Source organism: Candidatus Flexicrinis affinis, assembly GCA_016716525.1.
Lineage (GTDB): Bacteria > Chloroflexota > Anaerolineae > Aggregatilineales > Phototrophicaceae > Flexicrinis > Flexicrinis affinis.
In genome coordinates, this window is sequence record JADJWE010000001.1 from 115,343 (window position 1) to 173,013 (window position 57,671).

48 protein-coding genes (1 of these 48 cut by a window edge) are annotated in these 57,671 nt (G+C 61.7%); 32 read left to right on the forward strand and 16 right to left on the reverse strand.

All coding sequences use genetic code 11. The features are described 5' to 3' along the window. From IPM16_00405 to IPM16_00415, 3 genes are all read left to right on the forward strand, one after another. Positions 1 to 846, forward strand: partial view of a glycoside hydrolase family 3 C-terminal domain-containing protein gene (locus IPM16_00405; GenBank protein ID MBK9121568.1) — the final stretch only. The gene continues 1,074 nt to the left of window position 1, outside the view; 846 of the gene's 1,920 nt are visible here — the last part of the coding sequence; the start codon falls outside the window, past its left edge; the stop codon is at positions 844 to 846. A 621-nt stretch (positions 847 to 1,467) separates the two neighbouring features. Then, positions 1,468 to 2,397 carry a glycoside hydrolase family 16 protein gene (locus IPM16_00410; GenBank protein ID MBK9121569.1) on the forward strand — a complete coding sequence of 310 codons (930 nt, stop codon included), beginning with the start codon at positions 1,468 to 1,470 and terminating at the stop codon, positions 2,395 to 2,397. A gap of 110 nt (positions 2,398 to 2,507) precedes the next feature. After that, positions 2,508 to 3,557 carry a lactonase family protein gene (locus tag IPM16_00415; GenBank protein MBK9121570.1) on the forward strand — a complete coding sequence of 350 codons (1,050 nt, stop codon included), beginning with the start codon at positions 2,508 to 2,510 and terminating at the stop codon, positions 3,555 to 3,557. Here IPM16_00415 and IPM16_00420 read toward each other — a convergent pair. From IPM16_00420 to IPM16_00455, 8 genes are all read right to left on the reverse strand, one after another. Further along, positions 3,547 to 4,944 (reverse strand): HAMP domain-containing protein, encoded by a 1,398-nt coding sequence (locus IPM16_00420; protein ID MBK9121571.1) that lies wholly within the window; start codon positions 4,942 to 4,944, stop codon positions 3,547 to 3,549. The genes IPM16_00415 and IPM16_00420 overlap by 11 nt on opposite strands. Next, complete coding sequence (locus IPM16_00425; GenBank protein MBK9121572.1) at positions 4,941 to 5,630, reverse strand: response regulator transcription factor; 690 nt, start codon at positions 5,628 to 5,630, stop codon at positions 4,941 to 4,943. The genes IPM16_00420 and IPM16_00425 overlap by 4 nt, the downstream gene beginning before the upstream one ends. 29 nt (positions 5,631 to 5,659) lie before the next feature. Further along, positions 5,660 to 6,721 (reverse strand): c-type cytochrome, encoded by a 1,062-nt coding sequence (locus IPM16_00430; protein ID MBK9121573.1) that lies wholly within the window; start codon positions 6,719 to 6,721, stop codon positions 5,660 to 5,662. Next, the gene (locus IPM16_00435; GenBank protein MBK9121574.1) at positions 6,721 to 7,218 is read right to left on the reverse strand and encodes a Rieske 2Fe-2S domain-containing protein; all 498 of its coding nucleotides are present in this window, start codon (positions 7,216 to 7,218) and stop codon (positions 6,721 to 6,723) included. The genes IPM16_00430 and IPM16_00435 overlap by 1 nt, the downstream gene beginning before the upstream one ends. After that, the gene (locus IPM16_00440) at positions 7,218 to 8,618 is read right to left on the reverse strand and encodes a cytochrome b N-terminal domain-containing protein (protein ID MBK9121575.1); all 1,401 of its coding nucleotides are present in this window, start codon (positions 8,616 to 8,618) and stop codon (positions 7,218 to 7,220) included. Before IPM16_00440 ends, IPM16_00435 begins: the two co-directional genes overlap by 1 nt. 39 nt (positions 8,619 to 8,657) lie before the next feature. Next, a complete protein-coding gene (locus IPM16_00445) occupies positions 8,658 to 9,518 on the reverse strand; it encodes a hypothetical protein (GenBank protein ID MBK9121576.1) in 861 nt (286 codons plus the stop codon). Positions 9,519 to 9,700: 182 nt separating this feature from the next. After that, positions 9,701 to 10,417, reverse strand: a complete 717-nt coding sequence (locus tag IPM16_00450; GenBank protein ID MBK9121577.1) for a hypothetical protein — start codon at positions 10,415 to 10,417, stop codon at positions 9,701 to 9,703. Between the two features lie 200 nt (positions 10,418 to 10,617). Beyond that, entirely contained in the window at positions 10,618 to 11,079 is a 462-nt protein-coding gene (locus IPM16_00455; GenBank protein ID MBK9121578.1) for an MgtC/SapB family protein, read from the reverse strand. A gap of 276 nt (positions 11,080 to 11,355) precedes the next feature. Between IPM16_00455 and IPM16_00460 the strand changes: the two genes are divergently transcribed. Both IPM16_00460 and IPM16_00465 read left to right on the forward strand, forming a co-directional pair. After that, on the forward strand, positions 11,356 to 12,516 hold the full coding sequence (locus IPM16_00460; protein ID MBK9121579.1) for a beta-lactamase family protein: 1,161 nt from the start codon (positions 11,356 to 11,358) through the stop codon (positions 12,514 to 12,516). A 117-nt stretch (positions 12,517 to 12,633) separates the two neighbouring features. Further along, on the forward strand, positions 12,634 to 13,683 hold the full coding sequence (locus tag IPM16_00465; GenBank protein MBK9121580.1) for a beta-lactamase family protein: 1,050 nt from the start codon (positions 12,634 to 12,636) through the stop codon (positions 13,681 to 13,683). A 235-nt stretch (positions 13,684 to 13,918) separates the two neighbouring features. Here the strand turns inward: IPM16_00465 and IPM16_00470 are convergent, their stop codons facing one another. Further along, the gene (locus IPM16_00470; protein ID MBK9121581.1) at positions 13,919 to 14,953 is read right to left on the reverse strand and encodes a ScyD/ScyE family protein; all 1,035 of its coding nucleotides are present in this window, start codon (positions 14,951 to 14,953) and stop codon (positions 13,919 to 13,921) included. Positions 14,954 to 15,291: 338 nt separating this feature from the next. On the opposite strand from IPM16_00470, the gene IPM16_00475 reads away from it, so the two are divergent. From IPM16_00475 to IPM16_00520, 10 genes are all read left to right on the forward strand, one after another. After that, positions 15,292 to 16,533, forward strand: a complete 1,242-nt coding sequence (locus IPM16_00475; protein MBK9121582.1) for a hypothetical protein — start codon at positions 15,292 to 15,294, stop codon at positions 16,531 to 16,533. 108 nt (positions 16,534 to 16,641) lie between these two features. Continuing rightward, positions 16,642 to 16,923: a hypothetical protein gene (locus IPM16_00480; protein MBK9121583.1), complete on the forward strand. Its 282-nt coding sequence runs from the start codon at positions 16,642 to 16,644 to the stop codon at positions 16,921 to 16,923. Continuing rightward, the gene (locus IPM16_00485) at positions 16,920 to 17,852 is read left to right on the forward strand and encodes an NAD(P)-dependent alcohol dehydrogenase (GenBank protein ID MBK9121584.1); all 933 of its coding nucleotides are present in this window, start codon (positions 16,920 to 16,922) and stop codon (positions 17,850 to 17,852) included. Before IPM16_00480 ends, IPM16_00485 begins: the two co-directional genes overlap by 4 nt. A gap of 80 nt (positions 17,853 to 17,932) precedes the next feature. Beyond that, positions 17,933 to 18,445, forward strand: coding sequence for a hypothetical protein (locus IPM16_00490; protein ID MBK9121585.1), 513 nt, complete (start codon positions 17,933 to 17,935; stop codon positions 18,443 to 18,445). Between the two features lie 251 nt (positions 18,446 to 18,696). Further along, positions 18,697 to 20,148, forward strand: a complete 1,452-nt coding sequence (locus IPM16_00495; GenBank protein MBK9121586.1) for an amidase — start codon at positions 18,697 to 18,699, stop codon at positions 20,146 to 20,148. Between the two features lie 16 nt (positions 20,149 to 20,164). Further along, positions 20,165 to 21,262 carry a serine hydrolase gene (locus tag IPM16_00500; protein ID MBK9121587.1) on the forward strand — a complete coding sequence of 366 codons (1,098 nt, stop codon included), beginning with the start codon at positions 20,165 to 20,167 and terminating at the stop codon, positions 21,260 to 21,262. 105 nt (positions 21,263 to 21,367) lie between these two features. Next, positions 21,368 to 23,053 (forward strand): hypothetical protein, encoded by a 1,686-nt coding sequence (locus IPM16_00505; protein ID MBK9121588.1) that lies wholly within the window; start codon positions 21,368 to 21,370, stop codon positions 23,051 to 23,053. Between the two features lie 93 nt (positions 23,054 to 23,146). After that, positions 23,147 to 24,187, forward strand: coding sequence for an ABC transporter permease (locus IPM16_00510; GenBank protein MBK9121589.1), 1,041 nt, complete (start codon positions 23,147 to 23,149; stop codon positions 24,185 to 24,187). A gap of 11 nt (positions 24,188 to 24,198) precedes the next feature. Then, positions 24,199 to 25,140 carry an ABC transporter permease gene (locus IPM16_00515; GenBank protein MBK9121590.1) on the forward strand — a complete coding sequence of 314 codons (942 nt, stop codon included), beginning with the start codon at positions 24,199 to 24,201 and terminating at the stop codon, positions 25,138 to 25,140. Positions 25,141 to 25,167: 27 nt separating this feature from the next. Next, complete coding sequence (locus IPM16_00520; protein MBK9121591.1) at positions 25,168 to 26,748, forward strand: amidohydrolase; 1,581 nt, start codon at positions 25,168 to 25,170, stop codon at positions 26,746 to 26,748. 141 nt (positions 26,749 to 26,889) lie between these two features. On the opposite strand, the gene IPM16_00525 is transcribed toward IPM16_00520, so the two are convergent. Continuing rightward, entirely contained in the window at positions 26,890 to 27,828 is a 939-nt protein-coding gene (locus IPM16_00525; protein MBK9121592.1) for a YihY/virulence factor BrkB family protein, read from the reverse strand. A 268-nt stretch (positions 27,829 to 28,096) separates the two neighbouring features. On the opposite strand from IPM16_00525, the gene IPM16_00530 reads away from it, so the two are divergent. From IPM16_00530 to IPM16_00550, 5 genes are all read left to right on the forward strand, one after another. Then, a complete protein-coding gene (locus IPM16_00530; protein MBK9121593.1) occupies positions 28,097 to 28,627 on the forward strand; it encodes a DNA starvation/stationary phase protection protein in 531 nt (176 codons plus the stop codon). Positions 28,628 to 28,740: 113 nt separating this feature from the next. Continuing rightward, a complete protein-coding gene (locus IPM16_00535; protein MBK9121594.1) occupies positions 28,741 to 28,908 on the forward strand; it encodes a DUF1328 domain-containing protein in 168 nt (55 codons plus the stop codon). An 86-nt stretch (positions 28,909 to 28,994) separates the two neighbouring features. Next, on the forward strand, positions 28,995 to 29,426 hold the full coding sequence (locus IPM16_00540) for a YggT family protein (protein MBK9121595.1): 432 nt from the start codon (positions 28,995 to 28,997) through the stop codon (positions 29,424 to 29,426). Positions 29,427 to 29,508: 82 nt separating this feature from the next. Then, the gene (locus tag IPM16_00545) at positions 29,509 to 30,480 is read left to right on the forward strand and encodes a diacylglycerol kinase family lipid kinase (protein ID MBK9121596.1); all 972 of its coding nucleotides are present in this window, start codon (positions 29,509 to 29,511) and stop codon (positions 30,478 to 30,480) included. Further along, on the forward strand, positions 30,458 to 31,021 hold the full coding sequence (locus IPM16_00550) for a dual specificity protein phosphatase family protein (GenBank protein ID MBK9121597.1): 564 nt from the start codon (positions 30,458 to 30,460) through the stop codon (positions 31,019 to 31,021). The genes IPM16_00545 and IPM16_00550 overlap by 23 nt, the downstream gene beginning before the upstream one ends. A gap of 44 nt (positions 31,022 to 31,065) precedes the next feature. Here IPM16_00550 and IPM16_00555 read toward each other — a convergent pair whose 3' ends face one another. Continuing rightward, positions 31,066 to 31,320 carry a YtxH domain-containing protein gene (locus tag IPM16_00555; GenBank protein MBK9121598.1) on the reverse strand — a complete coding sequence of 85 codons (255 nt, stop codon included), beginning with the start codon at positions 31,318 to 31,320 and terminating at the stop codon, positions 31,066 to 31,068. A gap of 322 nt (positions 31,321 to 31,642) precedes the next feature. On the opposite strand from IPM16_00555, the gene IPM16_00560 reads away from it, so the two are divergent. The 4 genes from IPM16_00560 to IPM16_00575 are packed head-to-tail and all read left to right on the forward strand — an operon-like array spanning position 31,643 to position 36,943. Further along, positions 31,643 to 33,931 carry a PAS domain S-box protein gene (locus IPM16_00560; protein MBK9121599.1) on the forward strand — a complete coding sequence of 763 codons (2,289 nt, stop codon included), beginning with the start codon at positions 31,643 to 31,645 and terminating at the stop codon, positions 33,929 to 33,931. Then, a complete protein-coding gene (locus tag IPM16_00565) occupies positions 33,918 to 34,361 on the forward strand; it encodes a response regulator (GenBank protein ID MBK9121600.1) in 444 nt (147 codons plus the stop codon). Before IPM16_00560 ends, IPM16_00565 begins: the two co-directional genes overlap by 14 nt. Before the next feature lie 22 nt (positions 34,362 to 34,383). After that, a complete protein-coding gene (locus IPM16_00570; protein MBK9121601.1) occupies positions 34,384 to 36,303 on the forward strand; it encodes a response regulator in 1,920 nt (639 codons plus the stop codon). Between the two features lie 10 nt (positions 36,304 to 36,313). Beyond that, complete coding sequence (locus IPM16_00575; GenBank protein MBK9121602.1) at positions 36,314 to 36,943, forward strand: response regulator transcription factor; 630 nt, start codon at positions 36,314 to 36,316, stop codon at positions 36,941 to 36,943. 101 nt (positions 36,944 to 37,044) lie between these two features. Here IPM16_00575 and IPM16_00580 read toward each other — a convergent pair whose 3' ends face one another. Both IPM16_00580 and IPM16_00585 read right to left on the reverse strand, forming a co-directional pair. Next, positions 37,045 to 38,133: an AI-2E family transporter gene (locus tag IPM16_00580; protein MBK9121603.1), complete on the reverse strand. Its 1,089-nt coding sequence runs from the start codon at positions 38,131 to 38,133 to the stop codon at positions 37,045 to 37,047. A gap of 66 nt (positions 38,134 to 38,199) precedes the next feature. Next, positions 38,200 to 38,619: a response regulator gene (locus IPM16_00585; GenBank protein MBK9121604.1), complete on the reverse strand. Its 420-nt coding sequence runs from the start codon at positions 38,617 to 38,619 to the stop codon at positions 38,200 to 38,202. A 275-nt stretch (positions 38,620 to 38,894) separates the two neighbouring features. On the opposite strand from IPM16_00585, the gene IPM16_00590 reads away from it, so the two are divergent. Further along, a complete protein-coding gene (locus tag IPM16_00590) occupies positions 38,895 to 39,107 on the forward strand; it encodes a CsbD family protein (GenBank protein MBK9121605.1) in 213 nt (70 codons plus the stop codon). Between the two features lie 73 nt (positions 39,108 to 39,180). On the opposite strand, the gene IPM16_00595 is transcribed toward IPM16_00590, so the two are convergent. The 3 genes from IPM16_00595 to IPM16_00605 form a co-directional block, all read right to left on the reverse strand. Beyond that, on the reverse strand, positions 39,181 to 40,911 hold the full coding sequence (locus tag IPM16_00595) for a hypothetical protein (protein ID MBK9121606.1): 1,731 nt from the start codon (positions 40,909 to 40,911) through the stop codon (positions 39,181 to 39,183). A gap of 134 nt (positions 40,912 to 41,045) precedes the next feature. Then, positions 41,046 to 43,370, reverse strand: coding sequence for a beta-galactosidase (locus IPM16_00600; protein ID MBK9121607.1), 2,325 nt, complete (start codon positions 43,368 to 43,370; stop codon positions 41,046 to 41,048). Positions 43,371 to 43,431: 61 nt separating this feature from the next. Beyond that, positions 43,432 to 44,421, reverse strand: a complete 990-nt coding sequence (locus IPM16_00605) for a LacI family DNA-binding transcriptional regulator (GenBank protein ID MBK9121608.1) — start codon at positions 44,419 to 44,421, stop codon at positions 43,432 to 43,434. 288 nt (positions 44,422 to 44,709) lie between these two features. Between IPM16_00605 and IPM16_00610 the strand changes: the two genes are divergently transcribed. The 7 genes from IPM16_00610 (at position 44,710) to IPM16_00640 (ending at position 57,658) form a co-directional block, all read left to right on the forward strand. After that, entirely contained in the window at positions 44,710 to 47,121 is a 2,412-nt protein-coding gene (locus IPM16_00610) for a glycosyl transferase family 36 (protein ID MBK9121609.1), read from the forward strand. 60 nt (positions 47,122 to 47,181) lie between these two features. Beyond that, positions 47,182 to 48,525, forward strand: a complete 1,344-nt coding sequence (locus IPM16_00615; protein MBK9121610.1) for an extracellular solute-binding protein — start codon at positions 47,182 to 47,184, stop codon at positions 48,523 to 48,525. A 172-nt stretch (positions 48,526 to 48,697) separates the two neighbouring features. Next, positions 48,698 to 51,670: an extracellular solute-binding protein gene (locus tag IPM16_00620; GenBank protein ID MBK9121611.1), complete on the forward strand. Its 2,973-nt coding sequence runs from the start codon at positions 48,698 to 48,700 to the stop codon at positions 51,668 to 51,670. Continuing rightward, positions 51,660 to 52,571, forward strand: coding sequence for a sugar ABC transporter permease (locus tag IPM16_00625; GenBank protein MBK9121612.1), 912 nt, complete (start codon positions 51,660 to 51,662; stop codon positions 52,569 to 52,571). The genes IPM16_00620 and IPM16_00625 overlap by 11 nt, the downstream gene beginning before the upstream one ends. An 11-nt stretch (positions 52,572 to 52,582) precedes the next feature. Continuing rightward, on the forward strand, positions 52,583 to 53,482 hold the full coding sequence (locus IPM16_00630; protein ID MBK9121613.1) for a carbohydrate ABC transporter permease: 900 nt from the start codon (positions 52,583 to 52,585) through the stop codon (positions 53,480 to 53,482). Beyond that, complete coding sequence (locus IPM16_00635; protein ID MBK9121614.1) at positions 53,479 to 55,485, forward strand: YIP1 family protein; 2,007 nt, start codon at positions 53,479 to 53,481, stop codon at positions 55,483 to 55,485. The genes IPM16_00630 and IPM16_00635 overlap by 4 nt, the downstream gene beginning before the upstream one ends. 70 nt (positions 55,486 to 55,555) lie before the next feature. Next, the gene (locus IPM16_00640) at positions 55,556 to 57,658 is read left to right on the forward strand and encodes a hypothetical protein (protein MBK9121615.1); all 2,103 of its coding nucleotides are present in this window, start codon (positions 55,556 to 55,558) and stop codon (positions 57,656 to 57,658) included. The last annotated feature ends 13 nt before the right edge of the window (positions 57,659 to 57,671 follow it).

Below are 57,671 nucleotides of genomic sequence, written 5' to 3' on the forward strand. Positions count from 1 at the left end.
GATGACGCAGTGCGCCGCATCCTGCGCGCCAAGTTCGCCATGGGCCTGTTCGAGCACCCGTACAGTGACCGGGCACTCATTGACGAGGTGGGATCGGACGCACACCGGGCGTTGGCGCGGCAAGCCGTGAGCGAGTCGCTTGTCCTACTGCGCAACGAGGATCAGGCGCTGCCGATTGGCGCCGATGCGCGCGTGATCTTCGTCGCGGGGCAGGGGGCCGACGACATCGGCATGCAGTCGGGTGGCTGGACGATCGAGTGGCAGGGCACCATCGGGGATAGTACACCCGGCACGACCATTCTGGACGGGATCCGTGCCGCAGTCGCGACGGAGACAGCAGTCCACTACAACCTGTTCGGACGGTTCAACCGCGTTACCGACTCCGAAGGCAACCCGGTAGTCGCCGATGTCGGCGTCGTCGTGATCGGCGAGCTGCCGTATGCGGAGTGGTTCGGCGACGATGCGTTCCTTCGGATCGATCCGGGGGACGCGGCGACAATCGAGCGCGTGCGTGAACGCAGTGAAAAGCTCGTCGTTGTGCTGCTGTCCGGCCGCCCGCTGATCATCTCGGACATCCTGTTCTCCGCCGATGCGTTCGTCGCAGCGTGGCTGCCCGGGACGGAAGGGCAGGGCGTGGCTGACGTGCTGTTCGGCGATCAGCCGTTCACCGGACGGCTGCCTTACACGTGGCCGCGCAGCATCGCGCAGATCCCGTTCGACTTCGAGAACTTGCCGCGAGACGGGTGTGACGCGCCGCTCTTCCCCTTCGGCTACGGTCTGACAGTCGAGGATTCGTCGTCACCGTGGTTGGACTTGGCAGAAGCGTGCTTAACAAGGGGCGACTAAGGACAAAACGACCGAAACGGAAAGTAGGAGTATGTGATGTTGAGTGCAAAGCAGTTCCGAGTCATGTTGGCGTGCGTGTTGGCTGTGCTGTCACTCGCAGGGCTTGTGCAAGCGCAGGAAGCGACGGATGCCGAGCGGCTCGTCTTGGCCGACTTCGAGGACGGCACGTTGTTTCTGGGCAAGGATTCGAACGGGCTGGACATCGGCTTCGTGCCGTGGGGAGATCGGCCGGGAAGCATCGTCCTCGACGTTGTGAGCGCAGAGGGCGACCTCGCGCTGCCGGAACAGGGCGACGCCAGCAGCGTCTTGCAGGTGACGTACGATATCGGTCAATACGGCGGTTTTACTCATGCGCTGACCGATGGCGCTGCATGGACCCCGGCGGACTGGTCGGCGTATTCCACACTGGATTTCTGGCTGTATGGCGCCGGTACAGATGCGCAGATTCAGGTAGAGATCTTTGATAACCGCGCGCCCGGCTCTACGTCAGACTCGGCGGAACGCTGGTACTTCCGCGTGACGGACGACTATACCGGCTGGCAGTTCTTCAGTATTCCGTTCGAATACTTCAACCGCCGCACCGATTGGCAGCCCAGCGGCGCGCCGAGCGACGGCCTCGGCCTGACCGAGGTCCACGGCTATGCGTTCGCGTTCCCCGCCGGCGTTGGAGAACACGTCGCCTATATCGACGATGTGTCGCTCTCGACCGGCGACGGCAATGTCACGCCGGCCGGCGCGGTCGGACAATCCGACGAGGTTGCGGACGCTTCGCCTTCTGTGGAGGTCGACCCGATCGCGCTGCCCGACTACGACCCCGAAGGCGAGTTTGCGCTGGTGTGGAGCGACGAATTCGACGCCGAAGCCGGGACGCCCATTAACACGGTATATTGGACATGCGAGCGCGGCGGACACGGCTGGGGCAACGCCCAACTCGAGCACAATACCGACCGTGTTCAGAATGTGGCACATGATGGCGAAGGTCATCTCGTGATTACGGCCCGCCAAGAGCCGTATATGGGCAACCGTTATACGTCGGCGCGCTGCAACACGATGGATAAGGTCGAGTTCACGTATGGCCGGGTCGAAGCGCGGATGAACCTGCCGGAAGGTCAGGGCATTTGGCCGGCGTTCTGGATGCTCGGGGCGAACTTCCCCGAAATCGGTTGGCCCGCCTCGGGGGAAATCGACATTATGGAGTACGTCGGCAAGGAGCCGCGTTCCGTTCATGGTACCGTCCATGGTCCGGAATATCACGGCTCAGGCGGTTTGGGCATGCGCTACATCTTCCCTGAGCCAGTCGCCGACGACTTCCACGTGTTCGGAATCGAATGGGAACCCGAGATCATCCGCTGGACTGTCGACGGTGAGGTATTCCACACCCTCACGCCCGAGACGCTGTACGGCGGCACGTGGGTCTTCGACCACGACTTCTTCCTGCTGATCAACGTCGCAGTGGGTGGAAACTGGCCCGGGAATCCGGACGATACAACGGAGTTCCCGCAGGAGATGTTGATAGACTGGGTGCGCGTCTACCAGCGGACGACAGAATAGGACGTACACGGCAGACGGACCAGAGACCCGGTGTCGTCTGGTCCGCTGCCTCTTCAACGGCCGCTAGCAATCAGCGAAAGGACTCAGAAGCGATGGGAGACACCCGGCGAATGTTCGTTGCATGCAACGATGCAGACGCACCTGCAGGGATTCTCTGCTTCGAACTCGTTACCGCGACCGGCGAGATGCGGCTTGTCGGTGAAACGCACGGGATCGGACCCTGCTTGTATCTTGCCCGACATCCTACAATGCCGATCCTCTATGCGACCGGCACCCGTGAACACGAAGCCGTGATACAGGCGTTTCGTGTCGATCAGGACGGAAGCCTAACGTGGATCGGACAGCAGCCGACGAACGGACTCGAGCCATGCTACGTCTCGGTGACGCCAGACGGGCGCCATGCGCTCGTGGTGAACTACACCGGTCCGCAGAAGGCAGGCAGCATCGTGGTGTTCCCGCTGGGTGCAGACGGCAGCATTCAGCCCATGAGCGCGCATGTCCAGCTTAACGGGAAGAGCGTACATCGGCGGCAGGACGCCTCGCATCCGCACATGATTGTGCCCACACCAGACGGTCGGTTCGTGCTGGTGCCTGACCTCGGGACCGACCGGCTGATGATCTACCGGATAGTCCCGCAGACCGGCCAGCTTGAACCGCACACACAGCCATATCTCGAAGTTCAAACCGGGTCCGGGCCGCGGCACCTCGATTTTCATCCGCATCGGCAGGTGTTCTTCTTGATGAGCGAGCTGAAGCCGGTGCTGACGGCAATCTCGTATGACGACGCGGGGAACTTCAAGATTGTAGATACCGTCATGACGCTGCCGCCGGAGTCCGAAATACCGGTCAATTTGGGCGCGGATGTCCACGTCGCGCCGTCGGGGCGTTTCGTATACGTGTCCAACCGCGGGCATAACAGCCTCTCCGGCTTTGCCATCGATCCGGTCACGAACGCACTGGTGTATGTTGGTCATCAGTCTACGTTGGGCGACTGGCCGCGCGGCTTCGCACTGGATCCCGACGGTCAGGTCTTGGTCGTCGCAAACCAGCGCACGAACGACCTGCATACGTTCACCGTCGATCCTGATACCGGCCGCCTGACAGCGACAGATCACCATATCGCGGCTGCGGCGCCGGTCTGCGTAGTGTTTATGGGGTAGGCCGCGAACCCGGAGTCCCGGCGCTGGCGGGCAGGGTGAAGCCAAAGGTCACGCGACCGTCTACGGTGGTGACGTCCATCGACCCGCCGTGCAACCTGACAATCTCACGGCTGATCGCCAGCCCCAGCCCGCTGCCGCCGCGGTCACGCTCGCGCGAGGCAGCGGCACGCCAGAAGGGCTGAAACACGTGCGCCGCCTCGGCTTGGCTGAGGTCGCTACCGGTGTTGGTGACGGCGAATCGCACCGCATCCGCCTGATTTAGCACTTGTACGACGATCTCACCGCCCGCAGGCGTATGTCGCAGCGCGTTGGTGAGCACGTTCGACAACACCTGCCGCACACGAGTCACATCGGCGTAGACCGGGTGCAGATCGGTGGCGATCTGCCGAACAACCTGTATCTCGCTGTCGAGCGCCAGCGGCTCGAACGCATCCAGCAGTTGGCTCACCATCGACTCCGGTTCAAGCGCCGTGCGTTCCAGCGGGAGCTGTTTGGCCTCGGCTAGAGTGAGCACACGCAGGTCTTCTACGAGGCGCGCGAGATGGATGGTCTGATCGTGGGCCACGGCGACATGCGTGCTGTCGAGCGGGTAGACGCCATCCAGCATCGCCTCAAGCTGCCCGCGCAGCACGCTGACAGGCGTGCGTAGTTCGTGCGCGACATCCGCCGCCATCCGCTGTCGCAGCGCCTCGGCGTCCGCGAGGGCCGTCGACATCGCATTGAATTCGGCCGCCAGCTCGTGAATTTCGACCGTTCCGCGCACGTTGACCTGCCGCCCTAGCTGTCCGACCGACAAATCGCGTGCGGCGTTTGTAAGCTCGCGCAAGGGGCTGACCAGCGTCCACGCCAGAATGACGCCGACAGCGAGAGCCAGCACCGATGCGCCAAGCCCGGCCAGCGTCAGCCAGCGATTCGACTCGTCGAGGAAGGCGACTTCTGCCTCGCCGAGGGCTTGGATGCCCGGTGAATCGCGGAAGAGCCAGCCGACTGTCGCGCCGTTCGCGGTCAATACGATGGCGGAATTGAGGATCGCGGTGTCGACGGCCGAGCCGATCCGCGACGACTCGGTCGACGCCGCGACAACGCCATCGACGCCGACGATCGAAAGCGTTGCGCCGCGCTCCGCCCCTGCACCCGCTCCGGCACCTGCGCCTGCGCCTTGCCCGCGCACAGCGAGCAGCGCCTCGACGCCATTCCAGGTACCGTTGGCCGCGAAGTAGGACTGCAGGCGGTCGATCTGGTTGGGGCTGATCCCGGTATCACGCGCATTCACATACTGGCGGAACCCCGAGTCCAGTGTGCGCTGCACCGCCAGCATCATGGCTGCGATGCCGACCCACGCGGCCAGTAAGAAGGCCAACGACAGACGTACCGACAGCCGGTTCATTCTGCCGCCTTCATCCGGTAGCCGACGCCGAACACCGTCTCGACATACTGCGGGTCGCGCGGGTCGTCCTCGATTTTGGCGCGCAGGTTTTTGACGTGAACGTCGATGGCGCGCTCGAAGGCGGCGAAGCTTTGCCCTTGCAAACGATCGAGCAGTTCGGCACGGCTGAACACCCGGCCCGGGCGCGCAATCAGCGTGGCCAGCAGGTCGAACTCGGTCGGCGTGAGGTCGATGCGCTTGCCGTCGCGGGTGACGGTGTGCGTCTCGCTGTTGACCTCAAGCCCGCCGACCCGCCACACGGGCGCAACCTCGCCCAACTCGCCGTAGACACGCCGAAGCAGCGCGCGCACGTGGGCGACGAGGACGCGCGGGCTGAACGGCTTGGTGATGTATTCGTCCGCGCCGATCTCAAGCCCGGTGACGTGGTCGATGTCGTCCACCCGTGCGGTGAGGAACAGCAGCGGGACCTGACTCTCCTTGCGGATCAAGCGTGCGGCATCCCAACCGTCCATCTCCGGCATCATCACGTCGAGGATGACCAGCGCCGGCGACTCGTGGCGGAAGGCGAAGACGGCGTCGCGTCCGTTGCGGGCGGTGACCACCTGCATACCGGCTTCGATCAGATAGGCGCGCACCGTGTCGAGGATCGCCTGTTCATCGTCTGCGACGAGGATTTTGTGGGCCATGTCTCCGCCTTTCGTCCACGTGATTATAGTTACGGCTGTGCCGGCGCGACAATCGGCGCGGTGGGCTGCAAGCTGCGCAGGTAGGCGGTGATCGCGGCGATGTCCGCCTGCGTCAGGTATCCGCCCCACGACGGCATGTTGGTGCCGCTGACACCGCCCGCGATGATGGCTTGAATGGCGGCGTCGGGGGTCTGGTTCAGGAATGTCTGATTGTTCAAGGCCGGCGCGATGGGCGACCCGTAGCCGCTGATGCCGTGGCACTGGGTGCAGAGCAGATCGAACAGCCGCTGCCCATTGGCGATCGCTTCCGGACTGAGATCGATGGGCGCGGATTCGATGACCGGCAGACGCACGCCGGCAGTGTCAAGCTCGCCCCAACGTTCGATGAACGCAATCACGGCGGATTGTTCTACCGCGTCGAGGGCGTTCGACCACGATGCCATCAACGTCCCCGGCACGCCTTCGCTGATGATGCGCGCCAGCTCGGCGGTGTTGAGGCGCACCCGCAGCTCGTCGGTATTCAGCGCGGGCGCGAGCGTCGTGCCTTCGCCGTTGGCGCCGTGGCAGGCCGCGCAGTTCTCGGCATACACCACCAGCCCGGCGGACAGTGTCGCCCCGTCCGGCAAGGCTTCGACCACGGCGAGCGTCTCTGCTGGGATTTCCGCCACGACGATCTGTGGCGGCGTGAGGCCAAGCGTCGACACGCGCGTCGCGACCGTATCCCACGTATCGGCCTGCAGCATCACGACGAGGCTGTCGACCTGCGCGGCGGTCAGGATGCCACCTTCCTCGACGCCGAACGCCGCCATCGCCGTGTTGTAGCGCCCGCGATCGATGGTGTTGAATAGCGTTTGCGCGTCCATGTCCGCAGCGGCGGTCAGCGGCGGATACGATGCGATCCCTTCGCCGCTCGCGCCATGACACGCGACGCAGTTCTGCGCGTACAGGTCGGTGCCTTCGGCGATCATCGCGGCGCGCAAGGTGACTGCTGCGGCAGCCTGCCTGCCCGGTTCGAGCAGGACGGCTAGCCCCAGCGCGAGCGCGATCAACCCCGTACCCAACAACGCCAGCAGGCTCATCTGACGGGTCATCACGGCACCTCCGCATACACCAGATCGGCGTCGGTGGCGTGGTCGCGCTGGATCGGCGTCGAGGTATCGACCTTGACCATGCCGCCCTCGATGATGACCGCAAAGCGGTCGAGCGGGCGCGGGGCCGGCGCGTTGATCACCTGCCCGTCCATCTCAAACGCCGAGGCGTGACACGGGCACACGAAACGGTTCTCGGACGGGTTCCACGGCACGGCACAACCGAGATGCGTGCACTTGCGGTACAGCGCCACAAATCCGCCGTCCGGCATGCGCACGAGGTAGAAGCGGCCCTGCGTGAAGGGCGTAACGCTGGCTGGCGCGAACGAGTCGACCAGCCCTGCTTCGATCATGCCGCCAAATTCACCTTCAGCGACACGCGGCGAGAAGAAACTCAGAACCACACCGCCGGTCTCGACCAGTGCGAGCGCGCCCGCAGCGCCCCATGCGATCTTGAGAAAGTCGCGGCGTGTCACATTCTCGGACGGGTTATCCGTCATCACAGCACCTCCCACGGAAGCATCAGGGCCATGCCTTCGCCGCGGAAGGCGATTCCGATCACCGTCAGCAGCACAAACGACACGACCAGCAGCACAAACACGCTCAGCCGCGCTTCGCAGGCAGTCGCCTTGAAGACGCGTTTGACCCCCTCGTAATAGCCGATCACCAGCAGCAGCACGGCCGCGAACGGAATCCATCCGTTGCTGATGAGGGTGGGGATCGTCGGCAGCATGGCCGGTAGATCGATCACGTACTCGTCCAGCACGACCAGCAGCGGAACCGCGACGAGCGCTGACAAAGCACCGGCGATCGCCATGCGCCGCCCTTTGGTCGACCGGAACCACACGCCTTCTGCACTGAGGTCGAAGCGCTGATAGGGCACAAGGGCGAGCGCGCCGAGGCCCAGCGCGGGGATCACGATGGCTCCGAAAACCGGATGGAAGTGCAGCAGCAGTTCTTGCAGGCCCATGAAGTACCACGCGGCCTTGGCGGGGTTTGGGCTGTGATCGGGGTTGGCGGCAGCTTCAAGCGGCGCGTTCACCCACATCGACCACAACAGGATCAGGCCTGTCATCACCAGCGCGAAGACGACCTCGCGCGAGACCAGATGCGGCAGCGTGGTCACCTTCTCGACCTGATTCGACTCTGCGCCGTCGATCGTGCCGTCCAGCTTGTGCGGGATGCTCAACGTGTCTTTGCGCACGCGCCAGATGTGAAACGAGACGATGCCCATCAGCGTCAGCGGGATAATCGCCACGTGCAGGCCGTAGAAGTTGGTCAGGGTTGCCGCGCCGACCTCGGGGCCGCCCAGCAGGAAGTTGCGCAGCCCTTCGCCGATGACCGGAACGTAGCTGAGCAAGCTCGATCCGACCGTGACGGCCCAATAGGCGAGTTGATCCCACGGCAGCAGATAGCCGGTGAAGTTGGCGGCGACGACCAGCAGCAGCAATCCCACACCGAGCACCCAGTTGAACTCGCGCGGGGTGCGAAACCCGCCGGTGAAGAACACGCGCAGCAGGTGCAGGAAGGCCACGATCACCAGCAGATTGCCGCTCCAGTGGTGGATGTTGCGGACAAACTGGCCGAACCACACCTCGGTTTGCAGTGCGAGCATGTCCATGTAGGCGGTTGCGGGCGACGGCGTGTAGACGAACATCAGCATGACGCCGGTGACGGCCAGCAGCGCGACGAGCAGGATTGACAGCCCGCCCAGCCCCCACGTGTAGGTGAACTTGAGCGTCGGTTTGGCGACCTTGCTGGGATGCAGGTGCAGCACGAGGTTGTTCATCACGACACGCATCCGCCCGCGGTCGTCCTTCGGTGGGAGTTCATCGCGCTGGATGGACTCCCACACGCGCTGCTTGAGGTCTTCAGGGCGGGGGTCGAAGGGTTCGGTCATCAGGTTTGATCTCCCGAGATATCGGCGTGTGCTGCGCCGTTACTGGCCGGCCGGTGCGGTGGCTTGCGGTGTGCTGTGCTGACCGCCGCCGCCATTGCCCTGCCCGCGGCCGGGGCCGGCCCACAGCGGGCGGCCGTTCGGGTCGCGCAGCATGATGCGCTCGCCGGTGGCGGTGCGTGTGACCTGTCCGGCGCTGAATTGTTCGCCCTGCCAGAAGCCGAGCATCGAGATCGGGTCGCCGGCCGCAAATGTGACGGCCTGCTGCTGCCAGAAGTCCGCGCGCCCGAAGGACACCGAGAGCGTCTGGCCGTCGGTCGTCTGCAGGATGAGGCCGTTGTTGGTGAGCGCGGTGACGGTGCCTTCGATGGTCACCCACTGGTCGGCCGGAATCTGCACTTCACCCTGACCACTGCCATCTGCGCTGCCGTTGCCGCCCGCCCACAAGGGCGCGCCGTTTTCATCGCGCAGGGCGAGGACGGCGCCGGTGCTGGTCGTCACGGCGCGCGCGTGATAATCGGTGCCGTTGAAGAAGCCGTCGACGGTGACGGATGCTCCGGCAAGCAGCGTGACACTCTGGCTCTGCCAGTAATCGGCCGGCCCGAGTTCGACGAAAACGTCGCTGCCATCGGTGAGTGTCAATGTCATGCCGAGGGTCGAGAGTTCCGCGATGGTTCCGCTGGCGCTCCACACGTCGCCAACGGTGCTGGCGGCTGCCTTGACCGGTTCGCCCGAGCCGCCTGTCTGATTGTTGCTGGCCTGATTGCCGCGAGCCTGTGGAGTGTGCGCTGCTGCTGTTGCGGTCAGGTCAACCGACGCGGCAGCGGGTTGGCCGAGGATTGCAGCAGCGACGCCGCCGATCACGGTGACGAGTAGAACGCCAACGACGAGTTTCTTGACCATGAGAATCTTCCCTTAACGGTAGACGTGCGTTCGATAGGCCCGATGATGCCGGGCAGATGTGTAGAGCCTGTGAAGGCACAATGTCGGGGTTGTGTAGCGTTGTCGCGTGGGCTGTGGACGAAAAAAGAAAGGGCGCAGAGAACGGTGTGTCCTCTGCGCCCGGGGTTGTGCCGGAGTGCGTACTAGCTGGCGCACATCTCGAAGGCCGGCAGGTGGCTGAACTCCGACGCGTCCCGCAGTACCTGTGCGACATACGTCAGGTCAGGATAGGGTTCGAAGGCGGCGAACATTGCGTCGTACAGGTCGAAGTTGGCGACCTCTGCGTCTGCTGCGACGGTGCAGGCGTCCGCCAGGGTGTCATACGTTGGCAGATCGAACTCGGGGACCTCCGGGATGGCGATGTCATACCGTTCGAAGAGCATTTCCCACGCGGCGATGTGCTGTGCCTCGCTGCGAAGAATGTTGGTGAACGGGCGCACGGGGCCGAACTGTTCGATCACCGCGCTGTACACCGCATAGGCGTGCTGTTCGTCGAGCCAACCACTCATCATCAGGTCGACGATGTCCTGCGGAAGCTCATCGACTGCGGCCGGGGGCAGGTTCAGGAACAGTCCGCTGCCCATGTTCGCATTCATGTAGGTGTTGCCGCGCGGGCCGGCGTCTTCGTTGCGCCCGCCTTGATACCCGTACCCGAGTCCGCTCGGCATCGCGTTCTGCGTGGCTGTTTGGGTCTGCGTCTGGGTTTCCGTCTGGGTTTGCGTGTTTGTCTGGGTCTGCGTGCCTGTACCGGTACCGTTCCCCGGTCCGTTACCGCGACCGCCTTGTGCCGAGGCCGTCATGGCGACGAGGGCCAGCATGGCCATAACCAGTAGGACGATCCAAATCCGTTTGGCGTTCATCTTCTGTCTCCTTCTTCGTACGGATTTCGATTTGTCCATACGATAGAAGGAAGATGTGTAGGAGTTGTGTGGGTGGCGTGTCGCGGTTGTGTGGAAGGGCGGTGGGCGGTGAACGAAATCGAACACGCGCGTGCACTCGCGTGAATCCGCGCGTACGCGTGCGACCGGATATCATCGAGGCGGAAGGCAAGTCTTCCTGCTCAGGCCTTTGACTTCGACTCCAGATGCGAAATGCCTCGCCGCAAGTACCAGATCACACGCAGGACGATCCACACCAGCAGTGTCATCACGATAGCGAGGAACCACGCCCCCGTGCCGACAGCCATGCCGATGGCGGCGGTAATCCAGATGCTGGCCGCCGTCGTGAGGTCGTGGACTCGGCTCTCGCTGCGGTAGATGACCCCGGCGCCGAGAAACCCGACGCCCGTCACGATGTTGGCGGCCACGCGCGCACTATCCGACCCTGGAAACGCAAAGGCTGACAGCAGTGTGAACAAGCATGCGCCCGCCCCTACCAGCATGTGCGTTCTGAGGCCCGCATCCTTGTCGCGCCTTTCGCGATCCAGGCCGATTAGGGCGCTGAGGGTAAGCGCGAGGATGAGCTGCAAGGAAGCGACGAGTTGTTGTTCGAGAGACATGATATCCAGTTCGATAATCGTCAATAGGCTTTGACTCCATGTTACCACCGGGAGGCGCCCACCGCGCGCTTCCACGGCAGTTCGCACAAGTCGAGCACACCGTTGTGCGGGCTGGTCCGCCCAACGGCATCCGCGACGACACAACCACGCAGTGCATGCGCCACCTACCGCCAAATTCGCCCCGGTAGCAGTGCGGACCTGCAAAACAACACCCCAATTCAACACTTAAGTGGCTCCACAACACCATAGCCTGACCGCTAAGGTGGGTATATCGCATGTTTTCGGGAAAGGACCCTCACTATGAAGCGCCGCACTCTTTCCGCCATCAGCATGGTTATGCTGTTTCTGCTGTTTGCAGCTGCCGTTCGCAACCGCGGAAATGCGCAGGACGTTCCGCAGGCGTTCCCACCGGATATCGCGGCGGAAATCCAAGCGAAGATGGACAATCTGACCACGAGCGGACTCCCGCCCGGCATGGTCGTGTGGATCGACGCGCCCGGGTACCGGTTCGAGGGGGCTAGCGGCTTGGCAAACCTTATGGACGATGCCCCGATGACACCGGAAGGTGCGTTCCGGATCGGCAGCATCACCAAGATGTTCACCGCGACGGTGATCCTCCAACTGGCGGAGGACGGCGTGCTGACTCTGGATGATCCGTTGGCGCTGTGGCTGCCGGATGTCGCCGATCAACTGCCCAACGGTGATCAGATCACGCTGCGCCACTTGCTGACGCATACGTCCGGCTTGTTCAATGTGGTCGAACACGAGGCCTACTGGGCTGATATCTTCACACAGGCGGTCATCGATGAGGATACGGGAATCCTGACGCTTGCCTGCGTCCAACGCGACCCTCACGACACGCTCGCCCGCTACGTCTATGGCAAGGAAGCCAATTTCGAGCCGGGGGCAGGGTGGCACTACAGCAACACCAACTACACGCTGCTCGGCATGGTGATCGAGACGGCGGCGGATATGCCGCTCGCAGAGGCGTATCGCACGCACATCTATGAACCGCTGGGTATGACGTCAACGTTCCTCGACTGCTATGAGGACGCGCTGATTGATGTCGTGCACGGCTATACGTTGTTTGAGGACGCCACTGCCGATCTCACCGAACTGCATGAATCCGTCGGATGGTCGGCGGGCGGTTTGGTCTCTACCGCAGCGGACCTGATCGCCTTCGCGCGTGGACTGTTCGGTGGAGCGCTGTTTGACGGTCCGGAGTCACTGGCCGCGATGACGACGCCCGCTCCCGGTAGTTCCTACGGTCTGGGCGTTGTGGTGCAGGCGGACTATGTTGGGCATGCAGGCTATATCGCCGGTTTTCGTTCGCAGCTTAGTTATGCGCCCGCGTTCGATACGGTCGTGGTGATGCTCTACAACAGCGATGCCGCCGATCCCGAACAGAGTCGGGCCGATGTGATGAGTCCGGCGCTCTCGATGCTGCGTGCAGAGGACTGAGCGGCCGCTTGAAAGCCTCCCTTCGCCTCTATGGGCGGGGGGAGCGCATTACTCGACGCGAACCGATCGAAACAGTGAGCCTTCAACGTTAGTCACCGGACAGTGAGGAAAGCAGTCATGCAGAAGCTGAACAAGACTCGTACCGTGCGAATCCTGCGAATTGTCATGCCCATCGTTGGGGTCGTGACCGCCCTAATCTTCGTGCCGTGGAACGCGGTACTGCTCTGGATGGCACCGCTGTCCGACACCGTTCAGGGCGAACTCGATCGTGCTGTCGGTCGCGGGTTTGACGGGATCATCGTCTATGTCGATCAACCCGGCGATGACCCGGCGCTCTACGCGGCTGGCTGGAACAACAGGGCGGAGCAGGAGCCAGCCGACCCGCAGTCCTTGTTCAAGATTGGCAGCATCAGCAAGCTGTATGTCGCGGCGGCTGCCGCCAAGCTGGTCAGCGACGGGAGCTTGTCACTGGATGACACGCTGGCGGATCACCTTCCTGAGCTTGTCGGTCGGATTGAATACGCCGATCGCATTACCCTGCGCATGCTGCTGCAGCATCGCAGCGGCATCCCCAACTTTGTTGACCATCCCGACTATCCGTGGTTCGAGACACTGCCGGATCGCGATGCCTATCTTGCGTTTGCTTTGGATCAACCCGCAGATTTCGAGCCGGACAGCGACTATCGCTACTCCAACACGGGGTATCTGCTGATCGGCGATATTCTCGACAAGGTTCTGGGCTACAGCTATACCGACTACATCCGCGCTGAAATTCTGGAACCGCTTGGGCTAAACCATACCTACAGTTTCCTCAGTCAGGTGGATTCTGGAGACGTCGCCAGCGGATACCACCATGAGGTTGAGCCTGACCTGAAGGCGCTTGACCACACCAGCCCCGGTGGCTCGATGATCGCGACGGCGCAGGATGTCGGCATTTTCCTGAGAGCGCTCAATGACGGTTCGCTGCTGTCTGATGACGAGCAGGCGATCTATACGTCAATCTACGAGTACGAGCATACGGGCTGGGTGCCGGGCTACCAGAGTATCGCACGCTACGATGTAGACACGGACACGGTCGTCGTTGTGTTCGTGAGCTCCACCGGTGGCGACACCGAAGCGACAATACACATCGTATTTGACCGGATCGTACGCATCGTCAACAGGTAGCGCGCATCGTTCAGCTCGCTGGGCGGTATTACCGCGTCCGTGAGGGCATCCAGTGCCTCCGCTTGTTCCGGTGTAAACAGGTCGCGTCTGATGACTTCGGTGATCACGGCGGTTAGCTCACGATCGCCCATCCTTTGACAATCACAGTCTATCTCTCGCCTCCATGATCCAAACATGAACAGGACGCACCTCGACGCAGGTGCGTCCTGTATCGAATCACGCGGATCGCGGCGCGCTACATGCCTAGCTTCAGCACGCCGCCGGTGCCTGCCGGGACGAACGCGGTGCCAAACGAGACATACAGCGCGCCATCCGGCCCCTTCGCGATGCCGAACGGGACGGGCAGCCCCTCGGCAACTGGCGTAGCGCCCTCGGCGGTGACCATGACGACGCTGCCCGGGCCGGGGCCTTCGGCGGTGAATACGGCCAGTTGGACCGCGTACAGCGTATCGCCATCGAGCAGGATGTCGGTCACCGCGTTCAGGCCGCCGAAGGTCGCGACCAGCGACCCCCCCGACCAATGCTCGATCTTGCCGGCACCGGGCGCCAGTCCTTCGCCGAGGAATCCGATGTACAGGTCGCCGTTGTCCGCCACTTCGATCGAGGTCGGAACGGGGTTGTCCGGCCAGGCATGCACCAGGCTCAGACCGGCCTCGGCCGTCCACGCCAGCAGGTCGTTGCCGCCAGCGTCGGCGATGTACAGCGTACCATCCGGCCCCCACGCGATATCGGCCACGTTGGTGTCGTAACCGTTGCCGTCGGGGTCGTTGATCGCTTCGAAGTGGTTCAGGTTGATGACGGTCTTGACGACCAATGTGGCGGCGTCGTATTCGACGACCGAGTCCGCCCAGTAGGCGCCCGAGTTCGCCGAGCCGTTGCCCGAGAAGACGACCCACAGCGAGTCGCCGCGGGGAATGACGCGGTACAGGCCACCGGTCTCCATCCCTAGGTCATAGCTGGGATAGCCGGCGATCAGGTCGCTGACCGTGCCGTCCGGCGCGACCGCGACAATCCGCCCTGTCAGGCCAATCCGCGCCGAGCCCTCGCCATCCGGGCCCGTCATGGCTATTTCCAGTTCACCGCCGACACCGGCAACGGCCACCAGCAGATTGCCGGCGTCGTCGAACGCCACGCCGCGCGGCGAACCGAGTTCACCCACTACCACCTCGCCTGGCAGAGGCGGCATCGCGTCCTGTCCCACCGCCGGCATCACGCCGAGCGTCAGCAGCGCTGCAACACCAACCGACCCGAGTACCCGTTTGACCAACATTGTTCCTCCCTTAGACAAACGCACACTTGCCTGATCTATGCAGCGATCGTTGGGTTGAAATCGCTGTGATATCAGCGTATGCCGCCGGGTGTCCCGCTGTCATGAGCCGCCATCACGATGTGCGTAGGAAGTATGCCCGGACGTGCCGGGCCAACGGCCCGCACCAACGGACCGCCCTTTAGGCAGGACAACCACGATCGTTCCGTCTGACTCCTCCGCTCGGCAGCGGAGCGGGACAGCAAGACAACACCCCAGACAACACTTAGGTGGCTTCACGACAGCACTGCCTAAACGGTATGGTGGATGTATCGCACTTTTCCGGGGAAAGGACCCTCACCATGAAACGCCGCAGTCTCTCCATCATCACGCTAGTCGCGTTGTTTCTGCTGTCTGCTGCGGCCCTTCGCAGCCGCGGGGACGCGCAGGACGTTGGCGACCGCACCGGCATTCGACCCGATGCGCCGGCCTATGCCATTCGCGGGCCGTACACCGCGGGCGCACGCAGCATCTCGATCGACGCGGACGGGCCACTCGAAGCGACCGTCTGGTATCCCGCGGTAGGCGAGGAGTCGGGCGCCGAATACAGCTACGTCATCAAGATGGACATGCTCGCAGGGATGACGGCCAGCGCGGTCGGACAGGCGGCGGTCGACGCGCCGGCGGACGAGTCCGGCGGGCCGTACCCGTTGGTGATTCTGTCGCCGGGATTCGCGATTGGCCGGGCCAGCTACGCATGGATGGGCGAGCATCTGTCGACGCACGGGTTTATCGTGATCGCGCCTGAGCACGTCGAGGCGGCGGACGAGGCGCTCAGCGGGTTCTGGCGCGCAGCTATTACCCGTCCGCAAGAGGTTCACAGTGTGCTGGAATACGTCGATGCCGAGACGGTCGAGGGCGGGTCGCTGCACGGACTTGTCGACGCCGAGACGGTCGCCGTGATCGGACATTCCTACGGCGGCTATACCTCGCTGGTGATGGGCGGCGCGCGCTTCGACATCGACAGCATGAACGCGCTCTGCGAGTCTGCCCGTGCGGAGGGCGATCCGGTCGGCGCGTGGCTGTGCGATCTGGTCGAGCCGTTCGTGGGGGATATGGCCGAACTCAGCGGCCTCGACAGCATACCGGACGGGTTGTGGCCGGCGCGCGGCGACGACCGCATTGACGCGATCGTGCCGATGGCCGGCGATGCCTACTTCTTTAACGCAGACGGCTTGGCGGCGGTCGATGTGCCGGTGCTCGCCATCGGCGGCACGGCCGATACCGGGACGCCGTACCTATGGGGTGCCTACCCGACTTACGAGCACGTTTCAAGCGACACCAAGGCGCGCGTTGCCTTCGAGCATGCTGAGCACATGGTGTTCGCGAGCACCTGCGAGTCGCTGCCGTTCTTCGCCGAAATCGGGTTCTACACCTTCTGCTCGGATGCGGTGTGGGATGTCGACCGGGTGCACGACCTGACCAACCACTTCACGACCGCATTTCTATTGTCGGTGCTCAAGGGGGACGAAGACGCCGCTGCGGCGCTCGCGCCCGAGGCCGTGCAGTTTGCGGGCATCACCTACGATGCGCTAGGGTTCTAGCGCAATCCAGCTTGCTGGGCGGGGTGCCACAGTGCTCCGCCCAGCGCAGCCCTGTCGCTAGCAACAGTGAGGACCGAACCGCAGATCAATAGCGAAAGACGAAACCGGATGTCACAACATAGTCCGAACACAAACCCCGACTCGCCCGCGACTTACGTGATCCAAGTCAGGGGGCGATTGGGACCGCAGTGGGACGATTGGTTCGAAGGGATGGCCGTTGCGCAGAACGACGCCGGTGACACGATCATCACCGGCACGGTCGCCGATCAGGCCGCGCTGCACGGGCTGTTGCGCCGTATTCGCGACCTCGGCCTGCCGCTGATTTCGGTCATACGTATCGATAACGGCGACGGCGATCCGTCGTCTAGCACACCGGAGGACTTACCATGAAGGCAATCGTAGCGACCCGATACGGCCGCGCCGACGGACTGCAGCTTAAGGACGTCCCGACGCCGACGCCCCAGTCAGATGAGGTCTTAGTTCGCGTGCATGCGGCTACAGTCACCGCAGGTGACGTGATGCTGCGCAAGACGGGTGGGACGCCGCTGTTTTGGCCGATCGTACGCGACCTGATCGGGATGCCGCCGCGTAAACGTACGCCGGGCCACGAGTTCGCCGGGGTGGTCGAGGCAGTCGGCGCCAACGTGACACGTTTCAAGCCCGGCGACGCCGTCTTCGGCACGACGACCGGCCTGACCGTCGGCGCGAATGCCGAATACGTGTGCGTGCCGGAGTCGCACTCGAAGAGCGTGCTGGCGATCAAGCCAGAGGCGCTGTCGTTCGAACAGGCGGCGGCGGTGCCGGTCGGCGCGATGACCGCGCTGTTTCTGCTGAGACATGCTGCCGTCGAGGCCGGGAACGCGGTGCTGATCTACGGCGCGTCGGGCAGTGTCGGGACGTACGCCGTGCAGATCGCCAAGGCGCTGGGCGCAGACGTCACCGGCGTGGCCAGCACAGGCAATGTCGAGCTTGTGCGCTCGCTTGGGGCGGGTCGAGTCATCGATTACACCCAAGAGGACTTCGCCGCCGCCGGTCCGATTTACGATGTCGTCTTCGATGCGGTGGGAAAAGCCCCGGTCGACAAGGCCAAAAGTATACTGAAGCCCGGCGGGAGATTCACCTCGATCCGTACCCTGACGCACGAGTCGGATGACGCGCTGGCATTCTTGCGCGGGCTGATCGACGCGGGTCAGCTCGTGCCGGTGATCGACCGGCGCTATCCGCTTGAACAGACCGCCGACGCCCACCGCTATGCCGAGACCGGGCGTAAGAAGGGCAACGTCGTAATCACGGTTGCCAGTGACTCGAGCCTGACCTAGATCGAGGTCGCGGGTTTCGATCCTATGACGATCTGTGACACACTTACACGCAAAGAGTCTCGATCATCACGAGGTGAGTCATGGCCCAAGATTCAAGTCTCCTGACCGCGATTGCCGAGATCGCAGGTGTCTTCGTCGGCTTTGGCGCGCTGATCAGCGTAACGCGCAAGTCGGACATCGATACCTCGCAGCTCGGGCAAATTCGCGCTGTTGTGACAATCGGACTCGTCGTCATCGTCGCGGCCCTCATTCCTGTCGGGTTGGGGCACTACGGCGTGACGGGTCATGATCTGTGGCTGGTGTGCAGCATTGTTTTCCTTGCACTGATCTGGGCTGTCACGCTTTCTTCGCTTCGCAACCGCGAGAACCGGCAGTTGGCGCTCAGCCGGGCACACGACAACCCGATGATGGCGGCGTTCTTTTGGCTGCTGCTCGAAGTCCCGATGCAGGTACCGCTGCTGCTGGTGATCCTCGGTGTACGCCCTGACCTCGACGCCGCGTTTTACCTGACCGCGCTGGTGCTCAATCTCTTTCAGGCCGCGTTCGTCCTCGCTCAGTTTGTGTATTCGCAGGCGATTGATCGCAACCAATAAGCCCGCGCGAGGATGACACAGCCCGCATCGTAGTCCTCGGGTTGGTGCGAACGCTCCGTCACGCCGCCTGCACGGCAGGCCGGCAAGAGTCGGGATGTCCCGATCCGTTCGGCTGATGGACGCAGATGGATCTCCTTTTTGTCGCACGCGTGCTAAACTCGCAAGTGGTGGCTCGGCTTGGATCGGGCGGATTGGTGACACACGCAGATGCCGGGGCAACTATTTCGGTGCGGGCGGGAGCAAGTATGACAATGTCAAATCCGGTTTTCGCAACGGCCAGCGATCTGGTACGGCAATTTGCCTCAGGCGAACAGCGTGTCACGCCGTATCTTGAGCTGCTGCTCGACCACATCGAGCAGCACAATCCACGGATCAATGCGATCGTGACGCTGGATCGCGACGACGCCCTCGCGCGCGCCAAACAACTCGACGCGCAGGGACCGCAGGCCGGGCAGACTCTGTGGGGACTGCCGGTCACGATGAAAGATGCGTGGTCCGTGAAAGGCATGCGGTCTACCGGCGGCTATCCCCCCTTGGCCGATCATGTGCCGGATCGGGATGCGACCGTGGTCGAACGGTTGCGCGGTGCCGGTGCAATCGTGTTCGGCAAGACCAACGTACCCATTCTGTCGACCGATACGCAGACCCACAACGAAATCTTCGGTCGCACCGACAACCCGTGGAATACGGACCGCACGCCGGGCGGATCGAGCGGCGGCAGTGCGGCGGCGGTCGCCAGCGGAATGTCTCCGCTCGATATCGGCAGCGACATCGCCGGATCGGTCCGAATCCCTGCCCACTACTGCGGCGTATACAGCCTCAAACCGACCGAATACCGCGTGTCGACCGCTGGACACATCCCGCCGCTGCCCGAGTCTCCGCGTGGGGTGCGCCGGTTCAGCGTCGCCGGGCCGATCGCACGCTCGGTGGACGATCTCGAACTGGCGCTGCGCGTGATCGCCGGCCCCGACCCGCGTTATCTGGATATCCCCCCCGTGCCGCTGCCTGAACGGACAGATGCGCCGGCCTTGAACCACATGCGGATCGCGTATGCGGACCGCTTCGGCCACGTGCCGGTGACGGACGATACAACCCGCGTGATTCACGACGCGGCAGATCGATTGGGGCACGGTGGCGCGGACGTTGAAAAGGTTGTCCCGGAAGGGTGGACATTCCCGGACGTGTGGGAGCTGTATGGCTTCCTCTACTGGTCGGTGGTTGGCGCGTCCCTGCCGCCGGATATCGACGTGTCGGAAGCCGAATTCGCCGGCTTCACGCCGGACTCCCCCGACGCGTTCTCGCGCGGGGCAGGCAAGGCCGTCAACGTCTCGCTGCGCGCCTATGGACGGGCCATGCTCGATCGCGACCGGGTCATCAACGCGCTGGACTCATTCCTCGAAGAACACGACGTATGGATATGTCCGGTCACCGCAACGCCGGCCATCCCGCATATCCCGCACATGTCGAACGTGCAGGTCGGTTCGCAGACGATCAACTACTTCGAAATGGGCACGTACTACTGCATGCCTTTCAACTTGACCGGCCACCCGGTAGTAGTGATCCCGGCCGGCTTTTCGCAGGACGGGCTGCCGATCGGCCTGCAGATCGTCGGCCGGCGTTGGGATGAAATTCGCCTGTTGGCGTATGCCCGTCGGATCGACGAGGCACTCGGCGCGTACCGCCCGCCACCGGACTGTGTGTAACGGGCTGGTCGTCGTGATGCGCCGCAGTGTTGTCGTTCTTCTCTGTTTGGCCGTAATCGTCGGGCTGACCGCCGGCGCGCAGGACGCCGCGTGTGGCCTGCCGACCCACGGCTGGGAGACCGCCGTACCCGAAGCTGTCGGGCTGGACGGCGCGCGGCTCGAATCAAGCGAGACGACGGTGGAGGACGAACTCCCTTTCGTGCGCAGCGTGCTGGTGATCCGTCATGGCTGTTTGGCGTACGAGCAGTATTACGGTGACGTGGACGCAGACGAAGCGGTCAACGTGTTTTCGGTGACAAAAAGCGTGACGGCGACGCTGGTCGGGATCGCCCTTACCGAAGACGCAATCGGGTCCGTACATGACTCGATCGCGGATTATCTCGACCTTGAAGCCGACAACCCTCGTGCGGCGATCACCGTGCGCCACCTGCTGTGGATGCTCTCCGGCCTCGGCTGGGAGGAAGGGCGTTTGGCGCACATCGGTGGGATGCTGGCTGGCACACGCGATGAAGTCGGCTTCATCCTCGGCTTGCCACTTGACCACGTGCCCGGGACGACGTGGAACTACAGCACCGCAGACTCGCATTTGCTGTCCGCCATTCTCACTGCCGTCACCGGCGTTCCGACTTCCGACTTCGCCGCCGAGAAGTTGTTTGGTCCGTTGGGAATCGTGCCTGAGGAGTGGCAGGCTGACTCCGACGGGATCAACTTCGGCGGTACGCAGCTGTGGCTTACCCCGCGCGACATGGCGAAGTTCGGCTTGCTCATCCTCGCTGACGGGCGATGGGGTGACGAGGAGCTGGTATCGCCGGACTGGATCGCGTTCATGATCCGCCCGCAGTTGGCCGACCCGAGCGAGTATCGCCAATCCTACGCGGCGCACTGGTGGTATACGCTGTTCGACGGCTATGCGCCGATGGCTGCCGCGGTCGGATACGGCGGGCAGTTCATTCTCGTCGCGCCCGAACTCGACACGATCATCGTCGTAACGGCCAGCAGCACGCGCGGAAGTTCGTATATCAGTGGCGCGGCTTCGGCCCAGCAGGTTGAGGACATCCTCGATTACATCGAGTTGTCGGTGCTGCCTGCGCTCCAACCCGAACCGGCAAGGTAGAGTCCACGATTAGCGAAAGCAGGTGCTGCGCAGTAGACTCAGGGTTGTCGTAGGGTTCTAGATTTTCAGACCTCCACGTACTTCACCCCATATAGGAGCACGACCATGTCAAAACGTCCCCTTCTTCTTAGCCTCCTTCTTGTACTTGTGATCGTTGCCGGCAGCGTGTTGGCTCAAGACGGGCCGCGCGTGTTGAGGCTTGGCTACACCGAAGAACCGGACATGCTGATCGACTACACCAGCAATACGCTGCTGGGGTGGAGCATGTTCCGGCTGCACTCTCAACCCCAGTGGGGTACCAATCAGGAGCAGGAGATCGTCCCGATCTTGATTGAGGAACTGCCCAGCTATGAGAACGGCGGCATCGAGCTTACCGATGCCGGCACCATGGTGATCAAATTCACCATCGCCGATTGGGCAGTGTGGTCGGACGGAACGCCCATTACCACGGCCGACTTTGTGCTGCCGTACGAGATCGCCAACGACGGGGTGAGCCAAGTCCTTGGTTACCGGATGCTCGGTGGTTCGGCGGGTACGGTCGCGCAGGGCGACACCGAGAAGGATGTCGTCATTACGTTCGATGTGCCTAATCCGGACTGGCAGTACGCTGCGGTTGTTCCACTTCCGAACCATGTCTTGCGTGAGAGTTACGAGGCCGATCTGGCCAATGGTCTTGGTTTCGAGCTCAATGCTTGGATCCGGCAACCCACGGTGTCGAACGGCCCGTTCGTATTTGCCGAGTGGGTGACCGGCAGCTACCTGCGCTTCGTCAAGAACCAGAACTACTGGAAGGATGTCTGGTTCGACGAAGTCGTGCTGAACTTCTACTCCGACGTGAGCGTCCTTGAGCAGCTCATGGTCGCTGGTGAACTCGACATGACCCGCTATATCCTGCCGGCGTCGCGCGCGGCCGATCTGGTGGCGGCCAACGATTTCCTCGATGTCCGCACGTCGTTCGGCGGCATCCGGCTCGAACTTGAATACAATCAGGGGCCGAACGGTCACCCGGCGTTGAAGGATCAGCGTGTGCGCCACGCGATGAGCATGGGCATCGACCGCCAGTTCATGGTGGACGAGATCTACAACGGCATCGCCGAAATCGCCAATACGTGGTGGGCCGGCACGCCGTGGTACAACCCGGATGCGCTGATGCTGCCGTTTGATCCTGCTGGCGCTGTCGAGATGCTGCGTGAGGCTGGATGGTACGATGAAGACGGCGACGGCGTCGCAGAGGCGCACGGTGTCGAAGGCGTCGATGACGGTACGCCGCTTGAGATTACCGCGACGACCTACGCCGACATCCAGCACTATCAGGACTCGCTGCTGTACGTGCAGGACGTGCTGGCGGATATCGGCGTCAAGATGAATATCACGCTGCACACGATCGCCGAAATCCACGGTTCGTTCACGAACAACAGCCCGCTGGCGACCGGTCAATACGATGCGTACCTCGTAGCATGGGTGCCCGGTGTGGCGACTGTCGCGACGTTTGGTCCGTACTACTGCACCGACTTCCCGAGCGAGGAAAATCCGTTCGGCCTGAACGGCCCGCAGATCTGCAACGAACGCGTCGACGAACTGTGGACATCGCTGTTCGTCTCGCTCGATCAGGCCGAGCGTGAGGCCGCCGCCAACGAGATTCAGGTGTTGATGGCCGAGGATCTGTACACGCAGTACCTCGTCAATGTCCTGTATGCGGCGACCTACAACAAGCGGCTGGTGTGGGAGAACAGCGACGTGAGCGACTTTACGCCGTGGCTGCATCTGGCCGAATGGCGTAACGAAGGATAGGCCAGCCTGAGCCGGGCGGGGGCGTTCATCGTCCCCGCCCGGACCGTTGGTCACAATTGCCAAGTTTCGTACGGCCCCCGCAAGGACCGCACCATGCGTACGTATCTGACCCGGCGGGTGCTTCAGATCATCCCGCTGTTGTTCATTATCAGCGTGATTCTTTTCGCGCTGATGTATTCGATCGGCGATCCGCTGGCGATCGTGATGAATGTTCCACGGCGACCCAGCGGTGCGCAAATCGAACAGGCGAGCCGACGTCTCGGTTTCGACCAGCCCATTTACGTGCAGTATGCCTACTGGCTGGTCGGGAACGATTGGACGTACATCGACTTCGATGGAGACGGCGATACCGACGAAGAGATGCGCGGCACGCGGCGCGGCATCTTGCGTGGCGACCTCGGCACGTCGTTGATCACGCGGCAGGATGTCGCCACACGCATCGGCGAACGATTAGGCAACACCTTCTTGCTGATGCTACCGGCGTACGTGCTGATCCTGCTCATTTCGTTCACGCTCGGGGTGATCTCAGCGCTGCGCCAGTACTCCCTGCTTGACGGCGTGCTGACGACCGCTGCGTTCATCTTCTATTCGATGCCGATCTTTCTGGTGGCGTTAGGGATGATCCTGCTGTTCGCGGTCGCCTTCCGCAATTGGGGCTTACCGCATCTGCCGATTGCCGGCATGGGGCGCCCCGGCGAGGAGCGCACGCTGTTCACCCTGCTGCCGTACATGATCATGCCGGTGTTGAGCATCACGCTGGTCAGCTCGGCGGCTTACATGCGCTATGTGCGTGCCAGCGTGCTCGAGGTCATCAATCAAGACTATGTGCGGACGGCGCGATCGAAGGGAATTGGGGAGCGCCGCGTGTTGTTCATCCACGTCCTGCGCAACGCCGCGCTGCCGCTCATCACTATCGTCGGCCTCGATGTGCCGTTCTTATTGGGTGGAGCAATCGTCACCGAATCGATCTTCGCGTGGCCGGGCATGGGCATGCTGTTCATCGAAAGCCTAGAGCGCTCCGATTACCCGGTGCTGATGGCGATGCTCATGTTCGTCGCGATCTTCGTCATCATGTCACAGCTGATCACCGACTTGCTGTACTCGCTGCTCGACCCTCGCATACGGCTGAGTTAGGACCGGTGGCTATGGCGCACACGACATCGAACGGCACGGTCAGTCTACACGAGGTAGACCTCAAGCACGAAACGCTGCTTCAGCAAATCTTCGCGCGTTTCCGCCGGCATCGGATGGCGATGGTCGGCGTGGCGCTGATGGCGCTGATCACACTGTATGTGGTCGGTGGATCGTTCTTCATCACCGAGCGCGAGGCCAACGACACGAACTTCCAGAACAAGTGGGGCGCGCCGTCGGTCGAGCAGCCGTTCGGCACCGATGCGCTGGGCCGCGACGTGCTGGCGCGTACGATCTACGGCGGGCAAGTGACATTGCTGATCAGTCTGCTGGCAATGGTCGTGACGGCCGTGCTCGGTACAACATTGGGGCTGATCTCCGGCTACTACGGTGGATGGGCGGACAGCGTGATCATGCGTGTGTCGGAGGCGCTGCTGACGATTCCGCTGTTGTTCCTGCTGCTGGTGATCACCAAGTTCATCGGCAGTCAGGTGCCGGCGGTGAAGGTGTTCGGGCGCGAGTTTAGTGGGAGCGTGATCGTCGTCATCCTCGTGCTGGGGTTCACGGGCTGGATGGGCCTTGCGCGCATCGTCCGTGCACAGGTGCTGTCGCTGCGCGAGCAGGAGTTCGTGACGGCTGCGCGGGCGCTCGGCGCCCGCAACCTGCACATTCTGTTTCGCCACATCATGCCCAACACGCTGGCTCCGGTGATCGTCTACACCACGCTCGGCATCTCCAACGTCATCCTACTTGAGGCTTACATCGGATTCCTCGGCATGGGTGTTCAACCTCCGACCGCCAGCTGGGGCAACATGATCCAGCGCGCGACGGAGAAAATCGACTCTGCGTGGTGGATGTGGTTGTATCCCGGAGGACTCATCTTGCTGACGGTTATCAGCATCAACTACATCGGGGATGGCCTGCGTGACGCACTCGATCCGTATAGCAAGAAGTAACCGATCCTATTGTAAGGAGGCAGTCTGATGCTCGTCTTTTACAACGGCACTATTCGGACGATGGACCCGGTGAATCCGGTCGTCGAGGCGGTCCTTGTCGGTAATGATGGGCGCATTCGCGCGGTCGGCTCGCGGGCGGAGGTCGAGGCGTCCGCCGGCGGCGCCGAGCGCGTCGATTTGCAGGGCCAAACGCTGATTCCCGGGTTCAACGACGCGCACGTTCACGTGCAGTGGCTCGGCCTAATGCTGACCCGCATGGTGGACGCGACAATCGTCAAGGCCTCGACCATCGACGCGATCGTCGAGCTGTATCGCCAGCGCGCTGCCGAACGTGAACCCGGCGAGTGGGTGACCGGCGGCGGCTACAACGAAAACTTCCTGCCTGAAAAGCGGCATGTTACGCGGCACGACCTTGACCGTGCCAGCACGCAGCATCCCATGTCGTTGACACACACCAGCGGTCATGTCAGCGTGGCCAACAGCCTTGCGCTCCAGATCGCCGGCATCACGCGCGACACGCCCGACCCACAGGGCGGTCATATCGTGCGCTACGACAACGGCGAGCCGACCGGCGTGCTCGAAGAAACGGCGATGACGCTGGTCATGCAGCACATCCCGGAGTTGACTGAAGCCCAGATGGCCGATGCGATCCGGGCCGCCATGGCTCACGAGCTCAGCCTCGGCATCACCAGCGCCACCGATCCGGCGGTCGATCCGTTTCACATCAAGGTGTACCGGCAGTTGGAAGCGGCGGGCAAGCTGACCGTCCGCATCAACCTGCTGGCGGAGCGGCGCAACGGGGACGTGATCTATCCGCTGCCCGAGAAGTACGTCAGCGATACGCTGCGACTCGACAGCGTGAAGTTCTTCGCCGATGGCGGCATGACCAGCGCGACGGCCGCGATCCGCGAGCCGTATAAGGAAGTCGGCGGTCACGGCATCATGATCTACGAGACCGAGCAGTTGGCCGACTTGATGTGGGAATCGCACGAGGCGGGCTTCCATATCGCCACCCATGCCAACGGCGACATCGCGCTCGATCAGGTCATCAGCGTGTACGAGATGGTGACGGATCGTAAGCCTGTGCCTAAACTGCGGCATCGCATCGAGCACCTCGCGCTGCCCGATCCCGAGCACCTGCAGCGGCTGGCGAAGATCGGGGCGATGGCCGCGACTCAGACCGTCTTCCTCCCCGCGATGGGGCCGACCTACCGGCGTTACATGCCGGATGTCTACATCCCGCGCGCGTATGGCGTACGCGACATGCTGGACGCGGGAATAGACGTGGCGCTCAGCACCGACGCGCCGGTCGTGCCGGACGACAACCCGTTGATCGGGCTCAAAGCGGCCGTCGATCGTAAGGATCACGCTGGCGTCCCGCTGGCGGCGAATCAGGCGATCACGATGGACGAGGCGTTGTACGCGTATACGATGGGCGGGGCGATCCTCAGCGGCGATCAAGACAATCGTGGCAGCATTACGCCGGGCAAGTGGGCCGATCTGGCGATCCTGAGCGGCGATCCGGTTACGACCCCGGTGGATGATCTGCTCAGCTTGCATGTCGAGGCCACGTATGTGGGCGGACAGTGCGTCTACAGGCGTAGTTGAAGCGCGTTATCGCTGCTGACAACCGGCCGCAGGTGACAAGCGACTAGGAGAAAACCCGCCGTACAACAGTCGTCACGGTCTACGTATTGGCGTTGCGAAAGCTGCTCGGATTTCCGGTTACGAGGCAGACGGGTGTTGGTCCTACGTATTGGCTGCTACTTCGGCGCCCGGTGAAACCCGGCCGGACTCGGCCACCTTGCGCAGATCTTGCGAGGCCGGAGAGTCGGGTTCGGCCAACGAACCGTACTTGCGCGAATAGACCTGTGTGAATTCCGCGCCGAGCAGGACGATCTGCGCCGAATAGTAGATCCACAAGAGGATGAGCACGAAGCTCCCGGCCGCGCCGTACGCGCTGGTGGCACCCGCCCGGCCCAAATACAGCCCGAGCGCGGTCTTGCCGATTGTAAACAGCACCGCAGTGATCAGCGCGCCAATCCACACGTCGCGCCACTGTAGCCTGATATCCGGCAGGAAGCGATAGATCATGGCGAACAAGGCGGTGATGAGGGCAAGCGGAATGAGCGTGTTGAGCACGCCGAGCAGCACCTCTGCGCCCGGAAGCTGCGATGCAATGAACGTATCGAACAAGCTGAGCAGCGTGGTGAGGATCAGCGACATCAGAAGCAGCAGGCCGATCATCAGCACCATGCCGAACGACATCAGCTTGCCGAGAATAAATCCACGTGCGCCGGACGGTATGCGTTCTTCCGGTACCCCCCACACGGTGTTGAGTGCCGCCTTGAGCTGATCGAACGCGCTCAGCGCGCCGAAGATCAGCGCGCCCAGCCCGAGGACGGTCGACAGGATGCCGCTTGTGGGCTCGCGCAAGTTGTCGATCAATCCGGCAACCAGCTCAGCCGCCTGAAGCCCGACCGTTTCAGCGACGATCGACATGATCTCGTTACGCACGAACTGCTCTCGCAGCAGAAAGCCGCCGACTGCGATCGTCAGCACCAGCAGCGGGGCCAGCGAAAACGCGATGTAGTACGCCAACGCGGCGGCCAGCCGCGGTACCTTGTCTTGATTCCACTCACGCCAAGTCTGCTTCAGCAGGTCGAAGGTCGTGCCTACAATACCCATCGTTCCAGTCCGTCTCATCCGTTTTCGGTACATCAACGTGTTTCGCGTGGGTCACACGCGCGTTGACTCTAATGTAGTACCGGTTGTAGCACACCGGCACCCGGCCGTGATGCGCGGCTCAGCCCACCAGCATATGGGTCATATGGGCCACTTCGTCCGAAAACCGCCTACTTGACCCAGCCCGTCATCGTGCTGTGTGCTCATGCGTCGCGGCCGGCCTTGCGGCATGATGGATGGCGCTTTTCAGGTTCGAAAGGAGACGACAATCATGGCTTCCCGCACAAAGAAGACGCTGCCGTCCACGGTCGCAACGATGGCCCCCGCCCTTGGACTTGACGACAAGGCCCGCGAGGGTGTCGTCGATGTGCTGCAAGGCGTGCTTGCAGATTCACACGTGCTGTACATCAAGCTGCGCAAGTACCACTGGAACGTGACCGGCCCCGAATTTCACGCGCTGCACCAGCTGTTCGAACAGCAGTACACCGCGCTTGCCGACTCCATTGACGAGACGGCCGAGCGTATCGTCCAGTACGGCGTGAGTGCCATCGGCTCAATGAAGGCCTTTGTCGAGCTGTCCAGTCTGAAAGAGGATGCCACGGACGGTTTGCAGCTGAGCGCTACCACTATGGTCGAACGGATCGTCGCAGATCACGAGGCCGTTGTTCGAAAGCTGCGCGACGATATCGAGACGGTCGGCGAAGAGTATGGTGACGTCGCCGCCGAGGATTACCTGACCGGCCTAATGCAGGCGCACCAGAAGTTCGCTTGGATGACCCGCGCCATGATCCGTGGGGCTTAGGATTCAGACACCCAGTTGGCCTATGGCAGGTTGCATCGGCGTGCCCATGTGATACCGACGCGCATGACGTAGACTCCGAATATCAGTTGAGCCAGTCATCAGGAGGATGTCAAATGTTGAATCTGGCGCTGCTCTTCCTAGTGGTAGCAATCGCGGCGGCGATCTTCGGATTTGGTGGGATCGCAGGCACGGCGGCGGGTATCGCGCAGTTCCTGTTCGTGGTCTTCGTCGTGCTGTTCTTGGCGTCGCTGGTCTTGGGACGTCGGCGCGTCACCAGCTAGCCGCCTGACGATCGCTACAGGTGCAGGGGAAAGGTATCCCCCCTACCGATCCCCTGCATCCGCGTCCAGAAGAGGGAGAAATCCATATGAATATGGAACACCGAGAAGAAGTTGAAGTCGTTCACGACGGCGCGTACATGCACCGTCAGCAGGTCAGCGAAGTCGCGCCTAATTGGAAGACCGAGCTGGTTCGCCGTATTATCCAGCTCATCGCGTTCGCAACCGTGGTAATCGTCGTCTTGATCGGTATCCGGTTCGTGCTGCAACTGCTGGGCGCGAATGAGGCCAACACGTTCGGGAGCTTCATCTTCCAGTTGACCAATCCGCTGGTTGCGCCGTTCCTGAGTCTTTTCCCCAACAGCGAACCCGGAGTCGGCATGACGGTCGAGTGGTCGACGTTGGTCGCCGCGCTGGTCTACCTGCTCGCGGGCGGTCTGCTGACCGCGCTGATGCGGATCATCTTTGGCAGCAGGTTGGGCGTGCGCCGGGTGAAATCGGTCGAACGCCAGTATCGCTAATGCACACACGTCAATTTGCAGCGCCGGCGCCGGTATATGGGCCGGCGCTGCGTTATTATGTCTGGTTGGGAGTGCGAACAACGTGACCTCATCGAAGAGACGCCTCTGCGTCATTGTGAATCCAGTCTCGGGCGTCAACCGTTCGGCGCTCGAAATCATCGAGCGATTCATAGAGACCCACCGTGACCAGCTCGACGTGACGCTGTGCCACACGCGCGCCGGTGGTGACGCCACACGGTTTGCCGCGCAAGCAGCACAGAATGGCGTGGATCTGGTCGCGGCCTACGGCGGCGACGGGACAATGATGGAGGCCGCCATCGGGCTGGTAGGCACCGGCATCCCGCTGGTTATGCTGCCCGGCGGTACGGCCAATGTGATGGCGATCGACTTGGGCATTCCGAACGATCTGGAAGGCGCGCTGGCGCTGGCTGCGGCGCCCGATGTCCGCGTGCGGTCGGTCGACATGGGCAAGCTGGACGGCGAATACTTCTTGCTGCGCGCCGGCATCGGGTACGAAGCCGAAATGTCCGCACAGGCGGCACGCGGCGAAAAGTCGCGCAAGGGCCGGCTCGCATACTTCGAGAACGCGCTGCGCCGCCTGCGCAACCTCCGCCAGACGACGTATATCCTCACCGTAGACGGCGAGACGCATGTACGGCGCGGGGTGACCTGTATGATCTGCAATTCGAGCGGTGTTGGCATCCCCAACCTGCGGCTGACGTACAACAGCGACGTCAGCGACGGGTACCTAGACGTCATCGTGATTCGCAACATGCAGCCCGGCACGATTCTCAAGACGATCTTGCACATGCTTCGCAGCATTCTGCCGGGACCTAAACATCTGGGCCGTGTCCATGTCGATCACTGGCAGGCCAAGCATGTGACCGTGCAGATGAAGCGACGGCAGTTTGTCGCCCGGGATGGCGAGCCGCTCAAGCGCAGCAAGCGTGTGACAGCCGAAGTCGTACCGCATGCCATCAGAGTGATCGTACCGCCCGGCGTTCAAGCCGATACCGTAGCGGAGGATACCCGTGAGTCTTTGGGTCGAGATTAAGCGCCTGTTCGCCCTGATTCGCACACAGGGGCTGCGCCAAATGCTGATCGCCGCCGTCGACAAGCTCGTGCGCTGGATAACCGGACGCCCCTCGTATCGCTTCGGCTGGATCACCCCGTCGATCCTGCTCGGCGGTCAGCCCGCCAAGCGCGTGTGGCCCAGCCTGATCAACAACGGCATCACCGCCGTGATCAACCTGCGTGACGAACATGACTATTACGCCGAGATCGGGGACCTGCCGCTGCGTTACTTGTGGCTTCCGACCATCGACAACACCCCGCCGACCGTCGACCACCTATGGGAAGGGGTACGCTTCCTCGATGACGAAATTTCGCAGGGCGGAAAAGTATATGTACACTGCTGGGAAGGCCTCGGCCGAAGCCCGACGATGGTCGCCGCGTACTTGGTCACCAAGGGCATGGCGCCCGACGAGGCATGGCGGGCCATCCGCGACGTGCGTCCGTTCATCCGGCCAACCGGGACGCAAGAGCAGCGCCTTGAGGAGTTCGCTGGGATCGTGCACGGCGAAGCCACCGCCTGATCGAACGCATCGGGCGATGGCTTTCTGTGGGACCGCTTAGTCGATTAGCGGCGCGCTTCGGCGACGTGTTCCTCGACCTGTTGGCGCACCTGATCGGCCAGCTTCTGCCCCGCGCCCACAACGCCTTCGATCTGGTCGCCCAGCACGCGCCGGAACTCGTCTCCGCGGCGCGGCGCGAGCAGCAGCGCGATCACGGCGCCAATGGTCATGCTAAACACCGTAGCGACCACGACAAGGATGAATTGGCGCTGTTGAGCGCGAACTTCGGCTTCCCGGCTGTAATACACGCGGTCAGTCATGACGTTTTCCTCCACTCGTATGCTTTCTGGCAATTCGTCTGGCGGATCACACTGGCGCAGAACGAGATCGATACTCATGCCGACACTATAAAGCAGCCATGGTCAGCGCGAATGTGCAGTATGGCGGTTGTCGCGGCGGGTCACGTGGACAGGTCCGAATAGGTCAAGTGGGTACCCGGATATGGCCCATCTTCTCTGTGAATCCGCGCCCGCATGCGCATATATAGAGGGAGGCCGCTATGTTATCGGATATCATGCGTAGTTCGCGGGCTGAATACGCGGCAGACGACTCTCAGTACGACACAGATTGAATTGGCATCGGATGCGACTGGAATACTTGAAAGACCCGCACAAACTCCACCCCGTATGGCGCGTCGCGCTCAGCATTGTGCTCGTGGGTGCGGCGCTGGCGTTCTCGATTGCCTTCGAGCCTGTGATACGTTCTACGCCATACGCGATGTTCTTCGGTGCAGTCGCGCTGGCTGCGTGGCTCGGTGGATTGACGACCGGGCTGCTAGTCACCGTGCTTTCGGTCGTGGCCGCGGATTACTACCTGATCCCGCCGCTCGGCCGCGTGCTTTCCGCGCCGACCGATCTCGCCCACGTGGCGATCTTTGTTGGTGTGGCAATGCTCATTAGTTGGATCGATCATGCCCGCCGCCAATCGCTCCGATACATCGGCGAGGTGCGCGACGAACTACAAGCCCTTATGGACAACACGGCCGACGCGATTACGGCGCAAGATGCCACCGGCAAAGTCATCTTCGCCAACAAGGCGGCCGCTGAACTGACCGGCTATGCGTCGGTAAGCGAAATGCTGAACCAGTCCGTCTCGTCTATTCAGCGCCGATATGAAATGTTCGATGAACGCGGCGAGCCGCTCTCGTTTTCGCAGCTTCCGCGCAATCGCGTATTTCGCGAAGGCGTCGGCGGCGCTGTCCGCTTTCGCATGCACTACGTGGATGACCACAGCGATCGATGGATCGACCTCTCGAGCGCGCCGGTGTTCGATGCCAACCATAAGCCGCGGCTCGCGGTCAACGTGTTCCGCGATATCACCGAGTCGATGCAGCAGCATTCGCGTCTTGCGCAGATTCTCGACAACCTGCCCGCACTTGTGGGCATGCTGACCCCCGACGGAATCTTGATCGAAGCCAACCGAGTGGCGCTGCGGCTGGCGAATCTGCAGCGTGAGGACGTCCTCGGCAAACCATTCGCCGAAACGTACTGGTGGTCCTACGACGAAGTTGTAAAGGCGCAACTTCAGGATGCCATCCGCCGCGCGCGCGAGGGCGCGCTGGTGCAGTACGACGTAAGGGTGCGGGTGGGCGAAGGGACGTTCGCCACGATCGACTTCAGCCTATCGCCCATTCTGGACGACGCGGGCAAGGTGACGGCGCTGCTGGCCCGCGCGGTGGACATCACCGACCGGCTTCGCATGGAGCGCGAGCGCGCAGAACTCACGGCGTTGGTGGGTCAGGAGCGCACTCGCCTCGAAACCATCCTATCGCACATTCCCGGTATCGTATGGGAGGGTATCGGAGAACCGGACGGCAGCCAAAGAGTGCTCTACGTCAACCGGTATGCAGAGACCGTGTTGGGCTATCCTGTCGAGCGGTGGTATCAGAAGCCGTCGATCTGGCCCGAGATCGTGGTGTCGGACGACATGCCGGACGCGATCGAACGCGCGATGGGGGTCAGCGAAGGCGGCTCCCCCAACGTGATCGAGTTTCGGCTCAAGGCGAGCGATGGCCGCATCATTCCGGTCGAGTCGTTTACCGCTGTTGTTGGGCACGACCCGCACGACGGCCGGACTCATCGGGTCGGCGTCATCATGGATATCTCCCAACGCAAGCGCAATGAAGCCCTCCTCAAACGCTACATGGCCCGCCTGAAGTCCTCGAATGAGGAACTCCAGCAGTTCGCCTACGTGGCGTCGCACGATTTGCAGGAACCGTTGCGCATGGTGTCGAGCTACCTTCAGCTCATCGAGGCGCGCTACAGCGAACTTCTCGATCAAGACGGCAAGGAGTTCATCGACTTTGCGGTGGATGGCGCCAATCGTATGAAGCAGTTGATTCAAGACCTGCTGGTATACTCGCGCGTCGAGACCCGCCAAGGCCGCTATACCTCGGTCGACATGAACGACATCATCCGCCAAGTGCAAAGTAATCTGGCACTGACGATTGCCGAGACAGAGACGACACTCGAGGCCGACGAACTGCCGAAGCTCGTGGCCGATCAGGGTCAGATGGTGCAGTTGGTGCAGAATCTAGTCAGCAACGCGATCAAATTCCGTTCGCAAAAGGCGCCAACCGTACGATTTACCGCAGAACGTATACCCGGTTACTGGCAGTTCGCCATCCAGGATAACGGGATCGGAATCGAACCCAAGTATCAAGATCGGATCTTCGTGATCTTCCAACGCCTGCACGGACATGGTAAGTATCCGGGCACCGGAATCGGCCTAGCGATCTGCAAACGCGTAGTCGAGCGTCACGGCGGGCGAATCTGGTTCTCTTCAGAGCCCGGCGAGGGTACGACGTTCTACTTCACCATCGCAACCCATCTACAAAGTGGAGGAGAAGACGACGAATATGAGATTGCATGACGTTCAGCCCATCGAAATCCTGTTGGTGGAGGACAACGCCGGCGACGCCCGCTTGACGCAGGAGGTCTTGAAGGACAGCAAGATCAAGAACAACCTGCACATCGTGGTGGACGGGGTCGAGGCGATGGAGTTCCTGCATCAGCGCGGAATCTATTCCTCCGCTCCACGGCCTGACATCATCCTGCTCGACCTCAACCTGCCTCGCATGGACGGCCGCGAAGTCCTGCGCGAGATAAAGGAAGACGATATCCTGCGCCGTATTCCGGTCGTCATCATGACGACATCGGACGACGAACACGACATTCTGGCCGCATACGATCTGTATGCGAACTGCTATATCACCAAGCCGGTCGACTTTCAGCGGTTCATCGACATTGTGAAAACGATCGAGAATTTCTGGTTCTCCATCGTTCGGCTGCCGCCGGAATAGCGTTGGAATAGAGGCACGCGCGATGCCGTTCAAGAATCCGCTTTATGTCCTGCTGATCGAGGACAACCCGGGTGATGCGCGCCTGATCCGCGAGCTGCTCCGGGAGGTGCCGTCGTTCATCATTACCCACACCGAAACGCTGGCTGATGGTCTGCGCGCCGCTGAAGTGAACGAGTTCGACGCAGTCCTCATCGACCTTTCGCTGCCGGACAGCCACGGCGTGGCTACCGTACTGCGACTCAGAGAAGCGCTGTCGAACGTCCCACTGGTCGTGTTAACCGGCTCGCAGGACGAGCAGCTCGGTATCGAGGCGGTGCAAGCCGGAGCGCAGGACTACCTCATCAAGGGCGAGGTGGATGCGCGCATCCTTCAGCGCTCGGTCCGCTACGCACGCGAACGGCACCAGAGCGAGAAGGCCTATCGTTCGCTGATCGACGACGTGTTCGAAACGTCGATGGTGGGCGTATTGATCCTCGATCGCGGTTTCAATGTCGTTTGGATGAACGAGGCCATCGAGGTCTATTTTGGCGTATCGCGCGAGGCAATCGTCGGCGAAGACAAGCGCATCCTCATCGACAACAAGCTCAAGTGTATCTTCGCCGATCCAGACGACTACGCATCGCGCCTGCTGCGTGCTTATGAGGACGGCAGCTTCACCGATCGCTTCGAGTGCCACGTCACGCCCGGCGACGGCCGCGCCGAACGTTGGTTGGAGCATTGGAGCCAGCCCATCCGGCACGGCATGTACGCGGGTGGGCGGATCGAACAGTACACCGACATCACCGATCGCAAACACGCGGAATTCGCCGAGAGTCAGCAGCGGCAGTTCGCCGAAGCCCTTCGCAGTACCGCGGAAGCCCTCAACAGCACGCTCGATATCGAGGTCGTGCTCGATCGGATTCTGGAGAACATTGACAGCGTTGTCCCCAACGATGCCGCCAACATCGTCCTCCTTGAAGAGGATGAGCTGTACGTTGCCCGCAGTCATGGCGACGAACCGTTTGGCGCGGATCTACCCGCCAAAGCCTCGGTCGACCTGAAGACCGTACCAGCGTTCGACACCATGGTTGTGACGCGCAACCCGATCTGCGTCGCAGACATCAGCCAGACCGATCACCTCGGAGCGCTCGCAACCTCGACGCGCATGCGCGGGTATGTCGGTACGCCGATCGTGCTGCAGGACGATGTCGCCGGCTTTCTCAATGTTTTCTCGTACCGGGCGGCCGCGTTCGAACAGGACTCGGCCGACCGAATGAACGCCTTCGCGGCGCAAGCTGCCGTGGCAATCCAGAACGCGCGGCTATATTGGCGCTCGCGCGAGCTGGCCGCCGTTCAGGAACGCCAGCGTTTGGCCCGTGAGCTGCACGACTCCGTCAGTCAAACGCTGTTCTCGGCGCAGTCGATGGCGGAGGCGGGGTTGCGCCGGTGGGCCGCAAAACCCGAGCAGGCGCGGTCGCTTCTCGAGGACGTGCATCGGCTGTTGACGGGTGCGCTGGCCGAGATGCGTATTCTGCTGTTGGAGCTGCGTCCAGCCAGCCTCACGCAGGTCGGCCTCAAGCAGTTGTTCGAGCAGTACTTGCAGGGCACGCTCGCGAATCAGCGTATCCACATCGATTTCGAGATCGAAGATATACCGATCTTCGCCGGAGAGGCGCAGATTGCGCTCTATCGCATCGTGCAGGAAGCGGTCAACAATGTCATCAAGCATGCCGCGGCGTCTCGTCTGACCGTTCGTGCCGTGACCGAAGATGGCCGCTTGGTGTTGAGCGTCATCGACGACGGCCGCGGTTTCTCTGCCGAGAACTCGGGCTCGGTCAGCATGGGCCTCGGCATCATGCGCGAGCGCGCCGAGAGCATCGGCGCCGCGATGCGCATCGAGAGCGAAGCAGGTCAAGGCACCACCGTTATCGTTACATGGCCGATGGACTACGCTGAAGGGTAGGGCACGCACTATGGAAATCCGGATCGTACTGGCAGACGACCACGATATGGTACGCAAAGGGCTGCGGGTGTTGTTGGAGCAGTTCGACGACCTTGAGATTGTCGGGGAAGCGCGTGACGGTCAGGCTGCCATCGACGTGTGCCGGGAGCTCAAGCCCGACGTTCTGCTGCTCGACATGACGATGCCACAAATGAACGGCTTGACCGCACTGCCGCTGCTGCGCCAACACTGCCCTGAAACGCAGGTCATCGCCTTGACCAGCTTCGGCGATCCGGACACGGTGCAGACGGCGATCAAGAACGGCGCCATCAGCTACCTGATGAAGAACGTCACGGGCGACGAATTGGCAAGCGCGATCCGCAAGGCGCACGGTGGTCAGCCCACTCTATCCCCGGAAGCGACGCAGGTGCTGATGCGTGCGGCGACGCAGCCGCCGCCCCTCGGCCACGACTTGACCGAGCGTGAGCGCGAAGTGTTGGCGCTGATGGCGGAAGGCTTGAACAACCGCATGATCGGCGAACGCCTCTACATCAGCAGTTCGACCGTGAAGAATCATGTCAGCAGTATTCTGAGCAAGCTCGGGACCATCAGCCGCACGCAGGCCGTGGCGCTGGCGGTCGAACACGGGCTTGTCGGCTGACGTCTAGGCCACTGGCCGAATGTTGAAGACCTGCTATTGAGCCGTGTAACGCACGGTGAGCGATGAACTTTGGCAGTTTCTCATCACTCGCAACTTCATGCTTAGTCGGCGGGTTCTCGCAATAACGGAATTCCGCCTTCGACGCGTGTGGGGACGACACTCGCCTTACGGGGCTCGAGGATCAGGTACTTGACGAGGATCGACACCGTGCCGGCGACGGGAATCGCCAGCAGTGCGCCGACAACCCCGCCCAGCGTGAACCCCATCGACACGAACACGACCACCAACAGCGGGTCGAAGTCGGCGCTTTGCGACATCAGGCGCGGCGTAAGCCAATAATTCTCGACCTGCTGCAGTAGGAACGTCACGGCGAGAACGATCAGCGCGTCGCTGGGCGAGCTCAACAGCGCCACGAATGTAGAGACCAGTACGCCGATTAGCCCGCCGACGATCGGTATGGCGGTGGCGACGGCATAGAAGAAACTGATCGTCGCGGCGTTGGGTATTTGCAGCAAGGTCAGTGCGACAAAGCAGATAACTCCAACAATCACGGATACCAGCGCGACCGAACGCACATAGCCGCCGAGCACGGTCTCGATCTCGTTGAGAATCGCCTCCACTTGCGGTCGTCGGCTGAGCGGAGTGAGCTCGATCAGGAACTGCTCGGCGCGTTCTCGGGTGCTCATCCAGTACAGGCCCATCGCGATAATCAGTACGAATTCGCCGATGAAGCCGGTTGCACCGCCCAACAGGGACGGCGCCGTGATGCGGATCTGGCGCAGCACGTCGGCGACGGTCTCGCGAATACTGTCACTGTCGATTCCCATTTCAAAGTCAGTGCCGGTGAGCTGCCCGGCCCGAATTTCGATCCAGTTCATCGCCCAGATTATGCGATTGGCGAGCCTGTCTTCGTTGGTCAAGTACCCCGTGAACTGATTGATAACCGGCGGCAGAACAAGCACCAGAACGATGAATGTGGCGACGGCTAGGCCGCCATATACGATCAGTACAGCCGCGTTCTGCGGTATGCCCAGCTTCTTCAATCGAAGCACCGGCTTGCGAAGGGCAGAGGCGACGACGATCGCGACCAATACGCTGACCCATACGTTGAGCGTCATCGCCACAACGGCGGCGATACCCACCGCCGCCAAGACGGCGAGCGTACCTTTGAAGATTTGCGCGAGAGTCATCGCTCGACATCCTTTACATGACCCGGCTGACGCGGGTTCAGATAGACGTGCTGCTCAACGTTAGTCTTATCCGACGTCCGGTTTGACGACTGCGGCTTCGAGGCAGCGCGTCAGTGCATCGACTGCCAGCGGTTTCGCAAGAATGTCCTTGACCGCTAGCCTGTGGGCGGCTGCTTCGTCCTCGACGGAGTCGAGCAAGAACACGACCGGCGGGAGCCCCGACTTGCCGTACCGAACCTGCAGCCTGCGCACAAACGCGGTGCCGTCCGTATCCGGGTTGCGAAAGTCGCCGATCAGTACGTCGGGCATCGCTGCGTTTTCGAGCAAGCCAAGCGCTTCGTCGGCGTTCTGCGGCGCGTATACCGTGTGGCCGCAGGACTCCAGCGTCGCCGCTACTGCCGCTAAGTCGGCGGCGTCATCGCTCACGACCATCACGACGAATTTGCGACTCTTGTCGTCTTTCGATCCAAACAGACCGTTCAACACTGCCCTGCCTCCGTGACCGCATCACGCCGGCGTGTCTGCAAGCGTGATGGCTTCCTGATTCTCATCGACAGGGAGTATACGCACGTCAATGGGTGTTCAGAGGTGCTGTAGGGTGGAGTTGTGCATAGGCCAAGTGGGGGGTATGACGTGCAAATGGGACGCCTGACCCATTCCCATTGCGATCTTGTGGGCCATCAACGCGGCGCGTCATCCGCATATCCTAGACGTGTATGCTGCGGCATGCACCATCAATCTAAGAAACGGAGAAAACGACAATGGACGGTTTCTGGGATCGTATCGCCGGTAAGTGGCAGCAGTTCAAGGGTGACGTGCGCGCCAAGTGGGGTGCACTCACAGACGACGATCTGGAAGAGATCAAGGGCAACCGCGACAAGCTCGTCGGCAAGATCCGCGAGCGCTACGGGATCGCCAAGGACGAAGTCGAACGCCAGATCAGCGAGTGGGAGCACGCGTACCGCAGCAGCTAACAACCGCTGACCGGACACGGGCTTTCAGATAGGCCTTACCGGGGCCGTCTCTCGACAGGGGGACGGCCCCTTTCTATTGCCCGCGAACCCGCGCCAGATACGCCGGCGTGATGGCGTAATCGCCCGTGCTTTCGATGAAGCCCATCGCATCCAGCCCAAACTGGACGCGCGGGTGAGACATGAACCACTCCCAGACCGCGCCGTCCTGCCAATTGGCGATCATGAGCAGGATGTCGCCTTGGTCGATGCCGATGTGTTCGTGCGAGTACCAGTCCTCGTCGGCGTTGATGGCACTCACGAAGCCGTACTTGCCCCACACACGCGAACCATAGACGCGCAGCATCGCCCGCATGCCCTCGAGCGCGATCTCGGGTGTGAACGGCAGACATGCCACCGAGGCGTACGGCGCGATCGTCCCGTTGTGGTTGCCCTCAGCAGCGCCAAACGCACGGTAGCCGAACGGGCCGTCGGAGGCGCTCAGTCCCCAGACGCCGTCCCGATAAGTCTGGTAGCGGTCGCTGCGGTCGATTGTGAACTGCCGGTTCCGCTCGCAGGCGCGCACCGTGTTGTTCCAGTAGTTCGCATACGCGTCCTCTTTGTCGCGTAGGTCCGCGAACGCCAGCGGGTATTGATAGACGAACAGCGGCTCGCCCGGCAGATAGATGTACTCGCCTTCGAGGTTGACTGGCCGCCTCCACGACTCCCACGCGGATGCAGGAATCGGGTGGGTGGGCGAGCCGAGCGCCAACACATAGAGGATCAGGCTCTCGTCGAAGTGATCCCACGATGCGCTGAGGAAACCGTTCTCCGGAAACCAGCCCATACGCGGCACGGTTGCGCCGGCCGCCATCCAGTCCCATTCGACGTTCTCATACAGCGTGTCTGCCAGCCGCTGCACATCTGTGCCCTCGAAATACTGCCCGGCTACCAGCGCGCCGGCCACCAGCAGCGCGGTATCGATAGACGACAACTCGCTGTTACAGCGCCGCTGCCCGGTCTCAACATCGACGAAGTGATAGAAGAAGCCGTGCTCGCCCTGCACGCCGCCGCTGACAAACGTATCCAGGGTGACGCGTGCGCGTTCGTATCCTTCGTCGCGTGTGATCCAACCCCGTTCGATAGCGACGGGGATAGCGGCGAGGCCGAAACCGACCGATGCGATGCTCGCCGACGAATTCACGGTGTTGCGGTCTCGAATGAGGCCGGTGCGCGGCGATGCTTCGTGCCAGAAGAAGTCGAACGTCTTCCGTGCGACGGCATCCACCAACGCGGCATCATCCATCGCCAGAAGCGCCTCGGCCTCCTGCTGGTAGAGCGCCTCGATCTCCGGACCATCCGGGGCGTTCTCCATCTCGAGGACGATGTTCCCTAGATAGAACGGCTCGGTCAATGGCGGCTTTGCCCCGTTGTCTTCCTGATGGAAGAAGGCGACGTACATGACATACGCGCGGTCCTCGCGCGCTTCACGGAGCGCCGGGACAAGCGGAAACGTTACCTTGATCCAACCGTTCGTGCCGTCCGCGATGCCGAATTGACCGCCTACCCACGTCCATCCCGACGTCACGTCTCCCAGACCGAGGAAGAAGGTGTTGGGGTTGAGCGCGTTCTCCGGCGGCAAATAGACATTCAGGACGACTTCTCCGTGCAGTGCCCATCCGCCCAGCTCATCGCCGCGTACAGGGTAGGCGAGCTTCGTTTCGTCGCTGCTGCCGCCCGGCGTAATCCTCAGCGCGGGTTCGCCGTTGACGTCACCGATGTCAAATGTCGTCCCGGTGCCATCGTCGTCAAGACGGTTGATCTTCATCGCTGCCCATGCCTCCCATACTTGCCCATCGGTCTGTGCTGAAACGATTGCTCCGCCCGTGACAACGCACGCAAGACACAGAATCAGAAGGCGCACGACTCGCATTGGCTAGACCCTCGCGCTTGCGGATAGGATCACTGTTCGTCGGGTCCGCGTATCAACTCGATCACGCCGTGGCCCACGCGGACCTTCACCCGCCGGCCGCCTGCCGGTTCAGTGTCAAGCGATGGTGCGCAGTGGTATCCGGCGAGGCTGAGCTCGGCAACCGCATCGTCGCGCGCCGTCCGCAGCAGCACTCGCGCTCCGTCGTCGGCAACCTCGACCACTTCGGAGGTCAGGTAGTGCACCACAATGCCGGGCCTGACTTGCCACTCGATCGGCAGCACCGCGCCGTGCCGTGCCGGAAGCGAGACGGCATTCCCGCCCAGTAGCGGCGTGCCGGCGGAGCTGATGACCGTCTCGACCGGGTCGTCGCGATAGTTGTTTACGAAGAGGAAGCTGCCGCGCTCGCCTGTCGACAGCCGCACGTCCGCCCATTCGCTCATGCTGAACGCAGGCGCGCACCCGACGCGGTTCGCCATCTGATTTACGATGTCGATATCTTCGAGCGTGTTGGCCGGCAGCGCCGCACCGAACAGCATGACACGTCCATCCCCGACTCGTTTGAAGACCCCGACCGGATCGCCGTCCGCCGACGTCGCGAAAACCTCGTCGAAGTCACCCCCGTACGTCTCGACAAACGATGCGGGGACGTCTGGGTAGTCGAAGGCCTGGATCGTGACCCGCGTGAATGGCGGATCGCTGTAGATGCCGTTGATCCCGATCGCATCCTTCAGGATCGTGCACGGCTCGTGGTCGAACGTCTCCTCGCAGAGCCGGCCCGCGATCACCAGCGTGCCGCCCTGCCGGACATAATCGGCGAGAGACTGCTGGACATCGGCGTCGCACTGTTTTTCCATCATCACCCATAAGACGGGCGTCTGCTTGGCATCCAGCGCCGTGCGCGCCAGTTCGACGGCCTCGAACGGCCGGTGCGTGAGCGCTAGCCCGCGCGCCAAAAAGTCGAACAGGACGGTATCGCGCTGGTGGGTGAGGATGTCGGTCGCGGGCTTGGTGAATGCGTTGTCGATCTCGGTCATGAACTGGTCGAGTACATAACCGATGGTTGCCACGGTTGCCGGGCGGGAGCGCACCAGATCGTCGCCGTAGGCCGAGAGCATGCGCGACAGTTTCGGATAGCGGTGATAGTGCGCCCGCAGCGAACCATCTTTGCGCACCGGATGCCCCCAGTCATGGCGCTTGACCGGCGAAAGCACCGGATCGTTTTCGCCGTCAAAGAACAGGTAATGGTTGATCGCGCGCATCCCGCACGAGATGCACAAGCGGCTGTGCAGGTCATAGAACGACGCCTGCTCGCCGCTGAAGTCCTGATTTCCGCCGGCCTTGAACTCGATCGAAAAGAGCGCCTGCTGCGGATTCTGCACCGCTTTAGTCATCTCGTTGACGAGCAACAGTTGATGGTAATTGCCCTCGCCGATGGATCTGGGGTAGACGTCGGTGGCGCTCACCATGCCGTCAATCGCCATGGCGTCGATGAGCTGCGAGATGCCAATCGGGAATGTCTTGCCGCCGTTGGCAAAGCCGTGGATGTTCAGCACCGGCGGGACATCCATGCCATAGTGCTTCGCCCGTGTCCACAGGTGCGCCTTATACTCGCGAAGGTACCCACGATAGAACCGGCGGTAGTCTTCGAGGACCGGTACCGCGTGCGGCAGCTTGGGATCATTGAGCTGCTCGTGCAGCAAACCCGCGAGGTCGGCGGCGGGGTAGCGCACTGAAAGACCGTCGCCATAGCGCCGGCGCAGGTCTGCAGCGAACCGCGCGATCGTGTCGGGGTTGATGTCGACGATGTTGCGCACCCACTGGATCATGCCCATTTCGTTGTCGAGCTGGATGAGCAGGATGTTCCCGCCGTGCGTTACCTGACGCGGCGTCAGGACGTCGAATACGGCGCGGTACCACCCTTCGACAGCGGCGAGAAAGTCGGGATGCATGTAACTGGCGACGTTTTCGGTCTTGCCGCCTTGCGAGACGAACGCCGCCTGCGGGAATCGCTCGAACACCCACGGCGGGATGCCCTCGTTGATCGTCTCGGCCATGATGTACGGGCCGGGGCGCGCGATGACGTACAGTCCCATCTCGGTTGCGAGGTCTATGAACCCGGCGAGGTCGCGCATGGGATGGGTGTGGCCGTCGAGATCGGATACGTCCGGTGCCGGTTGGTGCCACAGCCACGGGATATACATCGCGACGGCGTTGAAACCGGCTTGTTGCAGCAGCCCTAGACGATGCGCCCACTGATCGGCCGGAGTGCGGTAATAGTGGAACTCGCCGGCATGAATCAAGATGGGGTGATCGTTAAGCCAGAACTGACCGTCGCGAACGTCAAACGAACTCATTTCGATCCACCTTTCGCCACCTAAACCGCCAGTCTGCCGGGCGTGGTTCGGACGTCCTTTGTCATGGCAGGTCTCGTGCATGGACTGCCCGCGTGGACGACTGCCGTGCCACAAACCGTGTCGCAATACGATGCGGTTCGAACGGCGTACCGTGTTCGAGGAAGTCGATCAGCCGCCGGATAGCCGTCGCGCCCCACTCGAATCGGGATGTCCCGATGGTCGAGATCGCCGGCTGGAAGTAGCGCGACAGGGGGATGTCGTCGAACCCAACGACCGCGATATCATCCGGGGCAGTGAGGCCGCGGTCCTTCATGGCGCGCAGAAAACCGATCGCCATCTGATCGTTGGCACAGAAGACGGCTTCGGGAATGCTGCCGGATTCTAGGATCGCCTCGGCCGCTTCATAGCCCGACACTTCCGTGAAGTTCCCTTCATATACCGGCACGTCGAGCCCGTGTTGCTGCGCTTCCGACAAGAAGGTCACCATGCGCTCTGCGTTGTCGAACGAATCCATGGCGCCGGTAACGAAGGCCAGCTTCCGATAGCCGTCGCGATAGATGTGGTCGAACGCCTCGCGGACGCCCTGCGCGTTGTCGAGCAGCACGGGCAGAACGAAGTCGTTTTGCAGATTGCGATCCAGTACCACGATCGGAAATCGTTTTGACGCCAGTTTCAGGATCATGCCGTCGGTGATCTTGGGGTCGAACACGACGGCACCGTCCACTTGCCGGTGCATCAGAATACGGCGGGTCGAGCGGCTTTCCGGGCAGACGAGCAGTTCGTAATCCGTCTCGAGCGTAAAGCCGTGAATCCCCTCGAGAATCTCCTCGTAGAACGCGCCGCCGAACCGCGCAATAAAAACGCCGATCGTGTTGGTCTTGCGGCGCTTCAAGTGCCGCGCGAACGCGTTGGGGTGGTAGTTGAGTTCTTCCGCGACGGCCAGCACGCGCTTCCGCGTGGCTTCGCTAATGTTGCCGGTGTCGTTCAGGGCATACGAAGCGGTCGTGACGCTGACCTCTGCGCGTTTTGCCACATCTCGAATAGTGGTCATCGAAGACTCGCCCTTCCCCACGTCATTTCGCAAAGGCGGCTGGTTGTCGGCGGACGGGGCCTCGCGGGCAGTTGCCGGAGGTGTTGATGTTTCCCGTAGGGACGACCAGTTTGGCGCCCGGCGATCGATTGGCAGTAGGCCGGCATCTCACCCAAATTTGTTGACAGCACCGATCAAGTATGTTACATCTATCCGAAGTGAAACGTTTCACTCTCATGGGTGGGAGTGTAACCAAAAGCGGAAAAAACGCAAATGCGCGCTTTCCGCACAAATGGTTTTTGAGATCAAATGAAGAAACTGTTCGAGAGCAGTTACGGGTATTTTTCGGAAGACGGCCGTGAGTACGTGATCGCGACGCCGTACACGCCGCGCCCATGGGGCAACGTCATCAGCAACGGCGATTACGCCATGATGGTGTCGCAGACAGGCTCGGGGTACAGCTGGCGCAACAATGCCGGCCAAAACCGCATTACGCGGTCGTTCCAAGACCTGATTCGGGACAACTGGGGCAAGTACCTCTATATCCGCGACCTCCAGCGCAATACCTTCTGGTCGGCCACCTTCAAGCCGGTGATGCACCCGTTCGAGCGCTTTGAGGTCGCGCATGGCATCGGCTATTCGCGCTTTACCCAGCAGATCGAAGACATCGAAAGCGTCCTCACCGTGTTTGTGGCCGCGGATGCCCCGGTCGAGTTCATGCAGCTCAAGCTCACCAATCTCAGCGGGGAGGCGCGCGAGCTGGACGTGACGACGTATGCCGAGTGGCTTCTCGGTTTTGCGCCGGACGAACACCGCGAGTTCCACAAGTTGTTCATCGAGACGAGCGCCGACACGGGTCAGCGTGCCGTGTTCGCGCGCAAGTGCCTGTGGGGTTTTCCCGACGACAAGGGCCGGCACAACAACATCGACTGGCCGTATACCGCGTTTATGGCCTCCAGCGAGCCGCTCAAGTCCTTCGACTGCGACAAAGAGTCGTTTCTCGGCCTCCTCAACAATGACGATCGTCCGGACGCCATGCGTCGTCCGACTCTGGCCGGACGCACGGGACGTTTCGGCGATGCGATCGCCGCGCTGCAGGTGGCGGTGGCGCTCGCGCCGGGCGAGTCGAAAACGGTGGTCTTCACGCTGGGCGCGGCGGAGGATGGCCGCGAGGACGCCGGCGACTTGATCCGGCGCTATACGTCGGTCGCGCGAAGTGAAGAAGCGCTCGAGGCAGTCGGAGCGATGTGGTCGCGCTTCATCGACGCCGAGCGCGTCGAAACGCCTGACGACGCGTTGAACCTGATGACCAACGTCTGGCTGAAGTATCAGTCGATCTCGTGCCGCCTGTGGGGCAAGTCGGCGCTTTATCAGGTCTCCGCCGGGTATGGGTTCCGCGACCAGCTTCAGGACAGCCTGATCTTCCTCGTCGGCGAGCCGGACTACGCCCGCAAACAGCTCCTGCTGCACGCGGCGCACCAGTTCGTCGAAGGCGATGTGTATCACTGGTGGTTCGCGATTCGCGGCGGCGGACCGCGCACCAACTGCTCGGACGATCTGCTGTGGCTGCCGTTCATCTTGCACTCGTATCTGATGGAGACGGCCGACAACTCGATCCTCGATGAGATGGCCCCGTATCTGAATGGACCGGCCGAGCCGATCTACGATCACTGCAAGCGGGCCATCGAACGGTCGTTCTCGCGCTTCTCGCCGCGCGGCGTGCCGCTCATGGGCGATCATGACTGGAACGACGGGTTGAGCGCCGTCGGGACGCTACTGAAGGGCGAGAGCTTCTGGGTGGCCGAGTTTTTGTACATGATCCTCGGCAACTTCATCCCGATCGCGCGGCAGCGCGGCGACGAACGTTTCGCGCGCCGCTGCGCGGTCGTGCGCGACAGCTTGAAATCGGCACTGAACTGCCACGGATGGGACGGCGAGTGGTACCTGATGGCCACCACTGATGACGGCCTGACGCTCGGCTCGCGCGAGAACGAGGAAGGCAAGATCTTCCTGATGCCGAATATCTGGGCCGTCATCAGCGGCGCAGCGGACGACGACCGCGCACAAACCGCGATGTCGTCGGTTACCACGTATCTGCTCAAGGATTATGGCACACTGCTCAACTTTCCGGCCTTTACTCAGCCCCGGCCTGACATCGGTTACGTTACGCGCTATGCACCCGGACTGCGCGAGAACGGCGGGGTATACACGCACGCGGCGACGTGGTCGGTGTGGGCCTATACGCTGGCCGGCCAACCCGAACTAGCCTACGAGGCGTACCGCCGCATCTGCCCGCCCAACCGCGCCGCCGACATCGAGACCTATAAGGCGGAACCCTACGTCACACCCGGCAACATCGACGGACCGCTCTCCGAGTACTACGGGCGCGGCGGGTGGACGTGGTACACGGGCTCGTCTCAGTGGCTGCACCGCATGGCGACCCACTGGATTCTAGGCGTGCGGCCACAGGCCGACGGCTTGCTGGTCGATCCGTCGATCCCGGCGGCGTGGGACGGATTCAAGGTCACGCGCCGGTTTCGCGGGGCAACGTACGCAATTGAGGTCGACAATCCGCAGCATGTCAGCCGCGGAATCACCTCGGTGACGGTTGATGGACAGCCGGCCGCGACGACGCTCCTTCCTGTATTTGCGGACGGCAAGACCCACGCAGTGAAGATCGTGATGGGCGCAGCGCCCGGAAAGGATGTATCCGCCCCCTAGAGATGATTTGAAGTTTCAAGCCATTGCACTGCCGAAGGCGATTGCATAGGAGATGAAGTAATGAAACCGTTGACCAGACTCATGACTATAGGCCTCCTTCTCGTGCTGACGGTCGGGATCATCGCGCCTGCGAGCGCGCAGGGTACGACTATCCGGTATGCCAACTGGAACCTCGGCACCGAAGAGGAAAACAATATCCAGCGCCAACTGGTTGCCGCCTACGTGGCAGCGCATCCCGACGTCACCATCGAGTTCGTCGACATGTCCGGCGATGGCCGCTGGGACGAGAAGCTGACCAATCTGGCCGCGAGAGGCGAGCTGCCGGATGTCTTCATGGCCGACAATGCGCCGTACTATGTCCAGAACGACTGGGCGGCAGACTTGGCCGAGATGGTCGCGGACGACGCTGACTGGGCGTCCGTCCCCGATGTCTTGAAATCCGCCGTGACGTACTCCGATCGCGTGTTGGGGCTGCCCAGCGCGCAGTTCATCATGGGGTACTTCGTGAATCAGGACTTGTTTGAAGCCGCAAATCTGGACGCCCCGCAGTATGGCGTATCGGTTGAGGAATTCGTCGATGCCGTGACCGCCGTGACCGACGTGCAGCAAGGCCAGCTCGGCTTGGATGAGATGGAGCCGATCCTCGGCTGGTATCCGAGCACGCAGGACAGCGCACTGGGGTGGTTCGGCTATGACGGGACGCACATGAGCTACAACTCGACGGCCTTCAAGGCGGCTGTCGATGCGTCGTTGAACCTGATATCGCACACGTGGCAGGGCCTCTCGGAAGAACAGAAGACGGCATTTGCCTCGGTTGGCCCGTGGGAGCTGTTCCTCAATCAAGAAGCGGGTGTGCGGTGGGACGGCGGCTGGGCGGTACAAGGCTTCAGCCAGAACGCGACGTTCAACTGGGACTTCGTCGGCATCCCCGGCGGCAATCAGGCGATGGTCACCGACATCCTCGTCGTTTCGGCGACGGCTGCCGACATGGCCGCTGCGTATGACTTCGCCAAGTGGATGTCGTTCTCTGCCGAGGGGTACGCCGCAGAGGCCGAAATCGCGACCGCTGCCGGCAGCGTGCCGACCCGGATGCCGGTGTCCGTCACCTCGGAGACCATCGACCTCTATATGTCCTTCGTAGGCGACAAGCCGGGCATCCGGCAGGCGCTCGAGAACCTTGACAACAGCCTCGTCGAATCGCTGGCGAAGATCGTCCCGGGTTATATCAACGCCCGCTGGGAAGGCAAGCCGGGCATCGACATCGGCGAGAACCTGGACGTCAATATGTGGTTCATGTTCGCCAACCTGTCGTCTGGCAACTACAAGTACGAGGACTACTCCGCGCAGTTAGAGGACTTCGCCAATAACCTGATGGACGAAGCCCGCGCACAACTGGACAACTAGGCTAGCAGGTGCCGCAAGAGGAGGGTCGACGCCGAATGCCAAATCCTCCTCTTGTGGCAATATGGGCAAAATGTTGGATCATTCACACAGACGTCGGTGCAACCCCGGAACGAGTGAGGCCGGCTTCTGGACACGACCGTAAAATAACCATAGTTTCTGCTGAAGAGCACTTATGAGGTGCGTTCGCCACAAGCATGAGCGTCACACGGCTGTCCGAAACGGCGTGAAACGCGCGCGGACGGGCATTCAGTGGACAAGAGTCGCCGCGCTTGCGCTGATTGCGACCCTTCTGACAGCGTGTGCGCCCCAGCCGCCCGGCCCTCAAGTGACCTCTCAACCCCCCGGCATTTCGCAAGCCGTGTCCGACGCGTCTGCGCAGCAGGCGGATGCTCCTTCGCAGCCTGCAATCGAGATCGCCGCAGATACGTTCGACCTGCAGCCGGCTCAGGGTGAGATCGCCGACCGCTATGACAAGCCGAGCGTCTTCCTGCGTTCGGGAGAATCAATACAGTTCGACGTCAATGTTCCCGAGCCGGGCGAATTCACGATCGCGTTCGACGTCGCCACACCTGCGTCGTCTGGGAGGCCCGAAGGTCAGCTGCGTATCGATGGGGTGTTCCCGATCGCAGATCTGCAGCGCGTGATCTTTCCCGTCTTCTACCGCAACAGCAGCGATGTCTTTCCCACCGATCGTTACGGGAACGACGTGCTCATCCGACAAGCGCGCGACGAACGCTGGACGAATACCCCTGCGCGTGATGTGAACTTCAGCCATCCGTACCCGATTCGCGTGAACCTGTCCGCCGGCACGCATCGCTTCGAGTTCACGCTGTCCACCGGCGAGCTGGTATTGGGCAGCATCTACCTGCGGCCGTTTCGACCGTACCCGAACTACACCGCGTATCTAGCCGCCCATCAGGCACAGGTCGCATCCGGCGTTGCGGTGACACTCGAAGCCGAACTGCCCAACTACAAGAACGACACGTCGGTGCGTCCGGTCAGCGATCGCAACCTTGCCGTAACACCGTACGATACGTATCGCCTGTTGCTCAATACGCTTGGCGGCGAGAGTTGGGACATCAGTGGTACGGCGGTCTACTACGAGGTGCAAGTCCCGGCGTCCGGCCTCTATGAGATCGCGCTGCGCGCGATGCAGAACACCCGCAGCAACTTCACGGTGTTCCGCCGCATCACGGTCAATGGCCAAGTGCCGTTCGCGGAACTGAACGCCGTCCCGTTTCCCTATTCGGCGGGCTGGGAAAACATCCCACTGGGCGGCAGCACGCCGTACCGGGTCTACCTGCACGAAGGCGTCAACGTACTGGGCGTCGAGGCGACCAATTCGCCTTACCTGACGGCGATCGAGACGATTCAGGAGTCGCTGCTTTCGATCAACACGCTTGCGCTGGAGATCAAGCGACTGACAGGGAACCAGCGCGATCCGTTTAAGGAATGGGTGATCTCCGACTACATCCCTGACATCGAGGCACGCCTGAACGCGATTGCCCAGCGGCTGATCGATGACAAAGACACGCTTTTGGCAATCGATCCCAGCGGCGCTTCGCCGGAAGTCCTCATGTATCAGGTGGCGATCGACAACTTGCTGTTCCTCGCCGCCGACCCGGACAAGGTGCCAGTGCTCCTCGGCAGGTTCTCGGAAGGTACCGGTTCTGCCGCTCAGCAACTTGGTTCGCTGCTGCCGCTTCTGCAAGATCAACCGCTCGCGCTGGACAAGATCTACGTCTACGCGCCCGACTCCCCTCCGGAAACCCCCGGTGTCGCATTCACTACCAACATCGGCGAGGAGATCAAGCGGTTCGCGCACTCGTTCCAGCCCGATCCGTATCAGTCGATCGGCGCGGCCGACGACGAGCTTGAAGTGTGGGTCAACCGACCCCGCCAGTACGTCAACCTCCTACAGACGATGGCGGATTCGTCGTTTACGACGGTCACCGGAATCCGGGTCAAATTCTCGATCATGCCGGACGAGTCGAAGCTGATCCTCGCCAACGCGGCAGGCATACAGCCGGACGTGGCGCTGGGCGTCAGCACGGATAAGCCGTATGAACTGGCGATCCGCAACGCGCTCTATGACCTGCGCACATTCCCGGATTTCGACTCGTTCATCAGCATCTACTCGCCCGGCGCGCTGCTTGGCTACATCGTCAACGATTCGGTGTATGCCATCCCCGAGACGCAAGACTTCTGGGTGACGTTCTATCGCCGCGACATTCTCGAGTCGCTCGGAATTCCGGTGCCGGATACGTGGGACGAAGTCCTCGAGATCCTGCCGGAGCTGCAGCGCTACGGCATGAACTACAACACGCCGCTCTCTACCGGCGCAGGGCAAAAAGGCTACCTGCTCACCGCGCCCTACCTGTTCAACTATGGGGCCGAGCTGTACAGCGAGGACGGGTTCGCTACCGGGCTGCAAAGCGAGGAAGCGGTCGCCGCTGTCAAATTCATGGCCGAGAGCTTCACCATCTACGGCATGCCGCTGACCACCGTCAGCTTCTATCAAGATTTCCGCTACGGCACGCTGCCGCTCGGCATTTCCAACGCCGAGAGCTACAACAAGCTGACCACGGCCGCGCCCGAGATCGGCGGCTTGTGGGGCATCGATCTATACCCGGCTACGGTGCTGCCCGACGGCACACAAAACCGCTACGCCACCGGCTCGGCGCAGACCAGCATCATGTTCGCCAACACCGACAAAGCGGACGAAGGCTGGCAGTTTCTGAAGTGGTGGATGTCGACCGAAACACAGACCGAGTTTCAGGAGCAGTTGATCTTGAGCTACGGCCGCGAGTACGTGTGGTTCTCCGCCAATCTGGAGGCGTTCGCCCAGCTTGACATTCCCGCCGAACACAAGGCCGTAATTCTGGAGCAGTGGCAGTGGCTGCAAGAGCCGGTGCGTTTGCCGGGCAGCTACATGCAGGAACGCGAGCTGAGCAACGTCTGGAACCGCATCGTGTTCGATGGCGACAACCCGCGTGTAGCCATCGATCGCTCGATCACTGTTATCAACCGCGAGATCGCGCGCAAGATGGAGGAGTTCGGCTACTTGCTGAACGGCGAGCCGGTGCGCGAGTTCAAGATACCGACGATCGATACGGTCAGGAGCTGGATGAATCATGGAGAGTAGGGGCGTGATCCGCGACTGGCTGAAGAAGGAAGGCAGCGCGTACGCGTTCCTGTCCGGGTACGCTGTGCTTTTCATCGTGTTTATCGTCGTCCCGGTAATCGCTGCAGTCCTGCTTTCGTTCACGTTCTTCGACGCCATCCAGACACCACGCTTTGTCGGGCTGGGCAACTACATCGCCCTCCTGACGCAGGACGACACATTCATGAAGTACGTCCTGCCCAATACGATCCAGTTTGCCGTGCTGGTCGGGCCCGGCGGCTACTCGCTTGCGTTTCTGCTCGCTTGGATGCTCGCCCAACTGCCCAAGATTCCCCGGACGATACTGGCGGTGATCCTCTACTCGCCGTCGATGACTGCCGCGGTCGCAATGGCCGTCGTTTGGAAGGCGCTCTTTAGCGGAGATCAGACCGGGTATTTGAACAGTTTTTTGATGAGTATGGGCTTGCTCACCGAGCCGATTCAGTGGCTGCAGTCGCCCCAGCACCTTATGACGATCATGATTATCGTCACGCTTTGGAGCAGCATGGGCATCGGCTTTTTGGCGATGCTGGCCGGTATCCTCGAGATCAGCCCGGAGCTGTACGAGGCGGCCGCCATTGACGGCATGAGCAGCCGGTTGCAGGAGATCTTCTACATCACGATTCCGTCGATGAAGCCGCAGATGCTGTTCGGTGCCGTAATGGCGCTTGTCGGAACCTTTCAAGCCGGCGCCATCGGAGTCACGCTCTCCGGCACCAATCCGACGCCTCAGTACGCCGGCCAATTGATCGTCAACCACATCGAGGACTACGGATTTCTGCGCTACGAGATGGGCTATGCGGCCGCCGTTTCGGTGGTTCTGCTGTTGATGGTGCTGTTCTTTACCCGGCTGGCGACGCGCCTGTTCGCCAGTGATACGTGAGTGGCGCGACTATGACTTGGTTACGTCGATACAGCGGGGTACGAAACCGCGGCATCAACCCGCAGGGGTTTCACGTCAGTCAGATCAAGTTCTACGTGTTCTTGGTGCCGCTAGCGGGCCTCATGCTGCTGCCGATCGTCTTCATCATTTCGAACGCGTTCAAGCCGCCGGACGAGTTGTTCGCGTTCCCGCCGCGCTTTCTCGTCGTCAATCCCACCTTCAAGAACTTCACGGACCTGTTCTCGAAGCTGACCAACGCCGGAATCCCGGTCAGCCGGTATTTGTTCAACAGCATCCTGATCACCGTTGTCACGCTGGCCGCGTCGATCGTAGTGTCCAGCACTGCCGCTTATGCCTTGTCGAAGAAGCGGTTCAAACTTAAGAAGATGCTGTTTGCCATCAACAACGTCGCGCTGATGTTTGTGCCGATCGCGGTGACGATCCCGCGCTTTCTCGTCATCGAACGACTCGGTTTGCTCAATACCTTTTGGGTACACATCCTGCCGGTGTTGGCGATGCCGGTGGGGTTATTTCTGCTCAAGCAGTTCATCGACGGCATTCCAGACGAAGTGATCGAGGCGGCACAGGTCGACGGCGCGTCGGACTGGTGGATCTACTGGCGCGTGATCCTGCCGATGATTCGCCCCGCCCTGGCGACTATCGCCATCCTGACCTTCCAAGCCGCATGGAACAACTCTGAAATCTCCACCCTGTACGTAAACAACGAGAGCCTGAGGACGCTCGCCTTCTACCTCGGAACGCTGACGACAACTACTACAGGGGCGAACGTGGTGGCCGGGCAGGGTATCGCCGCGGCCGCCGCCCTGATTATGTTCCTGCCCAATCTGGTCATCTTCATTCTGCTGCAAAGTCAGGTGATGAGCACGATGGCGCACTCGGGGTTGAAATGAAACGCGTTTCGCTGCTTCTCCTCGTTGTCGTCGGGCTTGCGGCGCTATCGCCGGCGTTCGCCGTCTCGCCGTATACGACGGCGACACTCGGTCCCGGCGGCGCGCTGTTTCTGACGCAGGATGCATATACCCCGCTCGACGAAGTCGACCTGCCGTTGTCGGCGCCGGAAGACATGTTCCTCGCGCCGGATGGGTTCCTCTACATTGCCGATACCGGCAATCGGCGCATCGTCAAGCTGGATGCGAATTTCGAGATCGTGGACGAGTTCGGGGCGGATCTCCTGCAGCGGCCCACCGGCTTGTTTGTGGACGAGGCCGGGGCGATCTACATCGCCGATGCCGGCAGAAACATGGTCGTCATCCTCGATGCAGAAGGAAACGTGCTGAACGAATTCGGCCGTCCGTCCGAACCGCTTTTCGGCCTCAACCGCGAGTTCCTGCCGCGCAAACTCGCCGTTGATGTGCGGAAGAACATCTATGTCGTCAGCGAGGGTTCGGTCGATGGTCTAGCCATGTTGAACACCGAGGGCGGCTTCATCGGCTATTTCGGGGCCAATACCGCCGAAATGTCGCTCAAGATGATCTTGCAGCGCCTGTTCTTGACCAAGGAGCAGCTCGATCAGTTCATCAAGAACGAAGCCGCGTCGCCTTCCAACGTGGTGATCGACTATCAATCGCTCGTCTATACGATCACCGCGGGCACCGATCGCAGCAAGAGCATCCGCAAGTTTACCGTCTCCGGCAGAAACCTGTTCGACTGGACGTTCGGCTCATTCACGTTCCGCGACATCCACGTCAGCGCGGACGGACTGCTGGTCGCGATCGATGCGGGCGGCAAAATCTACGAATACGACCTGAACGGCACGCTTCTGTTCGTCTTCGGGGCGCAGGACAGCGGCGACCAGCGCCTCGGCCTGTTGAGCAACCCCTCGGCGATCGAACGCGCCGGCGACACCCTGCTCGTACTGGACAAGGACAAAAACGCCATCGTCCAGTTCCGGGTCACCGACTTCGCGCGGACGGTCCACGACGGCGTGCGCCTGTACATGGATGGCTTCTATACCGAAGCACGCCCGTATTTTGAGACCGTGCTGTCCTACAACGGCCTGTTCATCATGGCCTATCAGGCCATCGCTGATGCGTACTACAAAGAGGAGGATTACGACAACGCGCTAGAGTACTACCGGTACGCCGAGGATCGCGGCGGATACTCCGAAGCGTTTTGGGAACTGCGGAACGCGACGCTGCAGCAGAGCTTGGGCAACGCGCTCGGTATCCTGTTCGGGGGATGGGTGGCGCTCAGCGTCTTCACCCGATTGGAACGGAACTTCAAATGGCTGGACCCCCTGCGGCGGCTGGGACGGCGCGCGCAGAAGATCCGCCTGATAGACGACTTTGTCTTCACGTTTCGCTTCGTCCGCCAGCCGGCCGACAGCTTTTACTACATCAAACAGAACTTGCGCGGCAGCCTTCTGTTCGCGTTCCTGATCTACGTTTGGGTTGTCGTCCTACGTGTGCTATCACTCTACCTGACCGGGTTCGTGTTCAGTCCGTATTCGACGCTCTGGCAAATCGATGTCGAGTCCGAAATCACGTACACGGTTCTACCGCTCCTGCTGTGGACCATCGCCAACTACCTCGTCGCGACGATCAGCGACGGCGAAGGCCGATTCCGCCACGTGGTTAACGGCACGGCATATAGTCTCTTTCCCTATACGCTGTTCGCTTTGCCCATCCTCCTGTTCTCCAACCTGCTGACACTGAACGAAGTCTTCATCTACACGTTTTCGACGCAGATCGTCGGCATTTGGATCGCGGTGATGCTGTTCATCATGGTCAAGGAGATTCACAACTACTCCGCGTCTGAAACGGTGAAGAACATCCTCGGGACGCTGTTTACGATGGCGATGTTCCTGCTGACCGGATACATCCTTTACGTCCTGTTCAGCCAGCTCTACGAGTTCATTCTGGCCATCGTTCAGGAGGTCAGTCTGCATGCCTAACTCGCACTTCCGCTCAAGGCAGCAGCGTGTGCACGCGGCCCTGCAGCGAGCGTCGTGGATCGTCCTGCTGATGCTGTCGTTTGCGCTTTGGCCGCATGCGGCGTCGGCACAGTCCGAAATCCCCGCGAGCTATCAACTGGCGGCCGAAAACGACCTGTTCGAACTCCATCTCGATCATGCCACGCTGGCGTTCAAGCTGCTCGATAAGCGCAGCGGCTACGTGTGGCATTCAGGTATTGACGAGCTGCAGGAAGAAGACCGGCTCAATCGCTCGTGGCACGCGTTCGCCCAGAGCGGCCTCAGCATCGAATACCTCGATTCGAAAGCCATCGACCGACGCGTATCGATTGCCAACACCGAGCATACGTTAGAGATCACGGAGATCGAGCGCGGTGTACTCGCCCAGGCCACATTCACGGCCTACGGCATTTCGGTCGCAGTACGCTTGCAGCTCGACGACGAGGGTGTGCGCATCGAAGTGCCGTTCGACTCCGTGCGGGAGGACAGCCCTGACTTCCGGCTTGGACGGCTCTTCCTGTATCCGTTCCTCGGCGCGACACGCGGCGCCAGCACGCCGGGGTACATCCTGCTGCCGGATGGTACGGGCAGTCTGGTGCGGTTCGCCGATTCGACCAAGGCCCGCAATATGTTCTACGGCCGCTACTACGGCGCAGACCTCGGTATCACCTCCTACCAGCCGTGGAGCTGGGAGGTCAACAACCCGCTCCCGATCTCCTACCCGGTCTTCGGGATATCCCATGACGAGCAGAACGCATTCGTCTCGATCATCGAGGATGGCTCTAGCTACGGCGAGCTTCAGGTGCACCCAGCCGGAATTATCACGAACTTCAACTTCGCGTACAACGCCTTTGTCTACAATCAGACGTACTTTCAGGCGACCAACCGGTCAGGCGCCGGTGTGACCGTCATCCAGCGACAGACCAATCCGTTCGACATCGTCGTTCACTACCGGTTCTTGACCGGCGAGGATGCCGACTACGTCGGAATGGCCCACAGCTACCGGCAGTATCTGCAGGGTAGGGACATCCTCCACGCGCGCGACGATGATACGACCGACATCGGTATCAAGCTCGAATTCCTCGGCGGCGACAACGAGGAAGTGCTGGCGTGGGATCGCTTTGTCACGATGACGACGATCGATCAAATGAGGGACATTCTGGCCGACTTGCAGCTCCCGAACCCGGAGGTCATCTATTATGGCTGGCAGCCTCTAGGCGCCACGAGCATGCCGCCGCTCTCGCTTGCCCTCGAGGGCAGTCTCGGGACTGTCGATCAGCTTCGGGCACTGACCGATTCGATTGCCGCGGCAGGCGGTCACTTCTCACTGTATCTCGAGCCGCAGGTCGCACTTTGGGGTAGGCCGGGGTACTCGGCGCGCAGCGAACTCGCGATTTCGATCACCAACGTCGAAATCGAAGGCTATAACCGGTACTACAATCACTTCTTCAGTTTCGACGCCCTTCGCGAGCGTTACACGGCGCTTTCGGCGGATGTCGCCTCGAACCTCGGTGCCGGTCTGGCGCTCGACTCGATCGGCTCGACGCTTTACAGCGACTTCAGGGAAGACCCGCCTCGCAGCCGCGAGTCGACCGCCGAGGCGTATCAGGCGCTGTTGGTCGAAACGCCGGTGCGCTTGAGCATCTACAGGCCCAACGACTACTTGTTCGGATTGGCGCAGGCCTACTACGATATGCCGCTGGGCGACAACGCCTATATCTATACGTCGGAATCGGTCCCGTTCCTGCCCATCGTGCTATCCGGCTCGATCCCGTACTATGGCACGGCGCTGAACTTCTCATCCAACCGGCAGGACGACCTGCTGCGCCACGTGGAATACGGCATCTACCCGTCGTACTTTCTCACCCATGAGCCGACCGCCAGAATGCTAAATACGCCGTCCAGTTGGATCTACAGCTCGTCGTATGCGCAGTGGGGAGAGCAAATCCGGCACACCTATGCGTGGATGAATGCGCTGCTCGGGCCGGTCATCGGTCAGGAGATCGTCGCTCATGAGGCGCTGGCCGACGGCGTTTTCGTCACGACGTATGCGAACGGCCGCCAGATCGTCGTCAACTACACCGATCAGACGTACGTACACGATGCAGTTGCCGTCGAGCCGAAGGACGCCGTGCTGATGGAGAGTGTGCCGTGACAGCCCGCAGACC

Bases quoted from the DNA above. Each gene is read 5' to 3' on its own strand.
- IPM16_00415 (MBK9121570.1), top strand. From the start codon at position 2,508: ATGTTCGTTGCATGCAACGATGCAGACGCACCTGCAGGGATTCTCTGC.
- IPM16_00420 (MBK9121571.1), bottom strand. From the start codon at position 4,944: ATGAACCGGCTGTCGGTACGTCTGTCGTTGGCCTTCTTACTGGCCGCG.
- IPM16_00425 (MBK9121572.1), bottom strand. From the start codon at position 5,630: ATGGCCCACAAAATCCTCGTCGCAGACGATGAACAGGCGATCCTCGAC.
- IPM16_00430 (MBK9121573.1), bottom strand. From the start codon at position 6,721: ATGACCCGTCAGATGAGCCTGCTGGCGTTGTTGGGTACGGGGTTGATC.
- IPM16_00435 (MBK9121574.1), bottom strand. From the start codon at position 7,218: ATGACGGATAACCCGTCCGAGAATGTGACACGCCGCGACTTTCTCAAG.
- IPM16_00440 (MBK9121575.1), bottom strand. From the start codon at position 8,618: ATGACCGAACCCTTCGACCCCCGCCCTGAAGACCTCAAGCAGCGCGTG.
- IPM16_00445 (MBK9121576.1), bottom strand. From the start codon at position 9,518: ATGGTCAAGAAACTCGTCGTTGGCGTTCTACTCGTCACCGTGATCGGC.
- IPM16_00450 (MBK9121577.1), bottom strand. From the start codon at position 10,417: ATGAACGCCAAACGGATTTGGATCGTCCTACTGGTTATGGCCATGCTG.
- IPM16_00460 (MBK9121579.1), top strand. From the start codon at position 11,356: ATGAAGCGCCGCACTCTTTCCGCCATCAGCATGGTTATGCTGTTTCTG.
- IPM16_00465 (MBK9121580.1), top strand. From the start codon at position 12,634: ATGCAGAAGCTGAACAAGACTCGTACCGTGCGAATCCTGCGAATTGTC.
- IPM16_00470 (MBK9121581.1), bottom strand. From the start codon at position 14,953: ATGTTGGTCAAACGGGTACTCGGGTCGGTTGGTGTTGCAGCGCTGCTG.
- IPM16_00475 (MBK9121582.1), top strand. From the start codon at position 15,292: ATGAAACGCCGCAGTCTCTCCATCATCACGCTAGTCGCGTTGTTTCTG.
- IPM16_00480 (MBK9121583.1), top strand. From the start codon at position 16,642: ATGTCACAACATAGTCCGAACACAAACCCCGACTCGCCCGCGACTTAC.
- IPM16_00485 (MBK9121584.1), top strand. From the start codon at position 16,920: ATGAAGGCAATCGTAGCGACCCGATACGGCCGCGCCGACGGACTGCAG.
- IPM16_00490 (MBK9121585.1), top strand. From the start codon at position 17,933: ATGGCCCAAGATTCAAGTCTCCTGACCGCGATTGCCGAGATCGCAGGT.
- IPM16_00495 (MBK9121586.1), top strand. From the start codon at position 18,697: ATGTCAAATCCGGTTTTCGCAACGGCCAGCGATCTGGTACGGCAATTT.
- IPM16_00500 (MBK9121587.1), top strand. From the start codon at position 20,165: ATGCGCCGCAGTGTTGTCGTTCTTCTCTGTTTGGCCGTAATCGTCGGG.
- IPM16_00505 (MBK9121588.1), top strand. From the start codon at position 21,368: ATGTCAAAACGTCCCCTTCTTCTTAGCCTCCTTCTTGTACTTGTGATC.
- IPM16_00510 (MBK9121589.1), top strand. From the start codon at position 23,147: ATGCGTACGTATCTGACCCGGCGGGTGCTTCAGATCATCCCGCTGTTG.
- IPM16_00515 (MBK9121590.1), top strand. From the start codon at position 24,199: ATGGCGCACACGACATCGAACGGCACGGTCAGTCTACACGAGGTAGAC.
- IPM16_00520 (MBK9121591.1), top strand. From the start codon at position 25,168: ATGCTCGTCTTTTACAACGGCACTATTCGGACGATGGACCCGGTGAAT.
- IPM16_00525 (MBK9121592.1), bottom strand. From the start codon at position 27,828: ATGGGTATTGTAGGCACGACCTTCGACCTGCTGAAGCAGACTTGGCGT.
- IPM16_00530 (MBK9121593.1), top strand. From the start codon at position 28,097: ATGGCTTCCCGCACAAAGAAGACGCTGCCGTCCACGGTCGCAACGATG.
- IPM16_00535 (MBK9121594.1), top strand. From the start codon at position 28,741: ATGTTGAATCTGGCGCTGCTCTTCCTAGTGGTAGCAATCGCGGCGGCG.
- IPM16_00540 (MBK9121595.1), top strand. From the start codon at position 28,995: ATGAATATGGAACACCGAGAAGAAGTTGAAGTCGTTCACGACGGCGCG.
- IPM16_00555 (MBK9121598.1), bottom strand. From the start codon at position 31,320: ATGACTGACCGCGTGTATTACAGCCGGGAAGCCGAAGTTCGCGCTCAA.
- IPM16_00560 (MBK9121599.1), top strand. From the start codon at position 31,643: ATGCGACTGGAATACTTGAAAGACCCGCACAAACTCCACCCCGTATGG.
- IPM16_00565 (MBK9121600.1), top strand. From the start codon at position 33,918: ATGAGATTGCATGACGTTCAGCCCATCGAAATCCTGTTGGTGGAGGAC.
- IPM16_00570 (MBK9121601.1), top strand. From the start codon at position 34,384: ATGCCGTTCAAGAATCCGCTTTATGTCCTGCTGATCGAGGACAACCCG.
- IPM16_00575 (MBK9121602.1), top strand. From the start codon at position 36,314: ATGGAAATCCGGATCGTACTGGCAGACGACCACGATATGGTACGCAAA.
- IPM16_00580 (MBK9121603.1), bottom strand. From the start codon at position 38,133: ATGACTCTCGCGCAAATCTTCAAAGGTACGCTCGCCGTCTTGGCGGCG.
- IPM16_00590 (MBK9121605.1), top strand. From the start codon at position 38,895: ATGGACGGTTTCTGGGATCGTATCGCCGGTAAGTGGCAGCAGTTCAAG.
- IPM16_00595 (MBK9121606.1), bottom strand. From the start codon at position 40,911: ATGAAGATCAACCGTCTTGACGACGATGGCACCGGGACGACATTTGAC.
- IPM16_00600 (MBK9121607.1), bottom strand. From the start codon at position 43,370: ATGAGTTCGTTTGACGTTCGCGACGGTCAGTTCTGGCTTAACGATCAC.
- IPM16_00605 (MBK9121608.1), bottom strand. From the start codon at position 44,421: ATGACCACTATTCGAGATGTGGCAAAACGCGCAGAGGTCAGCGTCACG.
- IPM16_00610 (MBK9121609.1), top strand. From the start codon at position 44,710: ATGAAGAAACTGTTCGAGAGCAGTTACGGGTATTTTTCGGAAGACGGC.
- IPM16_00615 (MBK9121610.1), top strand. From the start codon at position 47,182: ATGAAACCGTTGACCAGACTCATGACTATAGGCCTCCTTCTCGTGCTG.
- IPM16_00620 (MBK9121611.1), top strand. From the start codon at position 48,698: ATGAGGTGCGTTCGCCACAAGCATGAGCGTCACACGGCTGTCCGAAAC.
- IPM16_00625 (MBK9121612.1), top strand. From the start codon at position 51,660: ATGGAGAGTAGGGGCGTGATCCGCGACTGGCTGAAGAAGGAAGGCAGC.
- IPM16_00630 (MBK9121613.1), top strand. From the start codon at position 52,583: ATGACTTGGTTACGTCGATACAGCGGGGTACGAAACCGCGGCATCAAC.
- IPM16_00635 (MBK9121614.1), top strand. From the start codon at position 53,479: ATGAAACGCGTTTCGCTGCTTCTCCTCGTTGTCGTCGGGCTTGCGGCG.
- IPM16_00640 (MBK9121615.1), top strand. From the start codon at position 55,556: ATGCTGTCGTTTGCGCTTTGGCCGCATGCGGCGTCGGCACAGTCCGAA.